Annotated in this window: 53 protein-coding genes, 2 pseudogenes and 1 riboswitch (1 of these 56 cut by a window edge); of the genes and pseudogenes, 20 read left to right on the top strand and 35 right to left on the bottom strand. The window is 68.9% G+C overall.

Annotation, left to right across the window (positions count from 1 at the left end):
* The 4 genes in view from B0F77_RS50475 to B0F77_RS02720 are tightly spaced (each overlapping or abutting the next) and all read right to left on the bottom strand, a layout consistent with a single transcriptional unit that may run on beyond the window.
* A protein-coding gene (locus B0F77_RS50475; protein ID WP_281252464.1) for a CbiQ family ECF transporter T component crosses the window boundary here: on the bottom strand, nucleotides 1-900 show its 5' portion. It extends 132 nt beyond the left edge of the window; only the first 900 of its 1,032 coding nucleotides appear in the window; the start codon lies at nucleotides 898-900; its stop codon lies beyond the left edge, outside the window.
* Entirely contained in the window at nucleotides 897-1,658 is a 762-nt protein-coding gene (locus tag B0F77_RS02730) for a hypothetical protein (protein WP_086661146.1), read from the bottom strand. The genes B0F77_RS50475 and B0F77_RS02730 overlap by 4 nt, the downstream gene beginning before the upstream one ends.
* Nucleotides 1,655-2,062: a hypothetical protein gene (locus B0F77_RS02725; RefSeq protein ID WP_086661268.1), complete on the bottom strand. Its 408-nt coding sequence runs from the start codon at nucleotides 2,060-2,062 to the stop codon at nucleotides 1,655-1,657. The genes B0F77_RS02730 and B0F77_RS02725 overlap by 4 nt, the downstream gene beginning before the upstream one ends.
* Nucleotides 2,062-3,249 (bottom strand): prenyltransferase/squalene oxidase repeat-containing protein, encoded by a 1,188-nt coding sequence (locus B0F77_RS02720; RefSeq protein WP_158102574.1) that lies wholly within the window; start codon nucleotides 3,247-3,249, stop codon nucleotides 2,062-2,064. Before B0F77_RS02720 ends, B0F77_RS02725 begins: the two co-directional genes overlap by 1 nt.
* Before the next feature lie 48 nt (nucleotides 3,250-3,297).
* A riboswitch (adenosylcobalamin-variant (AdoCbl-variant) riboswitch) is annotated at nucleotides 3,298-3,369 on the bottom strand.
* Nucleotides 3,370-3,460: 91 nt separating this feature from the next.
* Here B0F77_RS02720 and B0F77_RS02715 point away from each other — a divergent pair.
* Nucleotides 3,461-5,026 (top strand): DUF6461 domain-containing protein, encoded by a 1,566-nt coding sequence (locus B0F77_RS02715; protein ID WP_086661145.1) that lies wholly within the window; start codon nucleotides 3,461-3,463, stop codon nucleotides 5,024-5,026.
* On the opposite strand, the gene B0F77_RS02710 is transcribed toward B0F77_RS02715, so the two are convergent.
* Complete coding sequence (locus tag B0F77_RS02710) at nucleotides 5,007-6,104, bottom strand: FAD-dependent monooxygenase (RefSeq protein ID WP_086661144.1); 1,098 nt, start codon at nucleotides 6,102-6,104, stop codon at nucleotides 5,007-5,009. The genes B0F77_RS02715 and B0F77_RS02710 overlap by 20 nt on opposite strands.
* Nucleotides 6,105-6,201: 97 nt before the next feature.
* Nucleotides 6,202-7,020: an SAM-dependent methyltransferase gene (locus B0F77_RS02705; RefSeq protein ID WP_086661143.1), complete on the bottom strand. Its 819-nt coding sequence runs from the start codon at nucleotides 7,018-7,020 to the stop codon at nucleotides 6,202-6,204.
* Between the two features lie 142 nt (nucleotides 7,021-7,162).
* Between B0F77_RS02705 and B0F77_RS02700 the strand changes: the two genes are divergently transcribed.
* Both B0F77_RS02700 and B0F77_RS02695 read left to right on the top strand, forming a co-directional pair.
* Nucleotides 7,163-8,509, top strand: coding sequence for a cytochrome P450 (locus B0F77_RS02700; protein WP_086661267.1), 1,347 nt, complete (start codon nucleotides 7,163-7,165; stop codon nucleotides 8,507-8,509).
* 32 nt (nucleotides 8,510-8,541) lie between these two features.
* Nucleotides 8,542-9,531: an alpha/beta hydrolase gene (locus tag B0F77_RS02695; protein WP_086661266.1), complete on the top strand. Its 990-nt coding sequence runs from the start codon at nucleotides 8,542-8,544 to the stop codon at nucleotides 9,529-9,531.
* Here the strand turns inward: B0F77_RS02695 and B0F77_RS02690 are convergent.
* The 5 genes from B0F77_RS02690 to B0F77_RS02670 form a co-directional block, all read right to left on the bottom strand.
* Entirely contained in the window at nucleotides 9,509-11,608 is a 2,100-nt protein-coding gene (locus B0F77_RS02690) for a terpene synthase family protein (protein WP_086661142.1), read from the bottom strand. The genes B0F77_RS02695 and B0F77_RS02690 overlap by 23 nt on opposite strands.
* Before the next feature lie 139 nt (nucleotides 11,609-11,747).
* A complete protein-coding gene (locus tag B0F77_RS02685; RefSeq protein WP_045310305.1) occupies nucleotides 11,748-12,296 on the bottom strand; it encodes a Uma2 family endonuclease in 549 nt (182 codons plus the stop codon).
* 497 nt (nucleotides 12,297-12,793) lie between these two features.
* Nucleotides 12,794-15,721: an AfsR/SARP family transcriptional regulator gene (locus tag B0F77_RS02680; protein ID WP_158102573.1), complete on the bottom strand. Its 2,928-nt coding sequence runs from the start codon at nucleotides 15,719-15,721 to the stop codon at nucleotides 12,794-12,796.
* Nucleotides 15,712-16,299, bottom strand: coding sequence for a nitroreductase family protein (locus tag B0F77_RS02675; RefSeq protein ID WP_086661140.1), 588 nt, complete (start codon nucleotides 16,297-16,299; stop codon nucleotides 15,712-15,714). Before B0F77_RS02675 ends, B0F77_RS02680 begins: the two co-directional genes overlap by 10 nt.
* 104 nt (nucleotides 16,300-16,403) lie before the next feature.
* Entirely contained in the window at nucleotides 16,404-18,947 is a 2,544-nt protein-coding gene (locus B0F77_RS02670; protein ID WP_158102572.1) for an ATP-binding protein, read from the bottom strand.
* 71 nt (nucleotides 18,948-19,018) lie between these two features.
* Between B0F77_RS02670 and B0F77_RS02665 the strand changes: the two genes are divergently transcribed.
* On the top strand, nucleotides 19,019-21,808 hold the full coding sequence (locus tag B0F77_RS02665; RefSeq protein WP_086661138.1) for an AfsR/SARP family transcriptional regulator: 2,790 nt from the start codon (nucleotides 19,019-19,021) through the stop codon (nucleotides 21,806-21,808).
* A 282-nt stretch (nucleotides 21,809-22,090) separates the two neighbouring features.
* On the opposite strand, the gene B0F77_RS02660 is transcribed toward B0F77_RS02665, so the two are convergent.
* The 5 genes and pseudogenes from B0F77_RS02660 to B0F77_RS02645 all read right to left on the bottom strand — a co-directional run.
* On the bottom strand, nucleotides 22,091-22,633 hold the full coding sequence (locus B0F77_RS02660; protein WP_086661137.1) for a DUF742 domain-containing protein: 543 nt from the start codon (nucleotides 22,631-22,633) through the stop codon (nucleotides 22,091-22,093).
* Nucleotides 22,630-23,028: a roadblock/LC7 domain-containing protein gene (locus tag B0F77_RS02655; protein WP_086661136.1), complete on the bottom strand. Its 399-nt coding sequence runs from the start codon at nucleotides 23,026-23,028 to the stop codon at nucleotides 22,630-22,632. Before B0F77_RS02655 ends, B0F77_RS02660 begins: the two co-directional genes overlap by 4 nt.
* Nucleotides 23,025-25,139 (bottom strand): sensor histidine kinase, encoded by a 2,115-nt coding sequence (locus B0F77_RS02650; protein WP_086661135.1) that lies wholly within the window; start codon nucleotides 25,137-25,139, stop codon nucleotides 23,025-23,027. Before B0F77_RS02650 ends, B0F77_RS02655 begins: the two co-directional genes overlap by 4 nt.
* On the bottom strand, nucleotides 25,139-25,246 hold the full coding sequence (locus B0F77_RS50820; RefSeq protein WP_425435607.1) for an MFS transporter small subunit: 108 nt from the start codon (nucleotides 25,244-25,246) through the stop codon (nucleotides 25,139-25,141). The genes B0F77_RS02650 and B0F77_RS50820 overlap by 1 nt, the downstream gene beginning before the upstream one ends.
* Before the next feature lie 278 nt (nucleotides 25,247-25,524).
* Nucleotides 25,525-26,856: pseudogene (locus B0F77_RS02645) on the bottom strand (OFA family MFS transporter); the annotation flags it as partial.
* Between the two features lie 278 nt (nucleotides 26,857-27,134).
* On the opposite strand from B0F77_RS02645, the gene B0F77_RS02640 reads away from it, so the two are divergent.
* A complete protein-coding gene (locus B0F77_RS02640; protein ID WP_086661133.1) occupies nucleotides 27,135-27,551 on the top strand; it encodes a DUF485 domain-containing protein in 417 nt (138 codons plus the stop codon).
* 3 nt (nucleotides 27,552-27,554) lie between these two features.
* Nucleotides 27,555-29,135 carry a solute symporter family protein gene (locus B0F77_RS02635; RefSeq protein WP_086661132.1) on the top strand — a complete coding sequence of 527 codons (1,581 nt, stop codon included), beginning with the start codon at nucleotides 27,555-27,557 and terminating at the stop codon, nucleotides 29,133-29,135.
* 5 nt (nucleotides 29,136-29,140) lie between these two features.
* Here B0F77_RS02635 and B0F77_RS02630 read toward each other — a convergent pair whose 3' ends face one another.
* Genes B0F77_RS02630 through B0F77_RS02620 form a run of 3 tightly spaced genes read right to left on the bottom strand, consistent with a single transcriptional unit; the run spans nucleotide 29,141 to nucleotide 31,733 of the window.
* The gene (locus tag B0F77_RS02630; protein ID WP_086661265.1) at nucleotides 29,141-29,788 is read right to left on the bottom strand and encodes a response regulator; all 648 of its coding nucleotides are present in this window, start codon (nucleotides 29,786-29,788) and stop codon (nucleotides 29,141-29,143) included.
* Nucleotides 29,785-31,254 carry a sensor histidine kinase gene (locus B0F77_RS02625; protein WP_143466534.1) on the bottom strand — a complete coding sequence of 490 codons (1,470 nt, stop codon included), beginning with the start codon at nucleotides 31,252-31,254 and terminating at the stop codon, nucleotides 29,785-29,787. Before B0F77_RS02625 ends, B0F77_RS02630 begins: the two co-directional genes overlap by 4 nt.
* Before the next feature lie 8 nt (nucleotides 31,255-31,262).
* Nucleotides 31,263-31,733 (bottom strand): phosphatase PAP2 family protein, encoded by a 471-nt coding sequence (locus tag B0F77_RS02620; protein WP_245847799.1) that lies wholly within the window; start codon nucleotides 31,731-31,733, stop codon nucleotides 31,263-31,265.
* Between the two features lie 134 nt (nucleotides 31,734-31,867).
* Here B0F77_RS02620 and B0F77_RS02615 point away from each other — a divergent pair, with 134 nt between their 5' ends.
* Nucleotides 31,868-32,995: an MFS transporter gene (locus B0F77_RS02615; protein WP_245847785.1), complete on the top strand. Its 1,128-nt coding sequence runs from the start codon at nucleotides 31,868-31,870 to the stop codon at nucleotides 32,993-32,995.
* On the opposite strand, the gene B0F77_RS02610 is transcribed toward B0F77_RS02615, so the two are convergent.
* Both B0F77_RS02610 and B0F77_RS02605 read right to left on the bottom strand, forming a co-directional pair.
* The gene (locus tag B0F77_RS02610) at nucleotides 32,926-33,495 is read right to left on the bottom strand and encodes a DinB family protein (protein ID WP_086661128.1); all 570 of its coding nucleotides are present in this window, start codon (nucleotides 33,493-33,495) and stop codon (nucleotides 32,926-32,928) included. The two genes, B0F77_RS02615 and B0F77_RS02610, sit on opposite strands and share 70 nt — an antisense overlap.
* Before the next feature lie 9 nt (nucleotides 33,496-33,504).
* On the bottom strand, nucleotides 33,505-34,224 hold the full coding sequence (locus B0F77_RS02605) for a hypothetical protein (protein WP_086661127.1): 720 nt from the start codon (nucleotides 34,222-34,224) through the stop codon (nucleotides 33,505-33,507).
* Between the two features lie 144 nt (nucleotides 34,225-34,368).
* On the opposite strand from B0F77_RS02605, the gene B0F77_RS02600 reads away from it, so the two are divergent.
* A complete protein-coding gene (locus tag B0F77_RS02600; protein WP_086661126.1) occupies nucleotides 34,369-34,881 on the top strand; it encodes a DinB family protein in 513 nt (170 codons plus the stop codon).
* A gap of 9 nt (nucleotides 34,882-34,890) precedes the next feature.
* Here B0F77_RS02600 and B0F77_RS02595 read toward each other — a convergent pair whose 3' ends face one another.
* A complete protein-coding gene (locus B0F77_RS02595) occupies nucleotides 34,891-36,465 on the bottom strand; it encodes a sulfatase-like hydrolase/transferase (RefSeq protein WP_086661125.1) in 1,575 nt (524 codons plus the stop codon).
* Between the two features lie 83 nt (nucleotides 36,466-36,548).
* Here B0F77_RS02595 and B0F77_RS02590 point away from each other — a divergent pair, with 83 nt between their 5' ends.
* Nucleotides 36,549-37,202, top strand: coding sequence for a RibD family protein (locus B0F77_RS02590; RefSeq protein WP_086661124.1), 654 nt, complete (start codon nucleotides 36,549-36,551; stop codon nucleotides 37,200-37,202).
* Here B0F77_RS02590 and B0F77_RS02585 read toward each other — a convergent pair.
* Both B0F77_RS02585 and B0F77_RS02580 read right to left on the bottom strand, forming a co-directional pair.
* A complete protein-coding gene (locus tag B0F77_RS02585; RefSeq protein WP_086661123.1) occupies nucleotides 37,192-37,593 on the bottom strand; it encodes a DoxX family protein in 402 nt (133 codons plus the stop codon). The two genes, B0F77_RS02590 and B0F77_RS02585, sit on opposite strands and share 11 nt — an antisense overlap.
* Nucleotides 37,586-38,320 carry a CDP-alcohol phosphatidyltransferase family protein gene (locus B0F77_RS02580; protein ID WP_086661122.1) on the bottom strand — a complete coding sequence of 245 codons (735 nt, stop codon included), beginning with the start codon at nucleotides 38,318-38,320 and terminating at the stop codon, nucleotides 37,586-37,588. The genes B0F77_RS02585 and B0F77_RS02580 overlap by 8 nt, the downstream gene beginning before the upstream one ends.
* A 41-nt stretch (nucleotides 38,321-38,361) precedes the next feature.
* Here B0F77_RS02580 and B0F77_RS02575 point away from each other — a divergent pair, with 41 nt between their 5' ends.
* A complete protein-coding gene (locus B0F77_RS02575) occupies nucleotides 38,362-39,360 on the top strand; it encodes a zinc-dependent alcohol dehydrogenase (protein ID WP_086661121.1) in 999 nt (332 codons plus the stop codon).
* Nucleotides 39,347-40,039, top strand: a complete 693-nt coding sequence (locus B0F77_RS02570; protein ID WP_245847784.1) for a creatininase family protein — start codon at nucleotides 39,347-39,349, stop codon at nucleotides 40,037-40,039. The genes B0F77_RS02575 and B0F77_RS02570 overlap by 14 nt, the downstream gene beginning before the upstream one ends.
* On the opposite strand, the gene B0F77_RS02565 is transcribed toward B0F77_RS02570, so the two are convergent.
* The 4 genes from B0F77_RS02565 to B0F77_RS02550 are packed head-to-tail and all read right to left on the bottom strand — an operon-like array spanning nucleotide 39,953 to nucleotide 43,050.
* Complete coding sequence (locus B0F77_RS02565) at nucleotides 39,953-40,915, bottom strand: lysylphosphatidylglycerol synthase transmembrane domain-containing protein (RefSeq protein WP_086661119.1); 963 nt, start codon at nucleotides 40,913-40,915, stop codon at nucleotides 39,953-39,955. The genes B0F77_RS02570 and B0F77_RS02565 overlap by 87 nt on opposite strands.
* Nucleotides 40,915-41,694: a class I SAM-dependent methyltransferase gene (locus B0F77_RS02560; protein ID WP_086661118.1), complete on the bottom strand. Its 780-nt coding sequence runs from the start codon at nucleotides 41,692-41,694 to the stop codon at nucleotides 40,915-40,917. The genes B0F77_RS02565 and B0F77_RS02560 overlap by 1 nt, the downstream gene beginning before the upstream one ends.
* Complete coding sequence (locus tag B0F77_RS02555) at nucleotides 41,691-42,662, bottom strand: glycosyltransferase family 4 protein (protein WP_245847783.1); 972 nt, start codon at nucleotides 42,660-42,662, stop codon at nucleotides 41,691-41,693. The genes B0F77_RS02560 and B0F77_RS02555 overlap by 4 nt, the downstream gene beginning before the upstream one ends.
* Nucleotides 42,640-43,050 carry a 6-pyruvoyl trahydropterin synthase family protein gene (locus tag B0F77_RS02550; RefSeq protein ID WP_086661116.1) on the bottom strand — a complete coding sequence of 137 codons (411 nt, stop codon included), beginning with the start codon at nucleotides 43,048-43,050 and terminating at the stop codon, nucleotides 42,640-42,642. Before B0F77_RS02550 ends, B0F77_RS02555 begins: the two co-directional genes overlap by 23 nt.
* 93 nt (nucleotides 43,051-43,143) lie before the next feature.
* Here B0F77_RS02550 and ribA point away from each other — a divergent pair, with 93 nt between their 5' ends.
* Together ribA and B0F77_RS02540 are read left to right on the top strand one after the other, a co-directional pair.
* A complete protein-coding gene (gene ribA / locus B0F77_RS02545) occupies nucleotides 43,144-43,776 on the top strand; it encodes a GTP cyclohydrolase II (RefSeq protein ID WP_086661115.1) in 633 nt (210 codons plus the stop codon).
* Nucleotides 43,777-43,814: 38 nt separating this feature from the next.
* Nucleotides 43,815-44,996, top strand: a complete 1,182-nt coding sequence (locus B0F77_RS02540; protein WP_086661114.1) for an amidohydrolase family protein — start codon at nucleotides 43,815-43,817, stop codon at nucleotides 44,994-44,996.
* Here B0F77_RS02540 and B0F77_RS02535 read toward each other — a convergent pair.
* Genes B0F77_RS02535 through B0F77_RS02525 form a run of 3 tightly spaced genes read right to left on the bottom strand, consistent with a single transcriptional unit; the run spans nucleotide 44,954 to nucleotide 46,538 of the window.
* Complete coding sequence (locus B0F77_RS02535; protein ID WP_086661113.1) at nucleotides 44,954-45,898, bottom strand: NAD(P)-dependent alcohol dehydrogenase; 945 nt, start codon at nucleotides 45,896-45,898, stop codon at nucleotides 44,954-44,956. The two genes, B0F77_RS02540 and B0F77_RS02535, sit on opposite strands and share 43 nt — an antisense overlap.
* Entirely contained in the window at nucleotides 45,895-46,119 is a 225-nt protein-coding gene (locus tag B0F77_RS02530) for a helix-turn-helix transcriptional regulator (RefSeq protein WP_086661112.1), read from the bottom strand. Before B0F77_RS02530 ends, B0F77_RS02535 begins: the two co-directional genes overlap by 4 nt.
* A complete protein-coding gene (locus B0F77_RS02525; RefSeq protein ID WP_086661111.1) occupies nucleotides 46,116-46,538 on the bottom strand; it encodes a hypothetical protein in 423 nt (140 codons plus the stop codon). The genes B0F77_RS02530 and B0F77_RS02525 overlap by 4 nt, the downstream gene beginning before the upstream one ends.
* A 150-nt stretch (nucleotides 46,539-46,688) precedes the next feature.
* Here B0F77_RS02525 and B0F77_RS02520 point away from each other — a divergent pair, with 150 nt between their 5' ends.
* Complete coding sequence (locus B0F77_RS02520) at nucleotides 46,689-47,570, top strand: serine hydrolase (protein ID WP_211293635.1); 882 nt, start codon at nucleotides 46,689-46,691, stop codon at nucleotides 47,568-47,570.
* On the opposite strand, the gene B0F77_RS02515 is transcribed toward B0F77_RS02520, so the two are convergent.
* Genes B0F77_RS02515 through B0F77_RS02505 form a run of 3 tightly spaced genes read right to left on the bottom strand, consistent with a single transcriptional unit; the run spans nucleotide 47,571 to nucleotide 49,584 of the window.
* On the bottom strand, nucleotides 47,571-48,245 hold the full coding sequence (locus B0F77_RS02515) for an SDR family oxidoreductase (RefSeq protein WP_211293634.1): 675 nt from the start codon (nucleotides 48,243-48,245) through the stop codon (nucleotides 47,571-47,573).
* Nucleotides 48,246-48,303: 58 nt separating this feature from the next.
* Nucleotides 48,304-48,651, bottom strand: a complete 348-nt coding sequence (locus B0F77_RS02510) for an MmcQ/YjbR family DNA-binding protein (protein WP_086661108.1) — start codon at nucleotides 48,649-48,651, stop codon at nucleotides 48,304-48,306.
* 42 nt (nucleotides 48,652-48,693) lie between these two features.
* Entirely contained in the window at nucleotides 48,694-49,584 is an 891-nt protein-coding gene (locus tag B0F77_RS02505; RefSeq protein ID WP_211293633.1) for a DMT family transporter, read from the bottom strand.
* 22 nt (nucleotides 49,585-49,606) lie between these two features.
* Here B0F77_RS02505 and B0F77_RS02500 point away from each other — a divergent pair, with 22 nt between their 5' ends.
* The 4 genes from B0F77_RS02500 to B0F77_RS02485 all read left to right on the top strand — a co-directional run bounded on the left by B0F77_RS02500 (nucleotide 49,607) and on the right by B0F77_RS02485 (nucleotide 54,210).
* Nucleotides 49,607-51,007: an aminotransferase-like domain-containing protein gene (locus B0F77_RS02500; protein WP_086661107.1), complete on the top strand. Its 1,401-nt coding sequence runs from the start codon at nucleotides 49,607-49,609 to the stop codon at nucleotides 51,005-51,007.
* Nucleotides 51,008-51,077: 70 nt separating this feature from the next.
* Nucleotides 51,078-51,512: a Fur family transcriptional regulator gene (locus B0F77_RS02495; protein ID WP_086661106.1), complete on the top strand. Its 435-nt coding sequence runs from the start codon at nucleotides 51,078-51,080 to the stop codon at nucleotides 51,510-51,512.
* A gap of 18 nt (nucleotides 51,513-51,530) precedes the next feature.
* Complete coding sequence (gene katG, locus B0F77_RS02490; RefSeq protein ID WP_086661105.1) at nucleotides 51,531-53,753, top strand: catalase/peroxidase HPI; 2,223 nt, start codon at nucleotides 51,531-51,533, stop codon at nucleotides 53,751-53,753.
* 157 nt (nucleotides 53,754-53,910) lie between these two features.
* Nucleotides 53,911-54,210 (top strand): hypothetical protein, encoded by a 300-nt coding sequence (locus B0F77_RS02485; RefSeq protein ID WP_086661104.1) that lies wholly within the window; start codon nucleotides 53,911-53,913, stop codon nucleotides 54,208-54,210.
* Between the two features lie 75 nt (nucleotides 54,211-54,285).
* Here B0F77_RS02485 and B0F77_RS02480 read toward each other — a convergent pair whose 3' ends face one another.
* Nucleotides 54,286-54,900, bottom strand: a complete 615-nt coding sequence (locus B0F77_RS02480; RefSeq protein WP_245847782.1) for a DedA family protein — start codon at nucleotides 54,898-54,900, stop codon at nucleotides 54,286-54,288.
* Between the two features lie 191 nt (nucleotides 54,901-55,091).
* Here B0F77_RS02480 and B0F77_RS02475 point away from each other — a divergent pair, with 191 nt between their 5' ends.
* Together B0F77_RS02475 and B0F77_RS49605 are read left to right on the top strand one after the other, a co-directional pair.
* Complete coding sequence (locus B0F77_RS02475) at nucleotides 55,092-56,216, top strand: sensor histidine kinase (protein ID WP_245847781.1); 1,125 nt, start codon at nucleotides 55,092-55,094, stop codon at nucleotides 56,214-56,216.
* Nucleotides 56,207-56,293 (top strand): annotated as a pseudogene (locus B0F77_RS49605) (DNA-binding response regulator); the annotation flags it as partial. The gene B0F77_RS02475 and the pseudogene B0F77_RS49605, both read left to right, overlap by 10 nt.

The following is a 56,293-nucleotide window of genomic DNA, read 5'->3' as shown; positions in this document are numbered from 1 at the left end:
CACAGCCGCCACGGCCCCGCTCAACGCCACCCCGACAGCCCTGGCGGTCCACCGGTCCGGCCGATAACGCGTGCGCGGCACCCGGCGCGCGCCGACCTTCAGGCCCGCGATCGCCAGCACACCGCCGAGCGCCAGCAGCGGCCAGCCGGAGTACGCGTCGGCGAGCAGGCCGTACATGCCGATGCAGAACCCGAAGAGCCCGGCCAGCACCAACGTTCCCGTCAACGCCCGGTCCCGCCGCGAGATACCGGCCGTGCGGCCATAGCCGCGGGAGTCCATGGAGGCGGCCAGCACCAACGACCGTTCGAGGGCGTCTTCCAGCACCGGCACCAACATCGTGCGGACCGCCCGCACACCACGTGCCGTGTCACCTCTGAGCTGACGCGCCTTCCGCACCGACCGCGCGGACGCGACCAGCTGCGGTGCCACGGTCAGCGCCACCACGACGGCCACGCTCACCTCGTACAACGCGGCGGGCAGCGAGCGGAGCAGGCGTTTGGGGTTCGCGAGGGCGTTGGCGGCACCTACGCAGCTGAGGATCGTCGCGAGCAGCAAACCCTGGTACAGCGCGAAAACCAGCCCCTCGGTGGAGACCGGGCCGCCGATTCTGATGCCCTGGGCCCAGTCCGGGAGCGGGACCTGAGGCAGCGTGAACAGGATCGTCGGGCCCGCGATGCCGCCGAGGAAGACGTGCAGCAGAACGCGCAGGCCGATGATCAGCAGGCCGAACTTGAGGAACACGCCGTAGGTTCCCGCCCACGGCGTGTTCGCCCGGCAGGTCACCACGACCACGCCCGCCACGGCCAGGATCAGGCCCAGCACCAGGGGGTTCGTCGTGCGGCTGGCGGCGGTGGCCAGGCCCAGCGCCCAAAGCCACCACGCACCGGAGTGCAGCCTCACGCGTCTTCCGCGCCGCGGCGACGTCGTGCGATCAGCAGGCCGGCCACCACGAGCGCCGCGATCAACAGGGCGCCGATCCCCGTCCATAGCCACCCGGACCCCGACTTCTCCGCAACCTGCTGCGACTTCTCTTCGACCGCCACCGACGACACAGTGGTCGAAGGCGTCGAGGAGGAAGTCGTTGCCGAAGACGACGTCGGAACCGCCGAGGAGGTGGGCGGCGCGGTAGTCGTTGTCACGGCTGGTGGTTGTTGTGCCGGCGGTTGTCGGGCCGGAGGTTGCTGCACCGGTGGCGGTTGCGGTGCGGGAGGCACGGGTGCCGGAGCCGCGGGCGGTGCGATGCCGGGCTGTTCCCCGGCGCCGAACGCCCAGCCCTCGACGGTTCCGCGAGCCGGCACGTACGTCGCCGCGCCCTGGTTGCTGTACGACCAGGAACCGCCCGGCGAGCCGTGCCAGTACGACCAGTACGCCGAAGCGGGCGAGGTGGTGACGCACCTGTCCGCGTCCGCGCCCGGCTTTCCGTTGATGCGGCACACGAAACCCTGCTGGCGCGACGCGTACGTGTAGCCGAACCCGGCCGCCGTCAGCGCCGCCACCCCGGACGTCGGACTGCCCGGCGCGCAACCTTGTTGCACGCCTCCCCCGAGGGCGCGGAAGTCCACGACGACGGTCACGCCGTCGCAGCCCGCCGCGTGCGCCGGCACCGGCACCGGCAGAAACGCGACCACCAGTGCCAGCGCGACGAAGAGCCTTTTCACGGAGTGGCGTTCGGAGCGGTGCCCGCGCCGAACGACCAGCCCTCGACGGTGCCCGGCGCCGGGTCGTAGCTGCCCGCGCCCGAGGTGCTGTAGGTGCAGGTGCCGCCGGGCGTGGCGTGCCAGTACGACCAGTACGCGCTGGTCGTGGGCATGGTGCACGGGTTCGGCAGCTTCTTGATCGTGCACACGAAACCGGGTTGGCGCGGCACGGTGGTGTACGGGAAGTTCGGCTTCAGCGCTTCGAGACCGTTGGCCGGATCGGCTGTGGTGCAAGCGGTTTCGACGCCGCCCCCGAACGCGGTGAAGTCCACGACGACCTTCACGTACGCGCAGTCAGCAGCCGACGCGGGAACGACGACGAACGAGCTCGCGGCGAGGGCGAGAACAACGAGGATCCGGCGCATCACGCACCAACCTTCCGACGACGGAAAACCACGAGCAGCACGGCACCGGCGACGACCGCGAACGAACCGAACAGCGTCAGCGGCACGGCCTGGTCCGGGCCGGTGGCGGCGAGCGGCGGATCCACCGGCGGCTCGGCGGGGCCGGCCGGGGCGGGCGCCGAGGTGACCGGCGCGGAGGTGACCGGTGCGGAGCAGACGATCGCGGGCACGCCGGCAGCAGCGGACGCCGCGGACACCTCGGCGAGGCTCACCCGAGCCAGCCCGAGCATGCCCTGCACGGTCGCGCGCAGGGTGGTTCCGGCGTCGAAACCCTTGCTGTCGAACGCGATCGCGCCGCGCTGGGCCCCAGGTGCGGCGCAACCGAGCTGCAACGTCTTCAGGAAGGCGACGGCCTTGTCCGCGGCGGCCGTCCGACCACCGGCGACCAGGGCACCGACGGCGAGGCCGGTGGTGTTGGCGTTCGTCGGCGGCACCATCGCCTGGAACCCGCCGTCGGCCTGCTGCTGCGCCACGAGCCAGTCGAGGGCCTTCGCCGACGCGGTCTTCTCCCCCGCGGCCAGCAGTGCCTGCAACACCATCGCCGTACCGTCCACATCGGACTTGCAGGCCGCCTCGCCGAACACGATCGGGAACCCGCCGTCCGGGCACTGCGCGGCGGCCTGGAACGTGACGGGCTGCGCGACGTCCTGCCCCGCGCGCTTCAGCACGATGATCGCCAGCGCCTGCGTGAACGCGTTGGTCTGGTCGAACGACGGATCGGTCCTGTCGCGGAACCGCCCGGTCGGCTCTTCCAGCGCCACCAGCCGTTTCACCAGATCCACGCCGCCGAACTCCGCCGGGTCGTCCCCGAGCGTCTGCGCGACCAGCGCGAGCTTCGTGAGGCCGCCGACGTACGACTCGGCCTCGCCGTCGCCGATGAACGTCTCCAGCTGCGGTGACGCGGCCAGCCACGCGGCGGCCTTCACCGCGGTCGACTTGCCGACGCCCGCGGCCGCCAACGCGTAGACGCCGTCGGCGGTGAGGCCGGGATCACCGGAGGAGGGGTCGTTCGGGAAGCGGAGCAGTCGATCACCCCCGCTGAACTGGCCGGCCAGCCAGGTTCCCGACGAGAGCTCGGCCGCCTGCGCCTGCGGTGCCGCCACGAGCGCGGCCGCGACGACCGCGACCAACGCGGATTTCCTGATCACTACGCCTCCCTGCCCCGCTGTTCCTCGACGGGGTTGGTGGAGCTACCGCGCGCCACGGGCAGTCGGACTTTCACCGTTGCGGGTCAGTGCCGGAGTTGCACCGGCTTCCCCCGCGGCGTGCGGATGCTGTTGTCGACTCCCGATCGTGCGGGAGGGATCAATTCGAGTCAAATGGCTGTGAGCTGGGCCATCGACTGCCACACTCGCCGGAGTGGGGGACTTCCGAGAACTGATCATGAACACCGCGGCGCGGATCGAGGCGCTGATCCCCGCGGCTCCGGCGGCGGAACTGGGCAGGCGCACCGAACGCGGGAGGCGGGACGCCTTCCCGAGCGGGTCACTCGTGCAGCAGGCGTTGCGCGACGTTGCGGGCCTGTCGGCGGAACGGCTGCTCGGCGCGCTGGAACTGGCCGTGGCCCGGCTGGACCTGACCGCGCCGCAGGAGCTCGTCGCGGAACTGAAGCCGTTGCCCGACGGCAGCGCGTTCTCGTACCTGACCTCGACCGGTCAGAGCGCGATGGCCACTCCGATGATCCTGGTGGAGGGCGTGCACCCCGGCGCGACCGGCCTGATCGTCCGGCACGTGCGGGCACTGCTCCCGGACCTCACCGACTTCACCGGCGACGAGGCGGCCATCGTCACCAAGCGCGGTGCCGCACATCTCGCGGTCGCCGTGGCCGTGTCCAGGGCGGTGCTGAACGCGCTCGGCACGCCCGCCGCGTCCGACCCGGTGGCGGCCGTCGGGATCGCGATCGGTGCCACCGCGGAGATCCTCCCGGACGTCGCCATGCCGCCCGCGTACGAACAAGCGTTGCTGGACAAGCGACGCGCGGAGTACCGCAGTGCGTCGTGGTACACGAACGCCGTGGTGTTCGACCACGAGTTCGTGCTCGTCGAGGAACTGGGCCTCACCAAAGCCGACTTCACCGCGACGGGTCTGGTGAGCGCGATCGACACCGGGTTCGCGGTCCGCACCGGCATCGCGGAGGGCCAGGTCCCCGTGTCGGTGAGCGTGCTGATGCAGGCGCCACCGCTGCCGAACGCCGAGATGTGGGACGAGATCGCGGAGATCAGCTACCGCGCGGTGCAGGGCGACGCGAAGCTCGGCCACGGCGCCACCGCACCGTGGCCGGGCGAGTTCCGGGTCCGCGTGTGTGCGACCGGCCGCGACGAGGGCGACGAGCGGTACGAACTCCTCATCTGGCCGGAGCCGCATCGGGATCCGGTGCTGCGCAAGGCGACCGACCGGGTCGGCCACCTGCTGCGCGGAGAACCCGCGCCGCCACCGCTCTCCCGTCCCGAGCGTCCGTACTGGTGGCTCGAGGACGAGCTCGAGGTGGCGGCGACCGTCACGATCATCACGAACATCGACGTCGACGACGTGGTGGACGAGTTCGAGGAGGACTCGATCGCCGTGGAGATCGGCAGCGACGTGATCGTCATCGAGGTCAACAATTATCAGGGCTCCCGGCCTGAGGTGCTGGAACGCTTGTCCCGCAACGGAAAGGCCGCCAGCCACTTCTGGACCGCGGACGCACTGACGTGCCTGTCGTTCGCCCGCGACGGTCAGGTGGTCGACGCCCGCGAGGTGCTGAACCCGGAGTGGACCAACGTCGATCCGGAGGTGGGAAAGGCGGTGGAGGGCCTGAACTTCGCTGACTGGCGGCACCGCAACGCCAAGGGGATCACGGCGGCGGTGAGGTTCACCGGTGCCGTGATCCCCGAGGACGACGTCCGCGCGGCGATCGAGGAGTTGTTCAGTAGCTGGGAAGACTGAGACTGTTCACGATCTCCGCGAAGTCGTCGCCGGGAGCACCGCCGCGTTCCTGGTTGCGCAGCGCCATGTCCTGGTTGGCCGTCACGTACGGCCGCAGGATCTCCTCGTAGCGCTGGAAGGCGGTGGCGGGGTTGCCGGGGTTGTCGCGCAGTTCGCCGGCGAGCACGTACGCGCCCACCAGCGCCATGCTGGTGCCCTGACCGGACAACGGCGAACCGCAGTAGCCCGCGTCACCGAGCAGCACGACGTTGCCGCGGGACCAGGAGTCCATCCGGATCTGGCTCATCGAGTCGAAGTGGAAGTCGGGCGCCTCCCACATGTGCTTCAGCGCGGTCGGCCACGCCCAGCCGGCGTCGGCGAACTTCTCGGCGATCAACGCGCGCTGTGCGTCGACGTCGCGGTAGTCGAAGTCCACCTCACCGTTGAAACCCATGTAGACGCGGCATTCCGCGTTCGCGCGGGCGCTCATGATGCCGCCACCGACGATTTCACCCTGCTGGAAGGTCTGCCAGTGGTCCAGGCCGAGGAAGTTCGGCGCGGTGAAGACGGCCAGGTTCATGCCCAGGTTGGTGATGAACCGCTGCTCCGGCCCGAAGGCGAGCCGGCGGACGTTGGAGTGCAGGCCGTCCGCGCCGACGATGATGTCGAAGTCGCGGGGCGCCGCCTTCTCGAACGTCACGCGGGTGCCGTCGATCGAGGTGATCGTGTCGTCGAACAGGTACTCCACGCCCTCGGCCGCGTCGAACAGCATGTTCGCGAGGTCGTCGCGCAGGAGCTCGACGTCGGGGCTCGCGAGGTCGCCGCCGCTGAGGGTGTGCGTCGTGGAGCTGAACAGCTCGTTGCCGTCCGCGTCGACCATGCTCATGCCGCGCATGTTCGTGTCGAACGACCGCAGCTGGTCGCCGAGGCCCATCCGCTCGACGACCTCCAACGCGGGACCGCGCACGTCGATGGCCTGGCCGCCGGGCCGCAGGCCGCGTGCCCGCTCGACCACGGTGACGCTGAAACCGTAGCGGCGCAGCCAGTACGCGAGTGCGGGACCGCCGATGCTGGCGCCGGAGATCAGGACGTTCGTCATGGTGTTGCCCCCTGTGAGTCGGTGTTGCTCACAAGGTGCCGACCAGCACTGACCGTCCGCTGTCCAACGGCTGTCAGCCCCGTTCAGGGTTTGACAGTCAGGGTTTGACAGCGACCCCCGCGAACGGGACCTCGTTGATCTCCGGGTTCGCCGCGAAGTCGCCCGCACCGTCCGGCCGCCACGCCGGGCAGCCGACGAGCCCCGGCTCGACCAGCTCGAACCCGCCGAAGAACGCCAGCACCTCGTCGTGCGTGCGCGGGAAGGCCTGGTTCTGGGAGCTCTTGGTGTTGTAGGCCTGCACGGCCTCGTCCATGCCGGCGGGCTTGGCCTCGGCCGACGCGTGTGACAACGCGAGGAAACTGCCGGGCGCCAGCCGGTCGCGGTACTGGCCGACGACCGCCGCCGGTTCCCAGTCGTCCGGAACGAAGTGCAGCACCAGCAACATGAACAGGCCGACCGGCTGGTCGAAGTCGAGGAGCTTGCGGGTCGGGTCGGCGTTGAAGATCGCGTCCAGGTCGCGCAGATCGGCCTGCACCACGGCGGTGTTGCCGTTGCCGGCCAGGATCAGCTCGCTGTGCGCGACCGCCACCGGATCCCGGTCGACGTAGACGACCCGGCAGTCGGGGGCCTCCGCCTGCACGATCTCGTGCAGGTTGCCCACGGTGGGGATGCCGGAGCCGATGTCGAGGAACTGCCGCACGCCCTGCTGGACCATGTGCAGCGCGGCCCTGCGCAGGAACGACCTGTTGAGCCGCGCGGCGTCACGGACGCCGGGCATGATCTGCAGGATCTTCTCGGCCAGCATGCGGTCCGGGGCGAAGTTGTGACCGCCACCGAGCCAGTAGTCGTACACCCGTGCCGGTGACGGCACCGTCGTGTCTACACCTGGTGGAACCCAACCGAGGTCGTTGCTCACCGACTGAGCGTACTTGTGTACGCCATACCTGCCGATGTGTGCGGCAGATCGGCCGAACGGATGAGCATCCAATCGTGTGTATCTGCTCGCCACCACTGGCGCGATGGCTCTAGGTTGTTCGGGGTCGCGAGAGGGTGGTGTGATGCCGAGCGTCACGACGGTGCCGGGCCGATGGCCTCTCATCGGTCATACCGTCACCCTGCTCAGGTCGCCGGTCGAGTTCCTGTCCTCGTTATCCGCCAAGGGCGACGTGGTCAGAGTCTTCCTCGGTCCCCTACCGGTGCACCTGGTCACGACACCCGAGCTGGCGACGAAGCTGCTCACGTCGGACAAGTTCGACAAGGGCATCGTCTTCGACAAGATGCGCCCGTTGTTCGGCAACGGGCTCGCCACCTCGAACGGCGCGTTCAACCAGCGGCAGCGCCGGATGATGTTGCCCGCGTTCAGCCGCAACAGAGTCTCGACCTACGCCGAGACCGTGATCACCACGCTGGCGACCGAACTGCGCGACTCGTGGCACGACGGTCAGCGGCTCGAGTTCGACGAGGTCATGCAGGACTTCGTGATGACCGTCGCCGGTCGCACGCTGTTCTCCGCCGACCTCGGTCCCGAGGTGCTGGCCGAGATCAAGCACTCCATCCCGATCATGCTCCAGCACGTGCTGGTGCGCGCGTTCTCGCCTGGCTTCGTGGAAAAGCTGCCGATCAGGGCGAACCGCGAGTTCGACGAGGCCGCCGCCCGGCTGCGCAGGATCATTCCCGAGGTCGTCGTCGGGGCCAGGGAGGGCGGCGCCGACCACGGTGACCTGCTCTCCGCACTGCTCGCCGCGCGGGACGCGGACACCGGCGAGGCGATGACCGACGAGCAGATCCACGACGAGGTCGTCACGATCCTCACCACCGGCGCGGAGACGACGGCGGTGGCGCTGGCCTGGTTCTTCCACGAGGTCGGCACGCGACCCGAGGTGCGCCGGCGGTTCCACGCCGAGGTCGACGCCGTGCTGGGCGATCGGCCGGCGACGTTCGAGGACGTGGCGAAGCTCGAGTACACCGGCCGGATCATCAACGAGGTGCTGCGGCGCACCCCGCCGATCATCCTGATGCGCCGGGCCCGTGAGGACGTCGAGATCGGTGGCGTGCTCATCGAGAAGGGCTCCGAGATCGCGGTCTCGCAGCACACGCTGCACCGCGATCCGCGCTGGTTCCCGGATCCCGACGGGTTCGACCCGGACCGTTGGGAGCCTGCCAGAGCGGCCGAGGTGCCGAAGGGCGCCTTCATCCCGTTCGGCGGCGGCTCGCGGTTCTGCCCTGGACATTTCCTCGCCCACACGGAGATCGCGATCGCGGCCGCGACGATCGCCACCCGGTGGGATCTCGTTCCCGTTGCGGGACAACGCGTCTACGCCCAGGTGAAGGCGACCATGCAGCCGAACCAGCTGCCGTTGGTCGCCACCCGAAGGAAGCCGACACAGAGAAGGCCCCAAGCGTGAAACTGCTCCCCGTTCTCGCCGCCGTGCTGGCGATGACGTCCCTGACGCCTGCCGCCCACGCCTCCGGTGTCGCGTGTTCGATGGCCACACTCCCGGTTTCCGGTCCCACAACGGGAACCGCCACGGTCTCCGGTCAGCTCTGCACGCCGACAGGTGTGAACCCGTCCTCGATCCAGCTGCTGGTGCACGGCGGCACGTACAACCGCGCGTACTGGGACCTGCCGGGTGTGCCGGAGTCCTACTCGTACCAGCGGAACATGGCGCGCGAAGGCCGTGCGACGTTCGCCGTCGACCGGCTCGGCACCGGTGCCTCGACGCACCCGCTGAGCCTGCCGATGCTGATTTCCGCTGAGGCACGGTCGTTGCACGAGGTGGTGCAGCACCTGCGCGCCGGACACGTCGGCGGCACCGCCTACCAGAAGGTCGTGATCGTCGGACACTCCGTCGGGTCGGGCATCGTGGCGATGGAGGCCGCGACCTACCACGACGTGGACGGCGTCGTGCTGTCCGGCATGACGCACATGCCGGCCGTGCCGGTGCTCACTCTCGGTGCGGCACTGGGACTTCAGCCGGTGTTCCTCGACAACGTCCTCGCCGCGCTCGGCAGCGACCCGCTGTACTTCACGACGCGGCCGGGTGCGCGGGCCGGGTTGTTCTACGCGATGGACGACGCCGAGCAGCTCGTGTTGAACGCGGACGAGGCGACCAAGGACCAGGTTTCCGTGCCGGGCATGGGAACCGTGGCCGTGTTCGGCATCGTGCTGCCGACGACGTACGGGATCGACGTGCCGGTGTTCCAGGCGGTCGGCACGAACGACGTGTTGTTCTGCGGCCTGCTGGCGTTGCGCGACTGCTCGAACGCCGCGGCGTTGCGCGCCCAGGAAGCGTTGTACTACCGGCCGGAAGCGCAGCTGGAGACCTACGTCCTGCCCGGTGCAGGGCATTCCCTCGCCCTGCACCGCAACGCCGAGGACTACCGCGACGCGACCCGCGCGTGGCTCAGCTCGAAGTTCGGGATGTGAGCCGGTAGGCGGACGTGCCGAGGCCGGAGGGACCCTGGTGGAACACCGGGATCGGTCCGGCCTCATCGTAACGGCTGGTTTCCCGGTGCCAGTGGATGATTCCGGCGATCCAGTCCTTCAGTTCGTCGGCGTACCGGGTGAGCGCGGAGTTCGGTGGCAGCTCGTCGACCGACCTGACGAACTGGTCCAGGCGGGCGTCCATCAACGCGTAGGTGATCTCGAAAGCGCGGGACTGTGAGACGCCGAGGAAGTTCTCGACGACGCGGACCATGTTGTGCACCTCGCCCTCGTGCTGAATCTCCTTGGCGTACGAGAACACGTCGTTGAGCATCGTGCAGTAATCCATGGCCGACCGTTCCATGGTCTGCACGACCCGCGTTTCCCACAGCTCCGGCGGCACGGTCGCGGAATGCGAGAAACGGCTGAGCGAGGTCGTGAGTTCCGAACCGAACGTGCTGCGCCGCATTTCCACGTAGTCGATCGGGTCCGGGATGCGGTTGAAGTGCATGTTGATCACTTCCCACACCCACGCGTCGAGCATCGCGTCGACGGTGTCCCGGAACGTGGCACGGAACTCGGGGGTCATCGGCGCCGCGGTCCGTTGCCACAGATCGGCCAGTGAAAGCTCCATGGCGTTGGCTGGAACGACGGTCTGCACGAGGTCGAGCGGCATGCAGGCCTTGAGCCGGGCCGTCTGCGTCTTCACGCCGAGGAGGTTGCGGGTCTGGCCGAACCAGAGCGGGTAGACGTCGTCGGCGTACGTGCCCCAGGTGAGCCAGCAGCCGGACAGGAACAGTTCCTGCGGCGTCGCGTCCGGGTCGATGCCGGCCGAGCACAGCGGGAAGTCGAAGCCCCGCACCTTGCGCTCGTCCCAGACGCCCTCGCTGGTCATGCCCTGTTCGACCGCCCACGCGACGACCTGCTCCCTGGCCTGGTCGAGGTGCGGCGAGAGGGTCAGCGTGAACGGGACCTCGAACGACGGCAGTGTGTACGGCTCGACCCGTTTGGGCGTGCTGGTGAACTGGCTCAGCCGTTGCGGCATGGTCTTGGCGTACGAGCCGAGGATCGACCCGGTTCTGACGTTCTGGTTCATGTACCGCGACGACCGCAGGTGCCACTCGTGCCCGCCGGCCTGCCAGTCCTGCAGGCCCTTCACGTAGCCCAGGACGGCCGCGCGTCCGATGGGGTCGACGGCGTGCTCGTCGAGCAGGATCGGGACCTCCGTGAGGGCCGTGTGCTCGAACTGGTGCAGCCGGGACGTGAGGAGGTCGTTGACGGCCTCCGCGGCTTCCTGGGTGGGGATGTCGAGGAACGTCTCGAACACCAGCACGCTGTTCGACAGCTCGCCCTCGTCGAGCACCTCGCGTTCGTAGGAGAACAGGTCGTTGCGCAGGTGCACGGCGTCCGAGAACGTGTCGCGCAGGACCCCGATCGGCCTGGTGAGAGCGATTCGTCCGGGCACTTCGAGGCCCACCGCGTGCTCGACCAGGTTCGCCGACCAGGGCGCGCCACCGACCTTGCGGCGCATCTCGACGTACTCGATGGGGTTGGCCAGCCGTTCCGCGCTGATGTTCCGCAGCTCCCACATCGACTCGTCGAGCAGGTGCTTGGTGTTGGCGGCGAACCGCTCGCGCCAGCCCTGCGAGTGACTGCCGACCGTGCGGCGCCAGAGGTCCGCGAGACCCTTCTCGACGGGGTTCGTCGGGGTCTCGGCGATCCGGCCGTTGACCGGCATGAACAACGGCAGCCGGTCGAGGTACCGCTGCGCGCCCTCGATGTCCGGGTTGCGCTTGTAGAGCTCGACGAAGTGGTCGTCGAAGTAGAAGACCCACACGTACCAGTCGGTGATGAGGTCGAGCGTCTCACCGTCGCAGTCGGGATGTGTGTACGCGCAGAGCAGCGCGTAGTCGTGCGACTCGAGGTCGTCGTCGGTCCAGATCACCGTGCCGTGCTGCGGTACGTCGATCATGTCCATCTCGTGCGCCCAGGCCCGCGTGTGGACGCGGGCGCGCTCGAGGTTCGGGTTCAGCCGGGCCGGATAAGGCGTGTAGAACTCCGGCAACTGGAACGGCTGCATGTGACCTCCGTGCGTTGGACATGATCGCGATGCACGCAACCAGTCCGACGCGAGGCCGCGCCAGATGGTGGAACCTTGATCCACACTTTTGTAGTGCGGTGTCGCCCGTTCAGCCCAGCAGGTCTCGACAGGCAGGCACTCAGCGCACCAGCGACTGCGCGCTCAGCTTCACCGCGAAGGGGAACTGCAGCTCGATGATCTCTTCGCCGTCCGAACGGGCCTGCTCGACGTACACGCCGTTCTCCAGGTGCAGGCAGCGCAGCCAGGGACTGTCGTAGTCGATCATCCAGTAGTTCTCGCAGCCGACTTCCTGGAACTTCGCCCGCTTGAGCTCCAGATCCACGTGCCGCGTGCGGGGCGACAGGACCTCGACCGCCAGCACGGGCGGTCCCATGAGCGCCTGCTTCGTGAACTGCTCGCGCCGGCCCACCACCAGGTCCGGGATGAACACCGTGTCGTCGGCGAGCACCACGTCGACCGGAGCGGGGAGGACCTCCAGCTCCGGCGGGCAGACAGCCGTCAGCGCCACCAGCAGTCGCGCGACGACCCGCTGGTGCACGGGGCGGGGTGAGGGGCTCATGACCAACACCCCGTCGACGAGTTCGAAACGGTGCCCATCATCAGGCATCGCCTCCAGGTCCGCCCACGTCAATGGCCTGCCGTGGGGAAACGTCGGGACACCACCCATGGTGCGTTCCACCCCCGTGTCGAGGCCACTGTCCGCCGGACGGATCCCGGCGATGCCATTAGACAAGACTGGTCCGATTCGCACGACTCACAAGCCCCTTTTGGCCGACCTCACACCACTGCGCGCACACGTCTCCGTCACGCCCGCCTCGCTGGGTGAGCGTCGAGTGGTCCTGCCGTGGAAGGCGCCACCCGGACGGAGCAGCCTTTTGGTTGCAATCGAACAACTGGCTAATTTTTGATCAATTTTCGGGCGATTTTCGGTAACGCCATCGCCCCTGCCAATTGTCCGCGAATGCGACCCTAACGGAATCTTACGAGCCCGCCAAGCACTCTGTTGGAGCAATACCTCGCGGAAGGCCGTGTGATCGTGGTGGGGACGATGTGTGGACGCTCTCCAACACCCTCGGTGGCACCACCACCGAGGGGAGCCGGGAATGCGCAGCACCAAGGACAAGGTCGCTCAATACGCGGCGTTCGCGTTGATCGCGGGAGTTGCTACGACGCTGGTTCTGCTGGCGCTGTGGCTCTAGCGAGAATCCGCTTCGCGACTGCCACCGCCCTGGGCTGACGCAAGCGCTCGGCGGCCTGGACCGCCTCCTCGCCGTAGCGGACGGCGGTCTCCCGGTCGCCGAGCGCCAAATGCAGCCGGCACAGCTGGCCGAGCACGCGGTCGCCCATCCACAGACGCCTGGCCTTCTTGATCGCCTCCAGACTCCATTCGCCGTACCGCACGGCCTCGGTCAACCGTCCTTCCAGCTCCGCGCGGATGGCGAGCACCAGGGCCAGCTCCAGTTCACCGGCGTGGTCCTCGATCTCGTCCATGGCCCTGAGCGCCTCGTCGTCACCGGCCACTCCCAGGCCTTCCCGGCAAAGGTCCACTGCCGCGCGCGTCAACTCCAGCGCCTTGCCCGGCATGCCGAACTCAAGTACCGCGTAGGCGAAGTCGGACCGCGAGAGCAATTCGTTGCGCCAGTCCCCGTACTCCTGGAACGCCAGCAGGGATCGTTCCAGGTACTCGACACACTCGTCGTCGTTGAACAAGTAGAAGTGGGTATAACCGAGGTCCTGCAACACCATTGCGGCGCGCCAGATGTCGCCGTGCTCTTCGAGCAACGACAGCGCTGCCTCGACGTGCGCCAATGCTTCGTCGTTCTGGCCCCGGAGCACGTACACGAGGCTGAGGTTGTGCAGCGCGCTCGCCTCACCCGTCGGCGCTCCCGCGGCCCGCATCAGCTTCAACCCTCGTTCGAAGTACTCCTGCGCCTTGTCGAGCTGATTGGTTTCCCGCGCGATGATGCCGAGCAACGCCAGTACGGACGCTTCCCCGCGCAGATCGCCGATCTGGCGCATCAGTTCCAACGACTCGTACAGGTGATCAAGCGGCTTCGCGTCCTGCCGCGCCATGTAGGCCGATCCGAGGCCCCTCAACGCCTCCGCGCGGGCTTTCAGGTCGCCGAGCTGGCGTGCGGCGGCGAGCGCGACGTTCTGCAGCTCGATCCGTTCGCGGCCATAGCCCAGCAGGAAGTTCGCCATGTGGTGCGGCACCTGCCAAGCGTGCGCGTAATGGCCGCGGTAGGCCGCCAGATACACGGATGCCCTGAGGTTCAAGCGCTCTGCGTCGAGCCATTGCGCCGCGTCCCGGACGGTCGTGAGCGGCGGCGGGTCGAACGGGAGGTACCGCAGGACGGAGTGGATCTGCGGGCGGCCTGGGGACATCCGGAACTCCGCAAGGCTCGCCATGTGCAGGTAGTAGTCGAGGATGCGCAGCACCACCTCCTCGGTTTCCTCCTGTTCCACACTGGCTTTCGCGTGGTCGGCCAGCAGGTCGTGGAACCGGTAGCGGCCGTTCTCCTTCTGCTGCACCAGATGCACGTCGAGCAGCTCGTCCAGCAGCCGTTCGGCGTCCGCCCGCGTCGAGCCGATCACCGCGGCCGCGAGGTAGGCGTCCCAGTCCTCGCCGGTGTGCAGGCCGAGCCGCCGGAACAGGCGCTGCTGCTCGGGCGTGAGTTGCTGGTACGACAGGGCGAACGCGCCGGCGACGCTGCGTTCGCCCGCGGTCAGCTCGGTCAGCCGGTGCTCGGTGAGCCGCCGGATGACGTCCTGCGTGGACCACGCGGGCCTGGTGCGCCAGCGGGCACCGACGATCCGCACCGCGAGCGGCAGGTAACCGCAGAGCCGGACGATCTCGCGGGAGCCGTCGAGATCGGCTCTCCGTCCCACGATGCTCGCGAGCAGGCTCAGCGAGTCCTCTTCGGACAGAACGTCGAGCGAGATCGTGTACGCGGCGTCCAGGTCCACGAGCCTGCGCCTGCTGGTGACCAGGACCAGACCCGTTCCAGGCAGCAGCGGACGGACCTGCGCGGCGCTGCCGGCGTTGTCGAGCACCACGAGTGCCTTGCGGTGGGCCATTTCCGCGCGCCACCGCGCCGCGCGGGCGTCGAGGCCGTCCGGGATGTCGTGGGCGGGCACGCCGAGGGCGGTCAGCAACGCCAGCAGGGCGTCCGCCGGGGTGCGCGGTTCGACGCCCTCGGTGTAGGAGTGCAGGTCGACGAACAGCTGCGCGTCCGGGAACTTCTCGGCGAGCCGGTGCGCCGCGCGAACCGCGAGCGTGGTCTTGCCGATGCCCGCCATGCCGTCGATCGCGGTGATCGCGACGCAGCCGGACGGCACGGCGGCGAGGATCTCGCCGAGGTCGTCGGCGCGGCCGGCGAAGTCGGGGATGTCGCCAGGCAGGTCGTTGCGGGTCCGCGGCCGGTTGTCGGCCGTGAGCACCTGCTGGTGGGCCTGTTGCAGGTCCTTGCCGGGGTCGAGGCCGAGCTCCTCGGCGAGCCGGGTGCGGATGTCGTCGTAGGCCCGCAGCGCCTCGGTCTGCCGGTCGCAGCGGTGCAGCGCAATGATCAGCTGGGCCCACATCCGTTCCCTGGTGGGGTGCTGACGGGTGAGCGTGCGCAGTTCGGGGACCAGTTGCTCGTGCCTGCCGTCGCGCAGGTCGTGCTCGATCCGCGCTTCCAGCGTCGCGAGGTGCTTCTCGGTCAACGCGGGCAGGTGGTCGCGTTCGAGGGCGTCGCTGCCGATGTCGGCGAACGGCCGGCCGCGCCACAACGCGAGCGCCTCCCGCGGTTCCAGCTGGTCGAACCGGTGGACGTCGACCTCTTCCGGCCGCACGTCCAGCAGGTAGCCACCGGGCCTGGTCTGCACGAGCGTTGCGTCGCCGAGGTCCTCGCGGAGCCGGCCGACGGTGGTCTGCAGGGCGTTGCGCGAACCGCCGACCAGCTCGACCAGTTCGTCGACGCCGACCACCTGGCCGGGCCGCAGCAACAGCGCGGCGAGCACCACCCGCCGCTTGCCGGGCGGGACGTGGACGTGGCGCCCGTCGAGCACCACGTCCAACGGCCCGAGCAGGCCGAACGATCTCACTGCCACTGACCCCAGTGCACCATCTCGTCGAACCGCAAACGCTTGCGGGTCCGCGGCGAGGCGCCCTCGGAAATGCCGTCCTCCGCGGGGTGCCCGATCGCGATCATGCCGATCGGCACGTACTTGTCCGGCACGCCGAACTCCGCGCGCAGCGCCGGCCACTCCTCCTTGCTGGTACCGAAGAACACCGCGCCGAGGCCCTCGTCGACGGCGGTCTGCAGGATCAGCAACGCGGCCATGCCGGTGTCGATGTCCCAGTACGGGACCGGCCAGTGGTCCTCGCTGCGGTCCGTCCAGCCCTTGTCGGCCTGGGCGTACCGGTCGAGGTAGACCTCCTTGGCCGAGAACGGGATGACGACGACGGGTGCCTTCTTGGTCTCCTCCCCGGCCCACCACTCGAACTTCTCGGCGAGCCGCTTCAGCTGCTCGCCCTGCAGCACCAGGAAACCCTGGCCCTGCGAGAACCCGGCGGACGGACCACGCACGGCGTTGCGCATGATCCGCTGGATGCTCTCGTCGCTGACGGGCTCGCTGGTGAACTTGCGCACCATGCGGCGGCGCCGGACGACGTCCTGGAACTCCATGTCGACCTCCCCCAAGAGACAGGGTTTGACTTTTCGCCTCACGAGCGCCCTTCTCGTGAGGCGAAAAGTCACCAAGTCCTGTTTATTTTCCCAAAAGCACCGTATCAGCGCCCCAGTCTTCCCACCTGGGCCGCCACACCGGCCCTGGACCGCACCTCCAGCTTCGCGAAGATCCGCGACAGGTGACCTTCGACGGTCTTCTCGGCCATCCGGAGCTGCCGGGCGACCTGGCGGTTCGTCAGGCCCTCGCCGACGAGCCCGGCGACCTGGCGTTCGCGGGAGGTCAGCGTGTCGAGCCCGTCCTGGGCCGGCATCGGCGCACCACAGGCGGCGAACAACCCTTGTGCGCGGCGGAGTTCGGCCTCGCCCTCCGCGCGCGAGCCGAGCGCGACGCTCCTCGCCAGCCGCGCTCGTCCCTCCTCCAGCCGCTGGCCTGCCTGCTCGAAGTGGTGGACGGCGCGCGCGGCCCGTTGCCCGGCCTCCGCGTGCTCGCCGAGCGCCTGGTGCACCTGGGCCCAGGCGAGTTCCGCGAACCCGTGGCAGCCAGCCAGCCCCGCCAGGTCAGCCGCCTCGGACGCGTGCTCGGCCCATTCGGCGGAACCCGTTGCCTGCACAAGAAGTTCGTACATCTCGGCGCGGTAGACCGCCGGGACCTTCGGCAGTTCCGCGCCGCCACCGGCGGAGAGGATCTCGGCCGCCGCCGCGTCCTTCTCCCCCGCCGCGAGCAGCGCGTGACCGACCCGCAGCCGGGCGATCGTCGGGTGCCAGCCCTCGATCGCGCGGGCCACGTCGACGGCCCGGCGCGCCACCTCCAGCCCGGTCACGTGGTCGCCCCGCAACGTGAGCAGCCACGAGTGCACGGACAGCGTGAGGGCATGCAAGTCCTTGCTGCCGCTGAGGAACGCCGCCTCGGCCGCTTCCGCCGCACCTTCACATGCTTCGTCCAGGCACCCCAGCCAGCGCAGCGCGTTCGCCACGCCGAGCAGGAGGTTGCCGAGGACGTGGTGCTGGCCGGTGCAACGGGCGACCGCGAGCGCGCGTTCGTAATGCCTCAGCGAGTCCTGGTACCGGCCGAGCCGCAGTTCGCTCCACGCCAGCCAGACCACGGATTCCAGTCTGCGCGCCACGTCCTGGTCCGTCGCACCGTCCACAGCGGACGCGGCGAACGCCAGCCGGGACACGTCGCCGTCCGACAGCGAGGCCACCGCCGCCGCGCCCGCTTCCAGGACCGCGTCATCTTGTGCTCGCGCGATCTCCCGCACGTCCGCCAGCAGTTCCGCGATCGTGTCCGCCGATTCCATGACCTGCAGCAGCGACACGGCCAGCACCAGCTTCAGCACCGCGTTGTCCCGCACGGATTCCAGCTCTCGCGCCGCCAGCGCCCTGACCTCGGCGTGCCGGCCGAGCGCGCGTTCGACGTGGGCGCAGAAGGCCACGACGTCGACCCGCTGCGGGTGGTCCTTGGGCAGGGCGTTCAACAGGTCGTGCAACGCGGCGCGGCTGTCGTTGAGGCGTCCGGACAGGCCGAGTGCGCGGGCTTGTCCCCAGCGCAGTTCCCACTCGTCGCCGGTGCTCAGCGACAACGCCGTCGCGTACCACTGGGCGGCGGTCGCCGGAGCCTTGTGCATCACCGAGTGCGCGGCGGCGGCCAGGACGCCGACGGCGTGCCGATCTCCCGGTGTCGCGGCCAGTTCGACGTGATGGGCGCGGGCTTCCGCCGGCGCGCCAAGGCGTTCGAGCACTTCGGCGGCTCTGCTGTGGGCCTTGTGTCTGGTGGCGACCGGGGCCGAGTGGTAGGCGGCGGTGCGGACGGTCGGGTGCCGGAAGCGGTAGGCGCGCTGGTCGTGCCTGATCAGGTCGGCGGTGATGAGGTCGTCGAGCGCTGTGCGGGCGTCATCGACGTCTTGATCGGCGATCTCGGCGACGACCGAGGCCTCGAACTGGTCCCCCAGCACCGCCGCGACCTGCAACAACCTGGCGGTCTGCGGCGCCAGGACGGACATCTCGCCGCGCAACGCCGCCTGCAGCGCCTCCGAGCCACCGGCGAGCGTCTCCAGGTAGAACGGGTTGCCTCCGCTCTCGTCGTACAACTGCTGTGTGACGGGTGTTCCGAGCAGTTCTCCGGCTTCTTGTCGCGTCAGCGGACCGAGTTCGACGACCGGCAGCCAGTCGATCCGCAGCTGCCGCGGCCGGAACCCGCAGGCGATCTTCGTGCCCGGTGGCCGGTGCCGCACCAGGTGGTGCAGCAGGTCGAGTGACGCCGCGTCGGCCCAGTGCAGGTCGTCGAGCACCAGCAGGACGTCACCGAGGTCGTGCAGCAACGACCTGATCTCGCGGTGCAACGAGTGCCGTCCGGCGGCGGTGAGGTCGGCGCTGAGGTCCAGCGTCCAGTGCTCGCCGAGCGCGTCCACGAACACGCCGAACGGGATGCTGCGCTCGAACTCGCCGATCCGCCCGGAGAGCACGCGCGGGTGGCGGCCGGCGAGGGCGCCGAGCAACGTGGACTTGCCCATGCCCGGATCACCGGCCAGGGCCACGGCGCCGTTGTCCAGGTGCCGGGTGAGCTGCTGCCATTCGCGGTCGCGGCCGACCCGAGGGGTTTCCCTCGTTGTGGTCGCGATCGGGTCGCTGACAATCTGAGCCGTCACGGGCCGCAGCCTGCCGACGGCGTGCATCGTTTCCGCACCGTCGGCGCATTTGTGCTGCTAGTTTCGGTTTTGTGCGATTTAGCGTGCTAGGGCCGCTCGACGTCTCCGGTTGCGAGGTTGTCGGCCCGCGCAAGCGCAAGATCCTCGCCACGCTGCTGCTCAACGCCGGCCGCGTGGTGAGCGTCGACCAGCTCACCGCCGCCGTGTGGGATGCCGACCCGCCCGCGACCGCCGCCCGGCAGATCCGCAACACGACCACGTCGTTGCGCCGTGATCTGGTCGCGGCGGGTGCTTCGGACGGGGTGATCGCTGCCGCCGAACCCGGTTTCGTGCTCGACCTGACGGGGTGCTGGTTCGACCTGGCGGAGTTCGATCGGCTGGTGTCCGCCGACGTCGGTGCGGCGCTGGCGTTGTGGCGCGGTCCGGCGTTGGACGGGCTGGGCAGTGCGGCGCTGGTCCCCGCCGCCCAGGCGTTGGACGAGCGACGGCTCTCGGCTCTGGAGCAACGGATCGGCGAGGACCTCGACCTCGGTCTCGACGTGCTGGAAGAGGTGCGCGCGCTCGTTTCGTCGCACCCGTACCGCGAGCCTCTCGTCGCACTGCTGATGCGGTCCTACTACCTGGCCGGGCGTCAGGCCGACGCTCTGGCCGCCTTTCAGACTTTGCGCGACCTGCTGGACGCCGAGCTGGGTGTCGTTCCCTCGCCGGCCGTTCGGTCGCTCCACGAACAGATCCTGCGCCACGACCTGGACCCCGGGGTTTCCGGACCGCGCCAGCTACCTCCCGCAGTGGTCCTTTGTGGACGGACGGCACTGGTCGCCGAGGTGGTCTCCTCACTGCCGGTGGTGGTGCTGACCGGGCAGGGCGGTGTCGGGAAGTCCGCGCTGGCCGTGCGGGTGGCGCACGATCTGGCGGCCAGGTACCCAGGTGGTCAGCTGTACGCCAAGCTCCAGGGGACGTCCGCTTTCGAGGTGCTCGGCCGGTTCCTACGCGCGCTGGGCGTGCCACCGGCGGAGGTGCCCGCGTCCGAGGACGAACGGGCTGCCGAATACCGCTCCCTGCTGGCGTCGCGGCGGGTGCTGGTCGTGCTGGACGACGCCGTGGACGAGCGCCAGGTCCGGCCGCTTCTTCCGGGCTATCCGGGTTCGGCGTTGCTGGTGACGTCGCGCCGTTCCCTGGCCGCACTGCGCGAGGCTCGGCACATCGTCGTTCCGCTGCTCTCCCTGGACGACGCGACGGCGATGCTGGGTGCGTCGGACGAGCCGGCCAGGTCGCTCGCGGTGCTCTGCGGACGGCTGCCGCTGGCGTTGAGCGTGATGGCGGCCCGGCTCACCCGCCCGGACATGACGCCGGCCCGGTTGCTGACACGGCTCGCGGGGCAACGCGCCCTGCTCGACGAGCTGGCGGTCGGTGATCTCGACGTGCGCGGCAGCATCGCGCTGAGCTACCGCGCCCTGTCCCCCGCCGCCGCGGTGGCGTTCCGCCGGCTCGGGTTGCTGGGCGGCGTGACCATGCCGGCGTGGGTGCTGGCCGCGTTCGCCGACCAGCCGTGGGAGGCGGGCGAGCGCCTGCTGGACGACCTGCTGTCGTGCCACCTCGCCGAGCCCGCGGGGGTCGACGAGGCCGGTCAGACCCGGTTCTTCCTGCACGACCTGGTGCACGAGTTCGCCTCCGAGCTCGTGGTTCAGGAGCCGGTGGCCGAGCAGCGCGGTGCCGTGACGCGGCTGGTCCACGGACTGCTGGCGCTGGCCGCCACCGCCGATGACCGCCTCGGCCACGGCGCCGTGCTCTCCCACGCCCTCGTCGCGGGCGACGCACCGCCGGCCCTGGAGGTGGCGAGCGCCCGTCCGTTCGACTGGTTCGAGGCGGAACGCGAGGTCCTGGTCTCGACGATCCGGCGCGCGGCCTCCCTCTCACTGGCCGACGAGGCCTCCGAACTGGCCGTGCGCGCCCGCGCGTTCTTCTCGGTGCGCCAGTACTTCACCGAGGGCGAGGCCGTCACCCGAGCCGTGATCGACTGCCTGCCCGGCCCCGACCCGCGCAAACTCGTGAACATCCGCGCGCTGTTCGCCCTGTACACCCAGCAGGACCGCAACCTGGAACTCCCCGCCCTCGCCGCCGAGGTGCAGGCCATCGCGGCCCAGGTGGGCAACCCGCTCGACATCGCCGAGGCGCGCTGGCAGGTGGCCGCGACCGCCGCCCGGTTCGGTCAGTTGCACGAGGCGGTCGCTTCGTTTCGGGAGTGTGCGGCGGAGTTCGCTTCGTGCGGGACTCCCGTGCACGACGCGCTGACGCGGTGGGGCCTCGGGATCGCTTTGGCTGATCTGGGGTCTCCCGAGGCTTCGGTGGTGTTGAAGACGTTCCTGGGCGACCCGCCGTCGCGGCTCACGTCGATGGGATTGAAGGAGTACGCGGAGCTGCTGATCGACGCCGGCCGGCCCGAGGAGGCGCTGGAGACGCTGGCGGTGGCTCGCTCGGCGATCTTGGAGATGGACGACCGGCCCGGGCTCGCGCACCTCGACTTGGCGCACGGCTACGCGGACTTCGTTGCCGGGCGGGCTGACCTGGCGGTTTCGCGGCTTCGTGCCGGGCTGGCCGTGTTGCGCGAGCACCGGGATCCGCAGGGCACGGCCGCGGCGTTGCGCCGGCTCGGGGATGTGACCGGGGAGCGCGCGCTGTGGGAGGAGGCGGCGGGGATCTTCCGGCGGATCTCGCTGCCGTTGGAGCTGATGCGGACGCTGGTGCGGCTGGGCGACCCCGAGGGTGAGCGGCTGCTCGCGGAACTGGGGCTGCCCCGGGCGTGCTTGCGCAGGGGTACCCCCGAGCCGCCAAGGCCCGGACAAAGTCGTTTCTGCTGGTAGGCGTCTGCAAGTACTACCAACTCTTGATCAAATCGCCGCCAACTACACCCAACATGTTCGCCAGTTGCCGAACATGGCTGAGCCGGGCGCTGGGATCGACGAGGCCAGTTGGTAGTAGCAAAGTGCTTGTTGATGTTGGGTTGGTGGTACTTGCACACGCCATCGCCAGCCAGGCGGATGGCCTGACGGGACTTTGCCGGGGCCCTGCCCCGAGCCGGGAACCCCTGCATCTCAACGTACTCAGAGGGTCTGCCAAAGTCGGCCGAAGCCGATCAGCACCGGTCAGAGGCGTCGCAGGCCCGCCAGCACCCTCTCCAGCAGCGCGCTGTCCGGCCGAGCGTCATCGCCGTAGGACGACGCGGTGCGGTGCACGTCGATCAACCCGTGCGAGGCCATGTCGCCCAGCAGCACCTTGGTGACGCCCAACGGCAACCCGCGCAGGGCGGCGATCTCCGCCACCGACCGCGGCGAGTGGCACAACGCCAGCACGTCGTGGTGTTCCGGGCGCACGGCGGTGGCCGAGCGCTCGTTCACCGACACCAGGGTCTCGATCTCCAGGTGCACGTCGGACGTGGTGCGGCCGCCGGTCCACGCGTAGGCGCGCACGATCGAGGACGACGTCTCGAAGGACGACGGCTCGATCGACGGCAGCGGCGGGACCGGCGGTTCGAACGGCAGCGTGGCGTACGGGTCCGGCTGCTCCGGCACGGGTTCCGGGGCGCGCTGGGCCTTCTTCTTGCCGCGCTTGCGGATCCGCTCGCTGTCGAAGCTGAAACCGCTGATCAGATCGCCGAAGTTGACCTGTTCGTCGGACTGTCCGTTCATGCCAGCTCGGCCCGCAGTTCCGGCGTGAGCAGCTGGCCCACCTGGCGCACGACCACCGTCATCTCGTACGCCACCTGCGCGACGTCGGAGGTGGCCGACGCCAGCACCGCGAGGACCGAGCCGTCGCTGATCGACGACAGCAGCATCACGCCCTTGTCCATCTGCACGACCGTGCGGACGACCGACTCGCCGGCGAAGCACTGGGAGGCGGACTCGGCGAGGGAGACCACACCGGCCACGATCGCCGCGAACTGCGGGGCGACGTGCCCCGGCAGCTTCGAGGACGAGATCAACACCAAGCCGTCGGCCGAGATCACCACGGCGTGCTCGATGCCGGGTGTGCGTTCGGCGAAGTTGGTGACCAGCCAGCCGAACTGGTCCACCTGCGTGCTCATCGACTCTCCTGGTGGTCGGGAAGGCCTCGCTGCACACCACGCTGGAAGGCGTTGAGGAATCCTCGGGCAGATTCCGGCGTCTGACGCGCGGGTGCGGGGGGAGGCGGCGGGCCGGCCGCGGGCGTCTGGAACCACGACGCCTGCTGCTGCTCGATCGCTTCCCCGCGGAAACTCTCCCAGGACTCTTCTCGTCGTGGGGCCAGTTCCGCCGGAACCAACACGATCGCGCGAGTTCCCTTGCCCTGTTGAGCATCGAGGCGTACCACGATCTGGTGGCGTGCGGCGAGCCTGCCCACGACGAAAAGTCCCATTTCGCGGAACACCTGGACGTCCATGCCCTCGCCAGCGGCCTCGAGCCGGTGGTTTGCGGCCGCCAGCGCCTCGGGGTCGATGCCGATGCCGTGGTCCACCACGTCGATCTGCACGATGTCGCCGGCCTCGATCGACGCGCTGATCGAGACCTGGGTGTGCGGCGGCGAGAAAGCCGTTGCGTTGTCAAGAAGTTCGGCCAGCAGCCGAACCAGGTCGCTTGCCACATAACCGACAACTTCGGCATTGGGCGCCGTGTGCACCATCACCCGTTGGTACTGCTCGATCTCCGCGGCCGCCGCGCGCAGCACGTCGGTCAGCGGGATCGGGCGGGTGAACCGCCGCGCCACGTCACCGCCGGACAGCACCATCAGGTTCTCGTTGTTGCGGCGCATGCGGGTGGCGAGGTGGTCGAGCTTGAAGAGGTTCGCGAGCTGGTCCGGGTCCTCCTCGTACTTCTCCAGCTCCTCCATCAGCTTGAGCTGGCGTTCGACGAGGCTCTGGCTGCGCCGCGAGAGGTTCACGAAGATGTTGCGCATGTTCGCGCGCATGCTGGCCTGCTCGATGACCGACTGGACGGCCTGCTGGTGCACCGCGTCGAACGCGCGCGCCACTTGGCCGAACTCCTCCGTCGTGTCCACCGGCACCGGGTCGATCTCCGTGCTGCCGCGTCCGGTTGCCACCATTTCGGGAAGTTTGTGCCACGCCACTTCGAGTGCCGAGCGGCGCAACGCGTTGAGCGAGCGCAGCAGGTAGCGGCCGACGACGAACCCGATGGTGCCGGCCAGGATCAGGCTGGCGAACAGGATCGCGGACGCCGTACCGGCCGCGTCACTGGTCTCGTCGCGCAGGCGGTTCGCGGTGTCGCGCAGATCGTTCTGCAGACCGTCCACCACGCCGCCGAGCGAGGTCGCGACCGCGCCGGAGGCCTTGCTCCAGTCCGAGGCCGCGATCGGCAACGGCTTGGGCCTGGCCGCGTTGTTGTTGCTGTTGTTGCCGTTGCTGTTGCCGTTGTTGGTACTCGTGCTGGGTGCGTCCGAGGTCGGATGCAGCAGCGCGGTCGCCAGCATCTTGCGGTGGGCCTCGATGTCCGGGCCGTTGAAGTCCACGCCATAGGCCTTCAACTGCTCCGGGGTCGCCAGCGAGGCGAACTCGCCGGCGATGTAGCCGAGCTTCACGTTCGACTCGACCAGCGACCGCACCTCGGCGGTCAGCAACTGGCCGCGGGTGAGCCCGGACAGCACGACCGCCTGCTGGTACAGGACCTCTTCCTGCACGTGCACGACGTGGTGCAGGCCCATCGCCGTGCGGAAGAGCGCGGCGTCGCCGAACTCGCTGGCGAGCACCTCGTCCATGTCGAGCAACGAGTCGGTGAGCTCGGTGTAGGTGTTGATCGCGGTCGGGACGTCGCCGGCCTGCTCGCGCAACGCGGTCAGGCCGCCGATCTTGCCCTGGACCTCGTTCATCTGGGCGATCACGACGTCGCTCAACGAGGTCTTGGCGATCTGCTCGCGCAACGCGGCGCGGGCGTCGTCGGTGCGCCGCACCTGTTCGGACAGGATCTGCGGGCCGACGCCCTCCGCGATGATCCGCCGTTCCGCCTGCACCCCCTCGATCACGGGGATGAGGGCCGCGCGGACCTTGACCAGCCGCTGGAGCGCCGCGTACGACTCGGCGCGTTCCATGTGCGACTGGATCTGCAGCACGCCGGCGCCCACCGCGATGGCGACCGGAACGATCAACACCGCGGCGAGCTTCACCGGCAGGCGCCAGTTGCGCCAGTTGACGAGCGCGTTGAACATCAGACGAAGAGCTTGGCCGCGTTCAGGAAGAGCCGGTACAGGCCGTAGGCGAGCGGAAGACCCACCCACAGCCACGCTCCGATGAGCAACAAGCGCTGGGAGTTCACTTCTGCACCACGCCTTCCGCCTCTTCCTTCTCAGCCGACTCCGCGACGTCCGCGGCTTCCGCCGCCTCGGCCTCGTTCCACTTGGCGACCGTCGCCTCGTCGTCCGACTTCGGCCCGGGCTTCTCGGCCTCGGCGACGACGTCTTCCGCCTTCGCGGCCTTCGGCTCGGACTTCTCCGCCTCGGGCTCGGCGACGACGTCCTCCGCCTTCGCGGCCTTCGGCTCGGACTTCTCCACCTCAGCCTCGGCCGCGGCCTCGGGCTCGTCGACGACCTCTGCCTCCGCCTCTGCCGTCGGCTCGTGGAACTTCGGGTTGACCGGGCGGATCAACTCGTTCGCGACGAAACCGACGACCAGCAGCGAGATCATGATGTAGAACGACGTCGCGTACAAGTCAGGACCGACGTGCCCGGCCTTCTTGCCCGCGTCCGCGATGGCGTTGACGATCAGCGGCCCGAGCACGCCGGCCACCGACCACGCGGTCAGCAGGCGACCGTGGATCGCGCCGACCTGGTAGGTGCCGAACAGGTCGCGCAGGTACGCCGGGACGGTCGCGAAGCCCGCGCCGTAGAACGACAGGATCACCATCGCCGCGACCACGAACAGCGGCGTGCTGGTCGGGCCGAACGTCAGCAACACCAGGTAGAGCAGCGCGCCGACACCCAGGTAGAGGCGGTAGATGTTCTTGCGGCCGACGATGTCCGAAGTGGACGACCAGATGAACCGGCCGGCCATGTTGGCGGCGCTGAGCAGTGCCACGAAACCGGTGGCGGCCGTCGCGGCGACCGGCGTCGAGGACTCCTTGAAGAAGTCGACCAGCATCGGCGCGGCCTTCTCCAGGATGCCGATGCCCGCGGTGACGTTGAAGCAGAGCACGACCCAGAGCAGCCAGAACTGCGGCGTCTTGATGGCGTTGTTCGCCGAGACGTTGAAGCCGACGGTGGACTTCGGCTTGTCCTTGAGCAGCTCCGCCTTCTCCTGCGTGAACTCCTTGGAGGGCAGGCGGATCAACAGCACGCCGACGCTCATGAAGATCGCGTAGACGATGCCGTGCACCAGGAACGCCTTGCCGATGCCCGACGTCGAGGTGTTGCCGAACGCCGTCAGCATCGAGGTCGACCACGGCGAGGCGATCAACGCGCCGCCGCCGAAGCCCATGATCGCGATACCGGTCGCCATGCCCGGCCGGTCGGGGAACCACTTGATCAGCGTGGACACCGGCGAGATGTAGCCGATGCCGAGGCCGATGCCACCGATCAGGCCGTAGCCGAAGACCACGACCCAGTACTGACCCGCCCACACACCGGCGGCCGAGATCAGCAGGCCGGAGCAGAAGGCGATCAGCGACATGAGCATCGCCCAGCGCGGACCCCTGCGTTCGACGGTCGTACCGAGCACGGCCGCGGACAGCCCGAGCATCACGATGCCGAGCTGGAAGGGCAGTGCGGACTGCGTTCCCGTGATGCCGAGCGATTTCTCCAGCGGCGTCTTGAAGACACTCCAGGCGTATGCCTGGCCAATGGAGAGATGAATCGCCAGTGCTGCGGGCGGAACGAGCCAGCGGTTCCATCCGGGAGGCGCGACTTGGCGTTCGCGCGCTAAGAACCCCACTTTATCCCCAACCGTCACCAAAAACGCGGACCGGCCGATCCTAGGCCAGGTGTACACGTGCGACAACGGTCTGGACCTTGTCGTTCGCTGTTGCATACGGCGTTGCATCCGATGCAACCTCGAGCTCTCGCTGTGGTACAACCTGCACTGCGCACCATTTGAGACAAATGCAGTGTCCGGGTTTGGCCCGGTTTTGCCCGGTTCCGGCGACTCCGATGCGTTGACTGCACACGTGAGAGCGCTACAGTGGGCGCCGCACACGCGAGGGGCAGGGGTACATGACCAAGGCGATGTGGTCGCCTGGCGAAACGCAGCACGAGCATCGGGAAAGCCGGGGTTTCGCGTCGTTCGACGACCCCGAGGCTTTGTCGTACGTGGATTCGAACGGCAAACCGAACTTCGAGCTCATTCGGCAGACCGACGAATTCCGCACTCTGCGCAGGCGCCTCACGACGTTCGTCTTCCCGATGACGGCGCTTTTCCTCACCTCCTACTTGACCTTCGTGCTGCTGTCCGCGTATGCGAAAGACTTCGTCAGCACCAAGGTGATCGGCGTCATCAACCTCGGCATCCTGCTGGGACTGAGCCAGTTTGTGACTTCGATCATCATCACGCTCGGTTATGCCCGTTACGCAAAGCGACGGCTGGACCCGCAGCGCAAATTGCTCGCAGAGAAGACAGGCGTCGAGGAGTAAGGCATGCCCACCACCGGCAACCCGGTGCTGAACCTCAGCGTCTTCGCGGTGTTCGTCCTGATCACCCTCTACATCGTCTACCGCGCCAGCAGCCGCAACGTCACGGCGTCGGACTACTACGCCGCGGGCAGCTCGTTCACGGGTGCCCAGAACGGCGTGGCGCTGTCCGGTGACTTCCTGTCCGCCGCGTCGTTCCTCGGCATCTCCGGCGGTATCGCGGCGCACGGCTACGACGGCTTCCTGTACTCCGTCGGCTGGGTCGTCGCGTGGCTGGTCGGCCTGCTGCTGATCGCGGAGGGCCTGCGCAACACCGGCCGCTTCACCGTCGGCGACGTGCTGGCGTTCCGGATGCGGCAACGCCCGGTGCGCGCGGCGGCGGCCAACGCGACCCTGGTGATCTCGTTCTTCTACATGATCGCGCAGATGGCGGGCGCCGGCGGCCTGATCGCGTTGCTGCTCAACGTGCACTCGAAGTGGGGCCAGGCGCTGCTGATCGCGGTGGTCGGCATGGTGATGGTGCTCTACGTGCTGGTCGGCGGCATGAAGGGCACGACCTGGGTGCAGATCATCAAGGCCGTCCTGCTGCTGCTCTGCGTGACGCTGATGACGATCTTCCTGCTGGGCAAGTTCGGCTTCAGCCTGTCGGCGATCATGCAGCAGGCCACCGAGAACAACAAGCTCGGCGAGGCCGTCCTCGACCCCGGCGCCAAGTACGGCTTCAGCGCGATGTCCAAACTGGACTTCGTCTCGCTGGCCCTGTCCCTGGTGCTCGGCATCGCGTCCCTGCCGCACGTGCTGATGCGCTTCTACACCGTGCCGAACGCCTCGGAAGCCCGTCGTTCGGTCGTGTGGGCGACCTGGACGATGGTCATCTTCTACCTGTGCACGCTGGTGATCGGCTTCGGCGCGATGGCCCTGGTGGGCACCGACACGATCGCCGCGGCACCGGGTGGCGAGAACTCCGCCGCGCCGCTGCTGGCGTTCCGCATCGGTGGCGCCGTACTGCTCGGCATCGTGTCCGCGGTGGCGTTCGCGACGATCCTCGCCGTGGTCGCGGGCCTGACGCTGGCCGCGTCGGCCTCGTTCGCCCACGACGTCTACGCGAACGTGATCAAGCGCGGCAACGCGGAGCCGCGCAGGGAGATCCGGGTCGCCCGGTTGACGGCCATCGTCGTCGGCCTCCTGTCGATCATCGGCGGCATCGCGGCGAACGGCCAGAACGTGGCGTTCCTGGTGTCACTGGCGCTGGCGCTGGCCGCCTCGGCGAACCTGTCGACGATCCTCTACACGATCTTCTGGCGGCGCTTCAACACCATCGGCACGCTGTGGAGCATCTACGGCGGCCTCGGCTCGTGCCTCTTCCTGATCATCTTCTCGCCGGTGCTGTCCGGCGCGAAGACGTCGATCTTCCCGAACGTCGACTTCGCCTGGTTCCCGCTCGGCAACCCCGGCATCGTGTCTATCCCGTTCTCGTTCCTCTGCGGGTTCCTCGCGACGATCTTGTCGAAGCGGGAGCCGGAGATGGCGGGCAAGGCGGCGGAGATGGAAGTCCGGGCGATCTCGGGCATCGGCGCCAAGGCCTGAGCCGATCAGTCGGGGATGATCCCCGACTCGTGCGCGATGATCGCGGCCTGCACCCGGTTGCGGACGCCGAGCTGCCGGAAGATGGTGCTCACGTACACCTTCACGGTCCCCTCGACGACGTGCAGGCGAGCCGCGATCTCGGCGTTGGACAGGCCGGCGCCGACCAGTCCGAGCACCTCGCGCTCACGTGCGGTCAGGACCTCGATCCGTTGCGTGGCAAGCGGTCGGGGATGTGCCCGGGAGAGCTGGTCGACGACTCTCTTCGCCACCAGCGGAGACAGGAACGCGCCCCCGCCCGCGACCGCGCGGACGCCGGAGATGATCTCCTGCGGATCGCCCGTCTTCAGCACGAACCCGGCCGCGCCCTCCCCCAGCGCCCGGCTGATGTAGGCGTCGTCCGCGAACGTCGTCAGCACCAACGTGCTCGTGCCCGGATGGCATTCGCGGATCACCCTCGCCGCGTCCAGCCCGTCGAACACGGGCATGCGGATGTCGAGCACGGCGACGTCCGGCCGGTGCCGCGCGACCAGGTCGATCGCCTCGCTCCCGTTCTCCGCCTCCGCGACCACCTCGACGTCCCGCGCGGTCGCGAGCACCGCCTTCACGCCGAAGCGGACCACCGGCTCGTCGTCGGCGAGCACCACCCTGATCAACCGCTCCTCCTCGCGAGCCACTCCTTGGACACCAGCCGATCCTGCCGGAAGCAGAGCTGGTGCAGGTCATGGCGGTTGCTGTCGAACGGGTTGGGGTGCGTGCTGTAGTAGCGGCACTCGGTGCCGGGCGGCGCGGTGACGCCGAGCGGGTTGTCGACGCGGGTGCGCAGCGGCAGGTCCAGGTCGTCCTCGTCCTGCCCGATTTCCGCCCGTTCGAACTGCGTCGGGGTGAGAACGGACGTCGCCGCGTCGAACACCATGTACCCCGGCACACCGATCGCGATTCCCGCACACACGACAGATGTGATCAGCACAGTGCGTTTCGCGCTCTTGCGAATCTCTTCCTCGGTGCGTTCGCGACGCACGTGCGTGGGCATGGTTCTCGCCCGCGGGCGTTCCGGCAGCTTGGCCCTGACCTCGAACCCTCCGTCGTCCGAGGGTCCTGCCTCGAACCAGCCGCCGACGAGCGCGACGCGTTCGGCGAGGCCCACCAACCCTTTGCCACTGCCCACCGCCTGAGTCTTCGGCGCCGGCCCGTTGGTGATCCGGACTTCGAGGTTCGCGGACAGGCTCACGGTGACCTCGGCGCCGGGCGCGTGCTTGATCACGTTCGTGAGCGCCTCAGCGACCACCCGGTGGACCGTCTTCGCGATGATGCCGTCGATCGCCGTCTTGCGCCCGTTGGTGAGTTCGACGTGGAGTCCGCTCCTGGCAACGACTTCCTCGACCGTCGCGACGGGTTCGTCCTCGTCGGCTCTCAGCACCTGCATGACGTCGGCGAGCCGTTCCGCCGCGGCCGTGACGCTCGCACGCGCGGTCTTGGCTGCCTCACGTTGTTGCGCGGTAAGGGTCGGTTCCAGCTCCAGCGCACCCACGAGGAGGGCGGCGCGCGCCAGTTCGTGACCCACCAGGTCGTGCATCTCACCGGCGAGCCGGGCCCGTTCGGCGTTGCGAGCGTTGTCGGCATCCCGTTCCAGCAAGGAAGCGTGCTCCCAGCCGACGCCCTGGAGCTCCACGTACCGCCGCCGGAACCGTCCCACCACCCACGGCACCACCCCGAGCACACCGATGCCGGACGTGACGGCGAGCGCGGTGTCCGAGCCACCGCGCTCGGTCAGTGCCACGACCACACCGGCGATCTCGGCGATGGTCAGCGCGATGGCCGTCCCCCGCGGGTCCGCGGCGTGCCGGCCGGCGAGGAAGCTCGTGATGGCGAGTGCCGGAGCGAGTGCCAGCACACCTGTGGCGCTGTCGAACTCGACCCGGACGAGGTAGCAGACGAGCCACGCGCCGAGCACGAGGCCGAGCGCCGCCGCGGGCCGCCGGCGCACGACCACGAACGCGACGGCGAGCACGACCAGGTACAGCGCCACTTCCCAGACCGGGAGCCGGCCGGGCCGCGAGGTCGCCGCCGCGGCCACCACCAGCGTCGCCGCGCACACCCACAGGATCAGCCGCACCCACACGGCACCCATCATCCCAGCCGCTGCATCACCACGGTCGGAGCGTCGTCCTCGCTCCGCTCGTTCCTCTTCAGCAGCACCGCGATCCCCCACGACACCAACGCTCCGAGCGCCAGCCCGGCCAGCACGTCGTGTACATAGTGGACACCGACGATGACGCGCGACGAGGCCGCCGCGAGCGCGCAGACCGCCGCCACCCAGCCGTAGGTCCGGTGCAGCGCCCAGATCGCCATCGCGGACGCGCCCGCGATCACCGAGTGGTTGCTGGGGAACGACCAGTCGCCCGGCTCCGGGCACTTCGCGAGTGACGGCGCCGTGCGACAGGGCCGTTCTTCTTGTACCGCAAGCTTGATGACCTCACTGATCACGTAGGCCACGACCACGCCCGCTCCGGCGAGGAACGCCCTGAGCCGGTGCTTGAACCACAACAACAGGAACATCACCGCGAACACACCCAGCACCGCGTCGGTGCCGATCACCATCCAGGTCACCCAGCCGAACCTACGAAGATCTCGGCCGGCGCACCTCTGCCGATCGGAACCGATCGGACCTTACTTTCGACAAGGTCGGCGCGGCACGCGCTGCGGCGACGGGCGGAACGTGGCAGATTCACCCGGTGCTGATCCAGCGCGCGGCCATCGCTCTCGTCCAGGTCCTCGGCCTGGCCGTGTGGTTCTCGATGTCCGCGGTCGTGCCCTCGCTGCGGACCGAGTGGGGCATCAGCGCGGGCGCGGCGGTGTGGCTGACCGCGTCCGTGCAGCTCGGGTTCGTCACGGGCGCGGTCGGGGCCACGGTGCTCAACCTGGCCGATCGCGTCCGCCCGCACCTGCTGCTCGCCGTCTCGGCGGCGGCCGGTGCGGTGTGCACACTGATGCTCGGGCTGACCGTGCACGGGCTCGGTGCCGCGATCCCGCTGCGGTTCCTCACCGGGGTGGCGCTCGCCGGTGTCTACCCGGTGGGCATGAAGCTGATGGCGTCCTGGTCGGAGACCCGCAACCGGGGCCGGGCGCTGGGCGTGCTGATCGGGGCGCTGACGCTCGGCAGCGCACTCCCTCACGTGTTCGGACAGCTGCCGTGGCGCGAGGTGCTCGTGACGGCGGCCGCGATCGCGTTCCTCGGCGCGCTGACAGCGCTGGTGTTCGTCCGGCCGGGACCGTTCCTGACCGCGACGACCGCGCAGCTCAACCCGCGGTACGCCCTGCAGATGTTCCGCGAACGCAAGCCGCGACTGGTGAACCTCGGCTACTTCGGACACATGTGGGAGCTGTACGCGCTGTGGACATGGCTGCCGACGTTCCTGTTGAGCTCCAACGCCCCGGTCGGGCTCACCGTGTTCCTGACGATGGGCGTGGCGGGCTTCGCCGGCTGTCTCGCCGGTGGCTGGGCGGCGGACAGGTTCGGCCGCGCGCCCGCCGCCGTGGGCGCGCTGACGGTGAGCGGACTCTGCTGCCTGCTCTCGCCCCTGGCGTGGGGCACGCCGCTGCTGATCGCGTTCTGCGCGGTGTGGGGCGCGTCGGTGATCGCCGACTCCGGGGTGTTCTCCACGTCGCTGAGCGAGGTGGCCGACCCGCGCTACGTGGGGACGGCCCTCACCGCGCTGACCGCCATCGGGTTCGGGCTGACGGTGGTCAGCATCCAGCTCGTGCCGCTCCTCGCCGAGGTCGTGACCTGGCGTTACGCGTTCCTGCTGCTCGTGCCGGGCCCGGTGATCGGCGCGCTCGCCATGCTGAGGACCAGGTCGTAGTACCCCTCCGGGTTGTCCGCGCCGGACCGTCCGTCGATCAGCTCCCGCACGAGGTCGCAGTGCCCGGCGTGCCGCGCGGTCTCCGCCACGACGCGGACGAGCAGATGCCCGAACGTGGTCTGGCGCCGGTGTTCCGGCCACCACGCGACCGACGCGGGCGCGTCCAGCGGCAGCTCCGCGATCGACTCGTCCGAGTGTTGCCAGGCCCTGCGGTACAGACCGACGATGTACTCACGCGTCTCGGTCGGCTTGACCCACAGGTCGCCGTTCTCCCAGACCGAGCCGTCCTCGACCCACGGCAACGACACCGGCGTGGGACGCCCCGCGCTGTCACCGAGGTAGCCGAACTCGATGCCGGACAGGTGCTTCACCAGGCCGAGCAGGTTGGTGCCGCTGGGCACGATCGGGCGGCGCGCGTCGTACTCGCTCAGTCCGTCCAAAGTGGACAACACGGAGTCGCGTGACGCCCGCAGGTAGCGCTGGAGAACTTCGGTAATCATGCCGCGACACTAACGTTCGTGGACGACGACCTCGGCCGCTTTCGCCACTGACGGGTCCACCGGCCGCAGCACGTCGGCTGCGGTACCCCACTGGCTGTACTCGGCGACGCTCCGCTCCCGCTGCCGATCGACCGACGGCCCACTGCGCTCGGCCCTGACCACGCGGTCCTCGTCGTCCACCAGGACGACCAGCCGCACGTCGCCCTGCACGTAACTGCCGGAGTGCGGCGTTCCGCCCGCGCTGAACTCGAACCGGTTGTCGTCGTGCGCGACGAGGCGGATCGTCTCGCGGTCGAGGTCGCGGAACACGTTGCCGGGGTGGTAGTCGATCTCGGCGAGGGACAGGTCCGTCAGGTAGTTCCAGCACCAGCTCATGCCCTGGGTCTCCAGCCGTGCGAACGTCTTGCCCGGCGGCAGCGTGAGGTCGTCGTGCTGCAGGTAGACGTCCTGGTCCAGGCTCACCGCGCGGTAGTCCGTGACGCCGTACCGCTGTTGCACGTGCGCTGTCACGTCCTGTTGCGCGACAGCGCCCCCGTTCCTGTTGACGTGCATGACGCCCGCGAACGTGCGCCGGCGCGGATCGTCGCCCTCGACCTCGATCTCGACTTTGAACCGCACCGACTCCTGCTCGCGGATGGTGTCGAGCCACCGGCCGAGCAACGCCACCGGGTCAGCGGGCGCCGCAGTGCACCCGGCCAGGACCAGCAGCAGCGACAGGGCGAGGCGCATGCGAGGAGTCTCGCAGCAGGTCAGGGTCCGATCACTCGAATTCCGCTCAAGTTTCGCTTGAGCGGCCGTTCGTCTAGGACACAACCTGACCGCAAGTGGTCATACAGTCCTTCATGTCGGGACAAACGAGCGAAGGACTGGACGATGACCACCACCGAGACCCTCACCGGCGAGCGCGCGGACCTGCTCGAGACGTTGCGCCAGCACCGCTGGTTCCTGACGTTCACCGCGCAGGGTCTGACCGACGAGCAGGCGGCGTCGTCGCCGACGGTCAGCGCACTGTCCATCGGCGGCCTGATCAAGCACGTCACGCGGGTCGAAGGGAACTGGATCCGGTTCATCGAGGAGGGCACGTCGGCGATGGAGCCCACCGCCGACACGCACGAGAACCACGAGAAGAACTTCCGGATGGAGCCCGAGGACACGCTGGAGGGTCTCCTCGCGCGCTACCACGAGGTCGCGGCCTACACCGACAAGCTGGTCGAGACGGTCGACCTGGACCTGGCGCACGCGCTGCCGGCCGCCCCGTGGTTCCCCGAGGGCAAGACGTGGTCGGCGCGCCGCGTGCTGGTGCACATCATCGCCGAGACCTCGCAGCACGCGGGCCACGCGGACATCATCCGCGAGACGATCGACGGCCAGAAGACGATGGGCTGAGGTTCCTTCTCAGGGCCTCGGTGGCGAGAAGGTCGAGAGGAACTGGTCCCGGAAGTCGCTCATCCGCGTCACCGGGGCCGATCCTCCCGGCCTGATCCCGTCGTCCCACTTCCAGGCCTCGACGCGCTGGAGCACGGCGGGATCCTTGGCGACGATGGTGATCGGCACGTCCCGCGACGCCCCCTCACCGGTCACCATCTGCGCCGGCTGGTGGTCGCCCAGGAACACGAACACCAGGTTCTCGTCGCCGTAGCGCTCCAGCCACGAGACCACCGACTCCAGCGAGTACGAGATGGAGTGCGCGTAGTCGCCGCGCACGGCCGCCGGGTCGCGGCCGAAGATCGACTCGGGCGGGTCGTTCGAGGCGGGCATGGTCGAGTAGATCGAGCCGTCGCCGAGCTTGTCCCACTCCACCGAGTCCGGGGTCGGTGACCACGGCGCGTGCGACGAGACCATCGGGATCGCGGCCATCACCGGGCCGTCCTGCTTGGCGCGCTCGTTGCGTTGGAACGACTCCAAGGTGAACTGGTCCGGCGTGGTCGCGTAGCCGAACCGCGGGCCCTTGTAACCGAGGTCCTGCGCGGCATAAACCTTGTTGTAGTGGAAGAAGTCGCCTTCCGGCCACGCCTGCGTGATGCCGGGGACCACGCCGACCGAACGCCACGACGCCTCGCGGAAGGCCCGCGGCAGCGTCAGCCGGTCCGAGGCCACGAGATTGCGGTAGCGCTGCTGGTTGTCGATCCACAACCCGGACAGCAGCGTCGCCTGCGCCATCCAGCTGCCGCCGCCGGCGGTCGGCGACGTCAGGTAGGCGGACTTGGCCGTGTAGCCGGCCGCCTTCAGACGATCATTGCCCTGGGCGAGCTTGGCGGCGACCTCCGGCATGTCGAGCGCCGACTTGCCGTAGCTCTCCACGAAGTTGATGACGACGTCCTTGCCCTGCAACGAGGACAGCAGCCCTGGGTGGCCGCGGAACGCGTCGACCGAGGACTCCTCCGCGAACACCTCCTGGTCGTGCAGCCCGGCCTGAACGCGCCGCGCGTGGTCGACCAACGAGGTCGCGGCGGCGTCGGAGTAGACCGGAATCCCAGGCAGCGCAAGCGAAACACATGCCACCGCCACCAATGCGACCGCGCGGATCGCCACCGGACGCCGGCCGGCGGCGGCAGAACTGAGCCGCAGCACCGAGACCGAGGCCAGGAACACGATCCCGCCGACCAGCGCCACCGCCGCGACCACGGCCAGGACCGAGGCGAAGCGGCCGAACGTCACGTCCACGAAGTCGATCGCGGGCACCAGCAGCGGCCAGTCCAGCACCAGGTCGAACGGCCGGTACAGCACCATGTCGAACCCGATGTCCATGATCTTCACGATGGTGAACACGCCCAGCGCGACGCCGCCGACGATCGCGGCCGGCTTGCGGAACCGGTCCGGCAGCAGCACCAGCACCATGACTCCGACGAGACCCTCGAGCGGCACCCGCAGGAACGCCTCGGGGGTGAACTTCTCCAGGTCGCTCGGTGCGATGAGCACGAACAACACGAACAGCCCTGCCAAGACCGTGGCCGTCCGCCGCAGCAACATCCTCACCGAGATTCCCCTTTCCTGACCTATGAGATAAACGCACGGCGACCCGCGTCCGGTTCAACTGCACTACCATCGAGTCCGTGACCCGCCCGCACGTTCTGCTGAGCGTCGCCGTCAGCCTCGACGGCCACATCGACGATCGCGGCACCGAGAGGTTTCCGCTTTCCAACGCCGAGGACTTCGATCACGTCGACCGGATGCGCGCGGAGTCGGACGCGATTCTCGCCGGGGCGGAGACGCTACGACGCGACAACGCACGCCTGCTCGTCTACAGCGACGAGCGGCGCGCGCAGAGAATAGCGGACGGCAAACCGGAGTTCCCACTGCGGGTCACCGTCACCAGGAGTGGCCAGTTGGACCCTGAGCTGCGATTTTGGCACTGCGGCGGCACCAGGCTGGTCTACACCAAGAACCCGACGACCACGGTCGACCACCTGGCCGAAGTCAAAACCTTCAGCGAATTCTCAGAGATTCTGGACGATCTCGGCGCACGCGGCGTGCGAAAACTCATGGTCGAAGGCGGCACGAGCATTCACACGGCGTTCCTGCAAGCCGGACTGGCCGACGAGATCAGGGTGGCGGTCGCACCGATGCTGATCGGGCAGGCGACCGCTCCGCGTTTCGTGAATCCCGCCGAATTCCCCGGTGGACCGGCGCGCCGATTCCACCTGGAGGACGTCACGAAAGTCGGAGACGTCGCGGTGCTCCGTTACTTCCCGAAAATCACTTCTTGACGAGCTTGAGCAGTCCGAGGATCTGCTCGCGGCGGTAGACCGCGATCACGAGCGCCCACACCATGAAGATCAGGGGCATCGTCGCGTCGTCGAGACCACCGTTGGTCACGAGGAAGAACTCGGTGAGCGCGGCGCCGCCCATGATGCCGGCCAGGCCCAGCGCCGCGATGCCGCACACGCGCGGGATGAGCAGGCCGATCGCGGTACCGATCTCCAGCACGCCGGTGAAGTAGCGGAACCACTGGCCGAAGCCGATGTCGTCGAACTTCTTCACGAAGTCGTCGGTGAACAGCGCGTAGCCGTTCTTGAGGAACTGGAGCGCCAGCGCGATCTGCAGGATCCAGACGACGATGTTGCCGATCTTCGCCGCGGTCGAGGTCTGCTCAGACATGACCGGATCCTGCCACCGCGACTCCGGCGTGACGCCACAGCCACAGCACGTCGCGGCCGAACGACCACACCAGCGACGCCAGCGCGAGGCCGACGAGAACCGCCGCGAACGGGAGCAGCCCCGAGGCCGCGACGACGAGGAAGATGCCCTGCACGGCGGCCACGACCTTGCGCGCGTAGCTGGCCGGCAGCGGTGCGTTCATCCAGCGGAAACGCCACGACGCGGCGACGAACACGTACCGCATGAGCCCGATCGCGAGCACCCACGGCCCCATGTGCACGGCCACGTACGCGCTCAGCACCAGGATCAGGAACGCGTCGACCTCCATGTCGAACCGCGCACCGAGCGCGGACGAGGTGCCGGTGCGGCGCGCGACCTGACCGTCCACCCAGTCGAGGGACAGCGCGACGGCCGCCAAGGACACGACCAGCGTCACCGGAACGTCCTGACCAGCGCGATCGGCGACCAGCGCGGTCACCGCGCCGACCATCAGGCCGCGGGCCAGCGTGACCCGGTCAGCCGGGCCCAGCGACCTGGTGCGGTGCCGCTGCATGCCGTAGCCGAGGAACGCCCACGTGGCGAACCCGTAGGCGAGACCGGCGGCCCAGCCCAGCGGTCCGAGACCGGTGGTGACACCGACCACGCCCAGCAGGAGCACCTGGGCGATCGCCCACGCGGCAGGCTCCCGAACGACAACAGGTGTCCTGGTGTGCTGAAGTGTGATCATCAGGTGCCCCTAGTGGACTTCGTGCGGCGGAGGTGTTGTGAGTGACACGTACGGCGAGTGCCTTTTGGCTCAATGAATCCGGAAAAGGGGAAGTCCGGCAGGTCACGCTGGCCGGGCCCGGTCCGGGTGAGGTCGAGGTGCGCACGCTGTTCTCCGGCGTGAGCCGTGGCACGGAGACCCTCGTCTTCCGCGGTGGCGTGCCGGAGAACCAGTACGCGACGATGAGGGCTCCTTTCCAGGAGGGCGAGTTCCCGTGGCCGGTCAAGTACGGGTACCTCAACGTGGGCGTGGTTGAACACGGGCCCGAACAACTGCGTGGGCGCACGGTGTTCTGCCTCTATCCACATCAGACTCGTTACGTGGTCCCGGAAAGCTCGGTCACGGTCGTGCCCGACGCGGTTCCTGCCGGTCGCGCGGTCCTCGCGGGCACCGTCGAGACGGCCGTGAACGCCGTGTGGGACGCGCATCCGTTGATCGGTGACCGGATCGCGGTGGTCGGTGGTGGCATGGTCGGGTCGAGCATCGCGGCGGTGCTGGCGACGTTCCCCGGCGCTCGCGTCCAGCTGGTGGACGCGGATCCTGCCCGGCAGGCCGTCGCCGACCAGCTCGGTGTGGGTTTCGCCTTGCCGGACAACGCTCTCGACGGCTGCGATCTCGTTTTCCACGCCAGTGCGACCGAACCCGGCCTCACCACCGCTTTGAACCTGCTCGCGCCGGAAGGCCGGGTCGTCGAGCTCAGCTGGTACGGGGACCGGAAGATCGCCGTGCCGCTGGGCGAGTTCTTCCACTCGAAGCGGCTCACGATCCGCAGCAGCCAGGTCGGCACGGTCGGCCGCCCGGACCGCAGCTACGCCGAACGCATGGCGCTCGCGCTCGACCTCCTCGACGACGACCGGTTCGACGCGCTCATCACGGGCCACAGCGCGTTCGAGGAGCTCCCGGACGTGATGCCGAAGCTGGCCGACGGCGAGATTCCGGCGCTGTGCCACCGGATTGACTACGGTCCCAAGGAGAATGGACACAGCCATGTTTCCTCGTGACACCACGGTCGACGTCCGCGACCAGCGCGTGGCCGTGCTCCCGGTCGGCAGCACCGAGCAGCACGGCCCGCACCTGCCGCTCGCCACGGACTCGGTGATCGCGTGGACCATCGCGTCGGAGATCGCGGCGCGGCACCCGGTCCGGTTGCTGCCGCCGATCCAGTTCTCGTGCTCGCAGGAGCACGCCGACTGGCCGGGCACCGTCAGCATCTCCGCGAGCACGTTGATCTCAGTGGTCACGGACATCGCGGACTCTTTGCGGCGTACCGGGGTCACCGGCCTGGTGCTGGTGAACGGCCACGGCGGCAACTACGTGCTGTCGAACATCGTGCAGGAGTCGCAGGGCCTGGCGTTGTTCCCCGGCCGCGACGACTGGGCGTTCGCGCGGGAGAAGGCCGGCATCGAGACCTCGGCGTACAGCGACATGCACGCGGGTGAGCTGGAGACCTCGATCCTGCTGCACGCCCACCCCGATCTCATCCGGCCCGGCTACGAGACTGCTGACCACCTGGCGGAGGACCGGCGGCACATGCTCACCCTGGGTCTGGCGCCGTACACGTCGTCCGGCGTCATCGGGCGTCCTTCGCTCGCGTCAGCGCGCAAGGGCGAGCTCCTGCTCGCGGGGCTGGCCGAGTCCTTCGGCCACTACCTCGGACTTTTCGACCTTGGTACGGCGTGACAGGAACAGCACGACCGCGCCGGGCAGCGCCGCGATCAACGCCAGCACGCCGTAGACGATGCCCGTGGTGAAGCCGTGCTGGGCCCCCAGTCCGGCGGCGCTGAACGCCACCGCGAGGAACGCCTCGCGCGGCCCGAACCCGCCGATGTTGACCGGGATCGCCATGATCAGCAGGGCCAGCACCACGACCGGCGCGAGCTGCGTGATCGTGGCGTCCGACCCGGCGGCGCGGGCGGCGACCACGAACATCGCCACGTAGCCGGCGACCGTCGCGGCCGACAGCCCGAGCACCGCCGGCAGGGTCTTCAGCGAGAGCAGCCGGATGCCGTCCGCGAGGGTGTTGACCAGGACTTTCCGCACGGGCTTGATGCGCCAGCCGACGGCGACGAGCGCCACCAGACCGACGAGCACGAGACCGGCGGCCATGCCGTTCAGCCCGAGGTCGAGGCCGGGCGCGGGGTGCAGGAACAGCACCGCGAGCCCGATCCCGATGAGCACCATCTGTCCGGCGAAGCGTTCGAAGAACACGGCGCGCACGCCTCGTCCGACGTCGCCGGACTCACGGCCGTGGTTGACCGCACGGTGCACGTCACCGAGCACGCCCGCGGGCAGCACGGCGTTGACCAGCAACGCGCGGTAGTAGTCGCTGACCGCGGTGCGCAGGGACAGCGACAGGCCGAGGCGGCGCGCGATGAGCACCCAGCGACCGGCGCTGAGCAACGTCGTCACGAACCCGATCGCCAGCGCGGCGGCGACGGAGAACGCGTCGATCGCGCGCAGTCCGTCCAGGAACGCTCCAGTGCCCAGGCGCACGCCCATGGCCACCAGGATCGCCACCGCCAGCAACAGGCGAAGCCACGGCCAGAACTTCTTCATCACACAGCCCTCGGTATCGCTAGCAGGTCGACGTGGTGGACCACCGCGGAAGCCTCTGACCTGCGGCGCAGGTACTCGGACGCCTCATCGGCGAGTGCGGGTTCCTGCTCGACCGCCGCACCGACCCAGCCCTTCAGCCACTCCCCGAGCAGGGCGTCGGCGTTCAGGTGCCAGGGGCTCGAAGCCGTTCGAACCGAAGCTCCGGCTGCCACGAATGCTTCTTCAGCAGCGGCCGGAGCATCCGGCCCGAGGAGCCTGCGCCCGTCGACGACGCGGCGCTGGTGAGCGTTGAACGCGTCCTGGAAGGCGGCATCGAGCGGCTCGGCCGGTTCGATGTCGATCCGGCCTGCCACCGAGAGCGTGAACAGTGCGGGCACATGTGCTTCTACGCATGCAACCGCCAGAGCGTTCATCTCGTCAGAAGTGAGCAAGTCGAGCAGTGCGGAGCACGTGACCAGGTCAGCGCCCGCGAGATCAGCGGCGGTGAGCGCGGTCAGGTCCCCCTGCCGCGTCTCGACGGTGACGTCCTTCAGCTCGCTCATGCTGGCCTCCGCCAGCCCGAGCAGCCGGGGGTCGCGGTCGTGCAGCACCCAGTGCTGTACGCCGCCGAGCCTCCCGGCGAGCCATCGTCCCATCGATCCCGTGCCACAACCCAGATCACGGATCGTCAGCGGGTTTCGGTTCACCAGAGTTTCGCGGACCACGTCCACGAGCTCCGTCGAGCGTGCGGACGCGTCGGCGCTTTCCCGCAGTGCCAGCCATTCCGGGGCGAAGGTCATGGCCGCAGACTAGCCAGCACCCTCCGCAGGTCCTCTGTGGATTCGTCCCAAGTGGACAGATTGACCCGTCTGGTGATCGCTCTGGCGCGCAGCTCCGCCCGGAATTCCTGATCTTGGAACCAGCGCGTTAGTGCAGCTTCCAATGCATTTTCGTCGCCCGGCGGGAGGAGCAGGCCGCCGTCTCCGAGCGCGTCCGGCACCGCGCTCGCGATGACCGGCAAACCCCGTGCGAGCGCCTCGGTGACGACCATGCCGTAGGTCTCGTTGCGTGACGCCAGCACGAACAGGTCGGCGCTGGCATACGCGCTGCTCAGAGCCTCACCGGTGAGTGGTCCGGGATAGCTGACGCGCTCGTCTCGCGGGAGCTGGGCGAGGAACGGCCGATGTGGGCCGACGCACGTCAGCCGCCAGTCGACGTCGATCTTCCGCAACGCTCTGACCAGCAGGTCGTGGCCCTTGCGGGGTGTGATGGACGCGACGCAGAGCAGGTGGTGCACGCCGTCCGTGCCGGTCGCTTCCGGCGCCGGATCGGTGCCGGGGAGCACGACGTGGACGTGGTCGAGCCCGTGCCTGTTCCTGATGTCGAGCGCCGCCGTCGGGCTGGTCGCGATGACCGCGCTCGCGGCCCGCAGGACCTGCTGTTCCTTCTCGTTCAGGAGCGCGGCGGTCGCGGGATCGAGCCCGGTCTCGTCCGCCAGCGGCAGGTGCACCAGCACGGCGAGCTTCAACCGTCGTGCGTGCGGCACGACAACTTCGGGTACACCGCAGCTGACCAGGCCGTCGAGGAGCACGACGTCCCCGTCCGGGATTCCCGCAAGCGCTTGCTCCAACGCCGTGGCATCACTCGGTCGCGGCCAGTCACCAGCGACGGTCAGTCGGTTGAGGCCTGTACCGACCCGTCTGTCGTAGACGTTGCCGCCGCTGGGACTGTCCGGATCGTCGACGTCAGCCGGCAGTACGAAGTGCACGTTCGTAGCCGGCCCACGCCACATGGGACTCGTGGAGTGTGACGGCGATCGCATCGATGCCGTGAGCACCCTCACCCAGAGCACCCTCGGAGATCCGGTCCGCGAGCTGGTCGGCGATGTGTTTCGCCAGCCACTCCGTGGACGTGTTGATGCCCGCGAACTGCGGTTCTTCGTCCAGGTTGCGGTAGTTGAACGCGGCCAGGACCTTGCCCAGCTCCTGCGTGGCGAGTCCGATGTCGACAACGATGTTGTCCGAATCGAGCTCAGCACGTTTGAACGTAGCGTCCACCAGGAACGTTGCTCCATGCAGACGTTGTGCCGGACCGAAGACCTCGCCGCGGAAACTGTGGGCGATCATCACGTGATCGCGGACGGTGATGCTGAACAGGATGACCTCCGCTGTGCGGTCGGGTTACGGTGCGATCTCCATCCGAGCGTAGCTGCACGCTCGGGAGGCGCCGTGTGGACGAGGGGACCCGAGATGTTCGAACAGGCCTTCAACGACGAAGACGTAGCGGAGTCCGACCTGGTGACCCGCCGTGGCACCTTCCGCGCAGTCGCGTTCCGCGCGGACGGCCACGAGCACATGGCGCTCGTCTACGGCAAGACGAAGCTGCGCGAGAACGTCCTCGTTCGCATCCATTCCGAGTGCATGACGGGCGACATCTTCGCCGCCATGCGCTGCGAGTGCGGCGAACAGCTGGACGCCGCGCTGAACACCATCGTGCGCGAGGGCAGCGGCATCCTCGTCTACCTGCGCGGCCACGAGGGCCGTGGCATCGGCCTGGTCGACAAGATCCGCACGCACGTCCTGCAGGACCAGGGTCTCGACACGCTGGACTCGGCCACGTCTCTCGGCCTGCCCGTGGACGTCCGCGACTACACCCCCGCCGCCCGCGTGCTGCGCCACCTCCGGGTTCAGTCGGTGCGCCTCATGTCCAACAACCCGGACAAGATCGCGGCCCTGGAGTCCAACGGAATTCCGGTGACCGCCAGGGTTCCGTCGTTGATGACGCCCAACGCGCACAACATCGCGTACCTGACGGCCAAGCGCGACCGGCTCGGTCACGATCTGCCGCAGGTCGACTCCTTCCCGTTGCCGCACGCCCGCTGACCGTTGCTTTCCCAGCATGTGGCGCTCAGAATGTCTCGATGCTGGCGCTGCGAGCAGGGCGTGCCTTCGACGGTGAGCGAACGCTTGCCGGTCCCGTCACGGTCATCACCGAGAACGGCACGATCAAGGCCGTCGAGCAGGGTCTTCCGGACGTACCCGGTGCCGAGGTCGTCGATCTCGGCACCGCGACCGTCCTACCCGGACTCATCGACACCCACGTCCACCTGGGCGCGGACAGTGAGAACGGCGCGCTGGACCGCCTGCCCGGCTACACCGCCGACCAGCTCGACGCGGTGATCGCGGAAAGCCTGCACCGCCAGCTCAAGGCCGGCGTCACCACGGTCCGCGACCTGGGCGACCACCAGTGGTCCGTGATCGACCAGCGGGACCGCCACCGGCAGCGCGTGCTCGGCTCCGGCCCGCCCATCACCTGCAAGCGGGGTCACTGCTGGTCGATGGGCGGTGAAGCCTGTGGCGAGGAGGAACTGCGCCGGGCCGTCCGCGAGCGGGCCGAGCGCGGGGTCGACGTCGTGAAGATCATGGCCAGCGGCGGCTTCGCGACGCCCGGTAGCAACGTCTCCGACTGCCAGTTCACCGAGCACGAACTCCGCGTCGTCGTCGAGGAGGCCCACGCGCACGGGCTGCCGGTGACCGCCCACTCCCACAGCCTCGCCTCGGCACAGCGGGCCGTGGCCGCGGGTGTGGACGGAATCGAACACCTGTCGTGCCTGACCGATCACGGCATGCACGTCCCCGCGGACCTGCTGGACGCGTTGGCGGAGGCGGAGATCACGGTCTGCCACACGCTCGGCGTCACGCAGGAACCGCCGCCCTTCATCAGGGAGGCGTGGGACAAGATCGGCATGAGTTACGCCGGCAAGGTCAGCATGGCCGGCCTGATGTACGACCACGGCGTCAGGACCGTCGCCGGCACCGATGGTGGCATCGGAGGCGGCAAGGGGCACGGGGTGATCGCCTACTCCGTCACCGACCTGGTCAAGGGCGGTGTGCCGAACAAGGCCGCGCTGGCCGCGGCCACGAGTCAGGCGGCGAGGGCGCTCAGCGTCACCAAGGGAATGCTCAGACCCGGCTGGGACGCGGACATCATCGCTGTGCAGGGTGATCCGATGCGGGACATCACGGCTCTGCACGACGTGACCACCGTGATCATCGGCGGTCAGATCGTGACGACGACCTTGCCGCGCGACCGTCGCGAGTAGACGTACTCGATCGCGTCGAGTGCTTCGGACAACGGGAAAGTCCGGTCCACCGCGGGTTTCAGCTTGCCCGCCTCGATCATCAGACGCAGCTCGTCGAAGACCTCACCGCGCTCGGTGGACATCAGCGGCACGAACTTCTTCGAGGAGAACGGGTTCAGCGCGACCGATCCCAGCGACTTCTGGAACCCGCCCGTGATCGATCCCCCGGTCTCCGCGCCGACCAGCACGATCCTGCCGCGCTCGTTGGCCGCCTTGCGCAGCCTGGACAACGGTCTGCCGCCGCCGCAGTCCAGGATGAGGTCGTACGTGCCGGTGAAGTCTGCGACCGTGTAGTCGAAAACCTCGTCCGCGCCCAACGAGCGCACCAAATCCACCTTGCGTGTGCTGCACACGCCGGTCACGTGGGCGCCAAGGGCTTTCGCGATCTGTACCCCGTACGACCCGACGCCGCCACCGGCGCCGAGCACCAGAACCCGTTGCCCGGTTTGAACTCCGCGCAGTCCCTGCAGCGCGGTTCCACCCGAGATCGGCACCGCGGCCGCTTCGGTGAACGAGATGCCCCGCGGCTTGCGCGCCAGCCGTGCGACCGGCGCGACCGCGTACTCGGCGAACGACCCCTCGCACGTGCCGAACACCTCGTCGCCGAGGTCGAACTCGGTGACACCAGGCCCGATCTCCTTCACCACGCCGGACACGTCGCGTCCCGGCACGGGCGACTTCGGCCCGCGGAACCCGAACCCGATGACCCGCACCAGGTAGGGCTTGCCGGTGAGCAGGTGCCAGACGCCCATGTCGACGCCCGCGGCCCGCACCTCCAGCAGAACCTGCCCTTGCCCAGGCACAGGCACATCGAGATCACCGAGCACTGCCGATCCGTATCTTCGTTGCACGACAGCCTTCACAGCTCTTCCTCCTCCGGGTACTGGAACACCTCTTCGAGCGACACCCCGAACACGCGCGCGATCTTGAACGCGACCTCCAGCGAGGGCGAGTACTTCCCCTGCTCGATGGCGATCAACGTCTGCCGCGTCACCCCGATCGCCGACGCGAGGTCGGCCTGCTTCATCTCGCCGTGCGCGAACCGCAGGGCGCGGATGGAGTTCGTGACCTTCGTGGGCTTCATGCCATCCCCCGCCGGTAAGCGAAGATCTTCGCCACCGAACCGAGCACCGCGGACAGCACGAAGCACAGGTAGAGCACGTTCGCGATCCAGAAGTACGGCGCTTCGAACACCGCCAGCGCCATCGCGGAGACGCCGCCGATGATGACGAACGACTGGCCGACGTGGTCACCGAACCGGCCTATCTCGCGGTCGCGTTCGTCGGTCTGCATGCCGTCGTTGCGCGCGGCGATGCCGAACCAGATCCCGGTCACGATGCCGACGACGATCCCGAACACGATCGTCCACAGCAGCGCGCCCGCGTACGGCGCCTCGACGAGCGGTCTCCCGTCCGCCCCAAGCAGGACGACCAGTACATATGCGGCATAGCCGACCACCGCTGTGATGGCCAGCGCCCACGCCCGCTTCTCCTCGACCGCCATGGTCCAGCTCCTGATGTCAAAGAAACCTGACACGACCAAGGTAAAGCGAAGCAGACACCGTGTCAAACATCTTTGACTTATGCTGTGACTTGATCAGCGCGTCCGTATGGCGGTCGACTGCCTCCGATCGGACCCATTAGCGTGCGACACATGCTCCGTCCGATCCTTGTTGCGTGCGCGCTTGCCCTCACGGCGTGCGGCCAGGCCGCGCCGGCGGAACCGCCCGCCGGTACCAGCACGCAACCACCGTCGTCGTCGCAGCCCGCCCCCTCCCCGGCGGCCGCGCCCATGGTCGCCACGCCCGAGGTGTGCCCGCTGCCCGACAGCGGCTTCGAGTGCGGCTTCCAGAAGCGGATCGTGGAGGCGCGCAACTACGCCGAGACCAGGCCGGGCAGCGTCGGGATCGTGCTGCGCGACCGCAAGGCCGGGGTCACGTGGCGCAACGAGCACGCGGACGACATGACGTGGACGGCGTCGACGATCAAGCTCGCGATGGTGGTGAACCTGCTGGAGCGCAACCGGGCCGGCAAGATCACGCTGACCGCGGACGACCGCCGGCTGATGACCGCCATGCTGCACAGCTCCGACGACGACGCGGCGGACACGCTGTGGAAGCGCTACGGCGGCGCGACGTTCAACGCGGCGTTCCCCAAGTACGGCATGACCGATTTGGTGGCCCAAAAGGGTTATTCGGCCAGTTTTCCCTATTGGGGCTTTGAGAAGTGCACGACGAACGACCTCGACCGCCTGATCAACTACGTGCTCGACACCGTGCCGGCGGAGGACCGCACCTACATCGTCGGGCAGATGCGGCAGGTCGGCCCCGAACAGCAGTGGGGCGTCTGGGGACCTGACTCCGGCGCGAAGAACGGCTGGTCCGAAGAGGATGGCGGCTGGGTGATGAACTCGGTCGGGTTCGTCGGGCAGGACGAGCGGTACACGCTCGCGATCATGAACAACCTCAAGGGCGAGGGCGCCTACGACGCGGGCCGCGCCACCGACACGGAGATCACCCGCCTGCTCTTCCGCTGATCAGCGGACCCGCATCGGCTCGAAGTGAAATGACCGGATGAAGCAGTCACGGGGCTGGTTCACGGCGAACAGCACGCAGTCGGCCACCGACCGCGCGGTGAGCACACCCTCGCGCGCCGCGTCGTCGTCGTTGTCGAAGTCCGGTGGGTACAGCGAGATCATGCGAATGCCCTCGGGCCGCAACCGTTGCGACATGATCTCCGCATAACGCCCCTGTCCCGCCTTGGCCGCGTGGAATGCCGCGTGCGCGACGTGCGCGGGATCGCTTCGCGACTCGGCTTCCAGCGACACGATCGTCACGATGTCCGGGCGTTCGGAACGACGCAGCAACGGCAGGAAACTCTCGGTCGTCAACACCGTTCCGGCCGTACCGGACAGGATGGTCCGCACGATCGCGTCGTCATCCGCCTGCGACTCCGCGAGGAACGCGGCCCCGTTGTTGACCAGCACGTCGACATGACCGAGCAGTTCCCCCACCTGTTCGGCGCAACGCCGGACCGACGCCGCGTCCGTCAGGTCGCATCGCAGCGCGTGTGCGTCCGGTAGCAGATCGCTCGTGCGTTGTGCGGCAACGAGATCACGGGCCGTGACCACCACCGTCGCACCCTGTTCCGCGAACCGCCGCGCGATCGTGCGTCCGAAACCCCTGCCACCACCGGTGATCACCACGTTCACAACCGGGATGGTGCAACCTCCAGCTCGCCGGAGGTCAAGCCTTCGTTCACGACGCTGGTCAGCGCGCGAGGTCCGGCACCTGGGCGACGAGCTCTTCCGGCGCGGACAACCGCCACGCCTCGAACACCAGCTCCGCCAGCTCGTCGGCCTCGATGCCCTCCAGGTACACCACGACCCAGCCGAAACCGCCGGCGGTGAACTGCACTTCGAACACGTCCGGTCGTTCGGAGACCAACGCCAGCTGCTCGGACAGCGTCTGCTTCAGCCCGACGGTCTGCGTGCGCGGCCAGTAGTAGCCGAAGATCTTGCCCCGCACGCGGAACGTGTCGTACTGCTGACCGGAGGAGCGCTGCACCTCGGCGAGCCCGTCCACGATCTTGAAGAGCTGCTTGTCCCGTGTTGCCACTGCCGACCCCCAAAAGCGGAAGAGCAGCAGTATATGAGGACTTCACCGAACTGGTTGCTCTACGGCGACCGCCGTGGGCGTGACACGGCTGCGTTGGGTCAGCACGACGCACACGACCACCACCGTGGCGGTGGCAAGGGCGGGCCAGCCGACCGGTTCGCCCAGCACCACGGCCGACCACATGAGAGTCAGGACCGGTTGGGCCAGCTGGATTTGGCCGATCTTGGCCACGCCGCCCGCGGCCAGGCCCGCGTACCAGGCGAAGAAGCCCAGGAACATCGAGATCAGGGCCACGTAAGCGAAACTGAGCCACACGACGGGCGTGGTGCGCGAGAAGTCCGCTGTGTAGCAGGAAATCGGGATCGTCACGGGGAGCGCGACGACCAGCGCCCAGCAGACCGTTCGCGCGCCGCCCAGTTCGCGGGAGAGTGCGCCGCCCTCGGCGTAGCCCAGGCCGCACAGCACCACCGCGATCAGCAGGTAGACGTCGGCGGTGCCGAGGGAGCCGGAGAAACCGCCGCCGGTGGCCACGAAGGCCAGCACCGCGAGCAGGCCGGCGCCGCTGGCCAGCCAGAAGGCGATGGGTGGGCGTTCGGCGGCGCGCAGGACCGCCCAGATCGCCGTGCTCATGGGCAGGACGGCGATCACGACGGCGCCGTGGGCCGAGGTCTGGGTGGTGAGGGCCAGGGAGGTGAAGAGCGGGAAGCCGATCACGATGCCCGCGGCGACGATGACCAGGCGGCGCACCTGTGTTACCGAAGGTCGTGGCGCACGGGATAACGCGAGGTAGGCGATCGCCAGAGCGCCGGCGACGGCCGCGCGGCCGAACGCGACGAACCACGGGTCGAGACCTGCCACTGCCAAGCGGGTTGCTGGGAGGGAGAAGCTGAAACCCAGCACGCCCAGCGCGCCGAGTGTTACCCCTGCGGGCAAGATAACGTTACTCTTGGCTCTCATGAATGATGATAACGCAGCCGTCCGCGTTATCGAGGACCTGAGAGCCACGGCACTCGCCGGGCGAGCGGGCGACCGGATGCCGTCGGTGCGCGATCTGATGGCGCGGCACCGGGCCTCTCCCGCGACGGTGCAGCAGGCGATCCAGCGCGTGGCGGCAGAAGGACTCGTCGAGGTGCGTCCCGGCCGGGGCAGTTACGTCGCGCAACACACGCCCGCCACCAGCCACGACCTGTCGTGGCAGGCTGTCGCGCTCGGCGAGGGCAGGCCGGGTGAGGAGCTCGTGGCGAACCTCCTCGCGGTGCCGAAACCCGAGGCCATCCCGTTGTCCAGCGGCTACCTCGACCCCGACCTGCAGCCCGCCGACGCACTCGGCGCCGCGTTGAGCCGGGCGGCTCGGCGGCCCGCCTCGTGGGGGCGCGTTCCGGTGGAGGGCAAGGAGGAGTTGCGCGCCTGGTTCGCGAAAGAGGCGGGCGGCGAGCTCAGGGCCGGCGACATGACGGTGTGCGCGGGCGCGCAGGAAGCGCTCGCGACGGTCTTCCGCGGGCTCGGTGACCGCGGTGACACCGTGCTCGTCGAGTCGCCCACCTACCTGGGCGCGATCGCGGCCGCGCGCGACGCGGGACTCAAGGTCGTTCCCGTGCCGGCGGATCAGGACGGCGTGCGGCCGGACCTGCTGCAGGCCGCGTTCGAACGCACCGGCTCGAAGCTCTTCTACTGCCAGCCGTTGCACGCGAACCCGCACGGCGCGGTGCTGTCCGACGAACGACGGCCCGAGGTCATGCGGATCATTCGCCGAGTCGGCGCGTTCCTGGTCGAGGACGACTGGGCGCGCGGCTTCACGATCGACGGCGCCGCACCGCCGACGCTGGCCTCGCAGGACAGCGACGGCCACGTCGTCTACGTCCGCTCGCTGACCAAGGTCGCCGCGCCGGGGCTGCGCGTGGCCGTGATCGGGGCGCGCGGACCGGCGGGCACCCGGCTGAAGAACACCAGGTCGCGGCAGGACCTGTACGTCGCCGGGCCGTTGCAGGAGGCGGCGATCGACTTCGTGACGTCACCGGTCTGGCGCCGGCACCTGCGCACGCTCCAGCAGTCCTTGAGGTCGAGGCGCGACGCTCTGGCCCGCGCGATCCGCGAGCACCTGCCGGAGTTCGAGGTCGCGCGGTCGTCCGGGGGCCTGCACCTGTGGGCGACGTTGCCGGACGGCGTCGACGAGCAGGAGCTGACGACAGCTGCCGCGGCCCGCGACGTGGTGGTCTTCCCGGGACGGCCGTGGTTCGCCGCTGAACCACCGGGCGGTTTTCTCCGTTTGACCTACGGCGGCGCACCTGAGCACGTGCTCGCCGAGGGCGTGCGGCGGCTGGCCGACGCCGTGGCCGCCGTGTCTGACGTGCGGTGATGACCCGGTCGGGTGACTTGTATCGTTCATTAACTTGACTCAATCCAGAAAAGACGGCAGGGTGGCTCCCGTGCCCACGGCTTCCGACTTCGAGCGCATGTTGCGTGGAGCGTCACTTCGGGTGACGGCTCCGCGGATTGCTGTGCTGTCCGCCGTGCACAGCAACCCGCACGCCGACACGGACTCGATCATCGGTGTCGTGCGTCAGAACCTCGGCGCGGTCTCCCACCAGGCCGTTTACGACGTGCTCCGGGCACTGACCGGAGCACGCCTGTTGCGACGCATCGAACCTCAGGGCTCCGTTGCGCGTTATGAGGCGCGCGTCGGGGACAACCACCACCATGTCGTGTGCCGATCCTGCGGTGCCATCGCCGACGTCGACTGCGCAGTCGGCGCCGCGCCGTGCCTGGACGCATCCGACGACCACGGGTTCGTCATCGACGAGGCCGAGGTCATCTACTGGGGCACCTGCCCCGAGTGCACGACCGCCGCGAAAAGTTCCTGAACACCCGGAAGGATTCCCGTGTCCGACAGCACTGACACCAAGGTGAGCGAGTCGCAGCAGGGTGAGTGCCCGGTCGCTCACAGCCGGCGCAGCCACCCCAGTGAGGGCGGCAGCAACCGCGACTGGTGGCCGAACCAGCTCAACCTCCGGATCCTCCGCAAGCACCCCGTCCAGGCCAACCCCATGGGCGGCGAGTTCGACTACGGCAAGGAATTCCTGACCGTCGACCTCGACGAGCTGGCCCGCGACGTCGACGCCGTGCTCACCGAGTCGAAGGACTGGTGGCCCGCGGACTTCGGCCACTACGGCCCGTTCATGATCCGCATGGCGTGGCACAGCGCGGGCACCTACCGCACCCACGACGGCCGCGGTGGCGCCGGCGCGGGCATGCAGCGCTTCGCTCCGCTGAACAGCTGGCCGGACAACGGCAACCTGGACAAGGCCCGCCGGCTGCTGTGGCCGGTCAAGAAGAAGTGGGGCAAGAAGGTCTCCTGGGCCGACCTCATGATCTTCACGGGCAACCGCGCGCTGGAGACCATGGGCTTCGAGACCTTCGGCTTCGCCGGTGGCCGCGCGGACGTGTGGGAGCCGGACGAGGACGTGTACTGGGGCCCCGAGACCGAGTGGCTCGGCGGTGACGCGCGCTACAGCGGTGAGCGCGACCTCGAGTCCCCGCTGGCCGCGGTGCAGATGGGCCTGATCTACGTCAACCCGGAGGGCCCCAACGGCAACCCGGACCCGCTGGCCGCGGCCCGCGACATCCGCGAGACGTTCGGCCGCATGGGCATGAACGACGAGGAGACCGTCGCGCTCATCGCCGGTGGCCACACGTTCGGCAAGGCTCACGGCGCGGGTGACCCGTCGCTGGTCGGCGTCGAGCCCGAGGGTTCGCTGCTGGACGCGCAGGGCTTCGGCTGGATCAGCACGCACGGCACCGGCAAGGGCCGCGACACGATCACCTCCGGCCTCGAGGTGACCTGGACGCAGCAGCCCACCAAGTGGACGAACCTGTTCTTCCGGAACCTGTTCGAGTTCGACTGGGAGCTCACCAAGTCCCCGGCCGGCGCGCACCAGTGGAAGCCGAAGGACGGCGCGGGCGCCAACACCGTGCCGGACCCCGAGGACGGCACGCTCAACCGCACGCCGATGATGCTGACCACGGACCTCGCGCTGCGGTTCGACCCGATCTACGAGCCGATCTCGCGCAAGTTCGCGGAGAGCCACGAGGCGTTCGCGGACGCCTTCGCCCGCGCGTGGTTCAAGCTGACCCACCGCGACATGGGCCCGATCCAGCGCTACCTCGGCCCGCAGGTGCCGCAGGAGGAGCTGATCTGGCAGGACCGTCTGCCGGTCGTCGACCACGAGCTCGTCTCCGCTGACGACGTGGCCGCCCTCAAGGCCAAGATCCTCGAGTCGGGCCTCTCGATCTCGCAGCTGGTCAAGACCGCGTGGGCCTCGGCCTCGTCGTTCCGCCAGAGCGACAAGCGCGGTGGCGCGAACGGTGCCCGCATCCGCCTCGAGCCGCAGCGCGGCTGGGAGGTCAACGAGCCCGACCAGCTCGCGCAGGTGCTGCGTGTCCTCGAAGGCGTGCAGGAAGCCTTCAACAGCGCGCAGACCGGCGGCAAGAAGGTCTCGCTGGCCGACCTGATCGTCCTCGGCGGCGCCGCGGCGATCGAGCAGGCCGCCAAGGCCGCGGGCCACTCCGTGGAGGTGCCGTTCCTCGCGGGCCGCGCCGACGCCACGCAGGAGCAGACCGACGCCGAGTCGTTCGCCGTCCTGGAGCCCACCGTCGACGGCTTCCGCAACTACGGCAACAAGGCCACCCCGCTGCCGTCGGAGTACCTGCTGATCGACAAGGCGAACCTGCTCGGTCTCTCCGCACCGGAGATGACCGTGCTGGTCGGCGGCCTGCGCGTGCTGGGCGCCAACCACGGCGGCTCGACCGCGGGCGTGCTCACCGCCAAGCCCGAGACGCTGACCAACGACTTCTTCGTCAACCTGCTCGACATGGAGACGGAGTGGAAGTCGGTCACCGAGGACCAGGAGAACTTCGAGGGCCGCGACCGCGCCAGCGGTGCCGTCCGGTGGACCGCCACCCGCAACGACCTGGTGTTCGGCTCGAACTCCGAACTCCGCGCCGTCGCCGAGGTCTACGCGAGTGACGACGCGTCCGAGAAGTTCGTCGCGGACTTCGTCCTGGCCTGGAACAAGGTCATGAACGCGGACCGCTACGACGTCTGATCCAGCCCTTCCCCGGTACCCCAGGCCACTCCCCCGGCCTGGGGTACCGGCGTCTTCGGGAGCCACAGCTGGAGCACTTCCGGGTCCACTTCGGACAGTGCGCAACTGCTGGCTCGTGGTCACGTTGACAACTCCCGTTCGACCGAAGGACTGAGCCGTGCCCGACCGGCCTGAGATCGTCTGCATCTGCGGCTCCACGCGGTTCGTGGACGAGATGCGTGCGGCGAACCGTGATCTGACCCTCGCAGGTGTCATCGTCGTCGCGCCGGGCGAAGCAGGCGAGTTGCTCACCGACGAGCAGAAGGCCGCGCTGGACGCTCTCCACCTGCGCAAGATCGATCTGGCTGACCGGGTTCTGGTCGTCAACCCCGGCGGGTACATCGGCGAGTCCACGAGCAGGGAGATCGCATATGCCCGCGCCACCGGCAAGCCGATCTCGTACACCGATCCCGCCTGACCAGCAGACGCTTCATGGTGCGCTGGCGACGAGTCTCAGTCGGACTCGGGTCCGGGTTGTGTTGCGCTGCAACGCTTATCGCTTGACGCGCGGTAACACGGCGGTGGCCTCCGGGTCGCCCTTCGAGCGCTGGCGCAGGCGCGTCACCACGAACAGGCCGAGTGCGACGGCCACGGCGGCGAGCACCAGCTTCTGGAAGATGCCGGCGTAGTCCTCCACGCGGTGCCAGTTCTCGCCCAGCAGGTAGCCGGCGCCGACGAAGATGGTGTTCCAGATCAGGCTGCCCAGCGTGGTGAGCGCCAGGAACACCGTGAAGTTCATGCGTTCCACGCCTGCGGGCAGGGAGATGAAGCTGCGGAACAGCGGGATCATCCGGCCGAGGAACACGGCTTTGGTGCCGTGGCGGGTGAACCAGGCTTCGGTCTTGTCGAAGTCGCTCACGTCGACCAGCGGGATGCGGGCCACCAGGCGGCGGGTGCGGTCGCGACCCAGGAGCATGCCCGCGAGGTAGACGATGATGGCGCCCGCCACAGAGCCCAGGGTGGTCCAGAACAGGGCGGCGGGCAGGCTGAACACGCCCTTGCTCGCGGAGAAGCCGGCCAGGGGTAGTACCAGTTCACTCGGGATCGGCGGGAAGAGGTTGTCCAGGCCCACGATCACGGCCGCGCCGAAGCCTCCCAGCGTTTCCATGACGTGCACTGCCCACTCAGCCAGCATTGATTTCCCTTTCGCAGCAATGGTTCTGGGTCGGGGTCAACGCTAGGAATTCACAACGGCGGGCGCCATGAGGTGGACCGTTGAGAATCAGGGTGGGAAACCGCAGGGGAATACTGTGGGAAACCGCAATGCCGGGGCTGATCGTGGCCAGTACCGTGGCGAACGTGCATCAGGAGGAGCAGCTCAGCGCGGGATCGCTGGTGCGCGGGTGGTTCCGGACGTTCTACGGCGTGTTGATGGGGGCGTGGACCGCCCTGCCCGACCTGTTGGCGGCGATGCTGGGCGTCGGCGTGGTCAAGATGACCCAACTCGAACTCGGCCGGATCGCGCGGTACGGCGAGGCGGCGCACGCCGATCCGCTCACGCCGCGGCGGTGCCAGCGGTACCTCGGGGTGCGGTGGCTGGTGGGCGGCATGGGTGTCGGGGTGATCTCGATGCTGATGCTGTTCATCGCCACGGCGCTGTCGATGATCACGGCGTGGCTCTTCGACGGCAAGTGGGGGCTGGTCAGGGACGGCGACGTGGTCGACACGCAGCTGATCCTGGTGGCGACGGTGCCGGGCACGTTGCTCATCTTCGTCACGCTGGCGGGGATCACCGGGGTGGCGAAGCTCGACCAGTGGCTCGCCACCACGATGCTCGGGACCAGTCAGCAAACGCTGCTGCGCCAACGGGTCGCGGTGCTCACCAGCACGCGGGCCGAGGTGATCGAGGCGATCGACGACGAGCGCCGCCGGATCGAGCGCGACCTGCACGACGGGGTCCAGCAGCGGCTCGTCGCGCTGGGGATGCTGATCGGGCGTGCGCGGCGGGCGAAGGACGACGAGCAGCTCCAGCAGCTGCTGCGGCAGGCGCACGACACCGCGGGCGAGACCATCGACGAGCTGCGCGAGGTCGCGACGCGGGTCTACCCGGCCGTGCTCGACGACTCCGGGTTGGACACGGCGCTGGAGGTGCTGGCGGAACGGTCGAGCGTGCGCGTCGAGATCAGCAACGAACTGCGCGAGTCGCCCGGCACCGCGCTGGAGACGGTGATCTACTTCGTGGTGTCCGAGGCCGTCACCAACGCGGCCAAGCACGCCGCGCCGTCGGTCGTCGAGATCTCGGTGTGGCAGAGCGAGCAGGACATCGTGGTGGTGGTCAGGGACGACGGCGTCGGCGGCGCGGACCCGAGCGGCAGCGGGTTGTCCGGGCTCGCCAGGAGGGTCAAGGCGGTGGACGGCGGCTTCGAGGTGATCAGCCCGCGGGGCGGTCCCACCACGATCTGCGCGAGGGTGCCGTGCGCGTGATCCTGGCCGAGGACTCGACGCTGCTGCGCGAGGGCCTCATCCGCCTGCTGGCCGAGGAGGGCCACGACGTCGTGGCC

Source organism: Lentzea kentuckyensis (assembly GCF_002150765.1).
Classification (GTDB): Bacteria; Actinomycetota; Actinomycetes; order Mycobacteriales; family Pseudonocardiaceae; genus Lentzea; species Lentzea kentuckyensis.
The sequence above is the reverse complement of the archived record's forward strand: the minus strand, read 5'-3'. Positions and strand labels throughout refer to the sequence as shown.

Excerpts from the sequence above, each read along its gene's own strand:
- B0F77_RS02725 (WP_086661268.1), bottom strand. The coding sequence starts at position 2,062 with ATGCGCCGGATCCTCGTTGTTCTCGCCCTCGCCGCGAGCTCGTTCGTC.
- B0F77_RS02710 (WP_086661144.1), bottom strand. The coding sequence starts at position 6,104 with ATGACGAACGTCCTGATCTCCGGCGCCAGCATCGGCGGTCCCGCACTC.
- B0F77_RS02700 (WP_086661267.1), top strand. The coding sequence starts at position 7,163 with ATGCCGAGCGTCACGACGGTGCCGGGCCGATGGCCTCTCATCGGTCAT.
- B0F77_RS02695 (WP_086661266.1), top strand. The coding sequence starts at position 8,542 with ATGACGTCCCTGACGCCTGCCGCCCACGCCTCCGGTGTCGCGTGTTCG.
- B0F77_RS02690 (WP_086661142.1), bottom strand. The coding sequence starts at position 11,608 with ATGCAGCCGTTCCAGTTGCCGGAGTTCTACACGCCTTATCCGGCCCGG.
- B0F77_RS02685 (WP_045310305.1), bottom strand. The coding sequence starts at position 12,296 with ATGGGTGGTGTCCCGACGTTTCCCCACGGCAGGCCATTGACGTGGGCG.
- B0F77_RS02675 (WP_086661140.1), bottom strand. The coding sequence starts at position 16,299 with ATGGAGTTCCAGGACGTCGTCCGGCGCCGCCGCATGGTGCGCAAGTTC.
- B0F77_RS02660 (WP_086661137.1), bottom strand. The coding sequence starts at position 22,633 with ATGAACGGACAGTCCGACGAACAGGTCAACTTCGGCGATCTGATCAGC.
- B0F77_RS02655 (WP_086661136.1), bottom strand. The coding sequence starts at position 23,028 with ATGAGCACGCAGGTGGACCAGTTCGGCTGGCTGGTCACCAACTTCGCC.
- B0F77_RS02650 (WP_086661135.1), bottom strand. The coding sequence starts at position 25,139 with ATGTTCAACGCGCTCGTCAACTGGCGCAACTGGCGCCTGCCGGTGAAG.
- B0F77_RS02640 (WP_086661133.1), top strand. The coding sequence starts at position 27,135 with ATGACCAAGGCGATGTGGTCGCCTGGCGAAACGCAGCACGAGCATCGG.
- B0F77_RS02635 (WP_086661132.1), top strand. The coding sequence starts at position 27,555 with ATGCCCACCACCGGCAACCCGGTGCTGAACCTCAGCGTCTTCGCGGTG.
- B0F77_RS02620 (WP_245847799.1), bottom strand. The coding sequence starts at position 31,733 with ATGGTGATCGGCACCGACGCGGTGCTGGGTGTGTTCGCGGTGATGTTC.
- B0F77_RS02610 (WP_086661128.1), bottom strand. The coding sequence starts at position 33,495 with ATGATTACCGAAGTTCTCCAGCGCTACCTGCGGGCGTCACGCGACTCC.
- B0F77_RS02605 (WP_086661127.1), bottom strand. The coding sequence starts at position 34,224 with ATGCGCCTCGCCCTGTCGCTGCTGCTGGTCCTGGCCGGGTGCACTGCG.
- B0F77_RS02600 (WP_086661126.1), top strand. The coding sequence starts at position 34,369 with ATGACCACCACCGAGACCCTCACCGGCGAGCGCGCGGACCTGCTCGAG.
- B0F77_RS02595 (WP_086661125.1), bottom strand. The coding sequence starts at position 36,465 with ATGTTGCTGCGGCGGACGGCCACGGTCTTGGCAGGGCTGTTCGTGTTG.
- B0F77_RS02585 (WP_086661123.1), bottom strand. The coding sequence starts at position 37,593 with ATGTCTGAGCAGACCTCGACCGCGGCGAAGATCGGCAACATCGTCGTC.
- B0F77_RS02580 (WP_086661122.1), bottom strand. The coding sequence starts at position 38,320 with ATGATCACACTTCAGCACACCAGGACACCTGTTGTCGTTCGGGAGCCT.
- B0F77_RS02570 (WP_245847784.1), top strand. The coding sequence starts at position 39,347 with ATGTTTCCTCGTGACACCACGGTCGACGTCCGCGACCAGCGCGTGGCC.
- B0F77_RS02565 (WP_086661119.1), bottom strand. The coding sequence starts at position 40,915 with ATGAAGAAGTTCTGGCCGTGGCTTCGCCTGTTGCTGGCGGTGGCGATC.
- B0F77_RS02560 (WP_086661118.1), bottom strand. The coding sequence starts at position 41,694 with ATGACCTTCGCCCCGGAATGGCTGGCACTGCGGGAAAGCGCCGACGCG.
- ribA (WP_086661115.1), top strand. The coding sequence starts at position 43,144 with ATGTTCGAACAGGCCTTCAACGACGAAGACGTAGCGGAGTCCGACCTG.
- B0F77_RS02540 (WP_086661114.1), top strand. The coding sequence starts at position 43,815 with ATGCTGGCGCTGCGAGCAGGGCGTGCCTTCGACGGTGAGCGAACGCTT.
- B0F77_RS02530 (WP_086661112.1), bottom strand. The coding sequence starts at position 46,119 with ATGAAGCCCACGAAGGTCACGAACTCCATCCGCGCCCTGCGGTTCGCG.
- B0F77_RS02525 (WP_086661111.1), bottom strand. The coding sequence starts at position 46,538 with ATGGCGGTCGAGGAGAAGCGGGCGTGGGCGCTGGCCATCACAGCGGTG.
- B0F77_RS02520 (WP_211293635.1), top strand. The coding sequence starts at position 46,689 with ATGCTCCGTCCGATCCTTGTTGCGTGCGCGCTTGCCCTCACGGCGTGC.
- B0F77_RS02500 (WP_086661107.1), top strand. The coding sequence starts at position 49,607 with ATGAATGATGATAACGCAGCCGTCCGCGTTATCGAGGACCTGAGAGCC.
- B0F77_RS02480 (WP_245847782.1), bottom strand. The coding sequence starts at position 54,900 with ATGGAAACGCTGGGAGGCTTCGGCGCGGCCGTGATCGTGGGCCTGGAC.